Annotated in this window: 50 protein-coding genes, 1 tRNA gene and 1 pseudogene (1 of these 52 running past the window's edge); 28 read left to right on the top strand and 24 right to left on the bottom strand. The window is 55.8% G+C overall.

Going from position 1 to position 57,671, the window contains the following annotated elements; translation table 11 throughout:
- Positions 1–220, bottom strand: partial view of a twin-arginine translocase TatA/TatE family subunit gene (tatA, locus tag COMA2_RS20885; RefSeq protein WP_175304411.1) — the 5' portion only. It extends 575 nt beyond the left edge of the window; 220 of the gene's 795 nt are visible here — the first part of the coding sequence; the start codon lies at positions 218–220; its stop codon lies off the left edge, out of view.
- A 109-nt stretch (positions 221–329) separates the two neighbouring features.
- Complete coding sequence (locus COMA2_RS05215; protein ID WP_090895299.1) at positions 330–1,532, bottom strand: M24 family metallopeptidase; 1,203 nt, start codon at positions 1,530–1,532, stop codon at positions 330–332.
- Between the two features lie 82 nt (positions 1,533–1,614).
- On the opposite strand from COMA2_RS05215, the gene COMA2_RS05210 reads away from it, so the two are divergent.
- From COMA2_RS05210 to COMA2_RS05195, 4 genes are all read left to right on the top strand, one after another.
- Complete coding sequence (locus COMA2_RS05210; RefSeq protein ID WP_139077081.1) at positions 1,615–2,085, top strand: hypothetical protein; 471 nt, start codon at positions 1,615–1,617, stop codon at positions 2,083–2,085.
- Between the two features lie 122 nt (positions 2,086–2,207).
- The gene (locus COMA2_RS05205; protein ID WP_090895295.1) at positions 2,208–2,588 is read left to right on the top strand and encodes a hypothetical protein; all 381 of its coding nucleotides are present in this window, start codon (positions 2,208–2,210) and stop codon (positions 2,586–2,588) included.
- Between the two features lie 14 nt (positions 2,589–2,602).
- Entirely contained in the window at positions 2,603–3,343 is a 741-nt protein-coding gene (locus COMA2_RS05200) for a gamma-glutamyl-gamma-aminobutyrate hydrolase family protein (RefSeq protein WP_090895293.1), read from the top strand.
- A gap of 132 nt (positions 3,344–3,475) precedes the next feature.
- On the top strand, positions 3,476–4,918 hold the full coding sequence (locus tag COMA2_RS05195) for an amino acid permease (RefSeq protein WP_245630888.1): 1,443 nt from the start codon (positions 3,476–3,478) through the stop codon (positions 4,916–4,918).
- Between the two features lie 26 nt (positions 4,919–4,944).
- Here the strand turns inward: COMA2_RS05195 and COMA2_RS05190 are convergent, their stop codons facing one another.
- The 5 genes from COMA2_RS05190 to COMA2_RS05170 all read right to left on the bottom strand — a co-directional run bounded on the left by COMA2_RS05190 (position 4,945) and on the right by COMA2_RS05170 (position 9,719).
- A complete protein-coding gene (locus COMA2_RS05190) occupies positions 4,945–5,409 on the bottom strand; it encodes a hypothetical protein (RefSeq protein WP_090895290.1) in 465 nt (154 codons plus the stop codon).
- 191 nt (positions 5,410–5,600) lie between these two features.
- Positions 5,601–6,698, bottom strand: coding sequence for a beta-N-acetylhexosaminidase (nagZ, locus tag COMA2_RS05185; RefSeq protein WP_090895288.1), 1,098 nt, complete (start codon positions 6,696–6,698; stop codon positions 5,601–5,603).
- Between the two features lie 23 nt (positions 6,699–6,721).
- Complete coding sequence (locus tag COMA2_RS05180) at positions 6,722–8,233, bottom strand: leucyl aminopeptidase (RefSeq protein ID WP_090895287.1); 1,512 nt, start codon at positions 8,231–8,233, stop codon at positions 6,722–6,724.
- Between the two features lie 92 nt (positions 8,234–8,325).
- Positions 8,326–8,961, bottom strand: a complete 636-nt coding sequence (gene queE / locus COMA2_RS05175; RefSeq protein WP_090895286.1) for a 7-carboxy-7-deazaguanine synthase QueE — start codon at positions 8,959–8,961, stop codon at positions 8,326–8,328.
- 77 nt (positions 8,962–9,038) lie between these two features.
- Positions 9,039–9,719, bottom strand: a complete 681-nt coding sequence (locus COMA2_RS05170; RefSeq protein WP_090895284.1) for an HAD family hydrolase — start codon at positions 9,717–9,719, stop codon at positions 9,039–9,041.
- A 132-nt stretch (positions 9,720–9,851) separates the two neighbouring features.
- Between COMA2_RS05170 and COMA2_RS05165 the strand changes: the two genes are divergently transcribed.
- The 6 genes from COMA2_RS05165 to COMA2_RS05140 all read left to right on the top strand — a co-directional run bounded on the left by COMA2_RS05165 (position 9,852) and on the right by COMA2_RS05140 (position 20,237).
- Positions 9,852–9,935: transfer RNA gene (locus tag COMA2_RS05165), tRNA-Leu, on the top strand.
- Between the two features lie 233 nt (positions 9,936–10,168).
- A complete protein-coding gene (locus COMA2_RS05160; RefSeq protein WP_090895283.1) occupies positions 10,169–16,438 on the top strand; it encodes a PAS domain S-box protein in 6,270 nt (2,089 codons plus the stop codon).
- The gene (locus COMA2_RS05155) at positions 16,425–17,081 is read left to right on the top strand and encodes a response regulator (protein WP_090895281.1); all 657 of its coding nucleotides are present in this window, start codon (positions 16,425–16,427) and stop codon (positions 17,079–17,081) included. The genes COMA2_RS05160 and COMA2_RS05155 overlap by 14 nt, the downstream gene beginning before the upstream one ends.
- Positions 17,082–17,236: 155 nt before the next feature.
- On the top strand, positions 17,237–19,372 hold the full coding sequence (locus tag COMA2_RS05150; RefSeq protein ID WP_090895279.1) for a hybrid sensor histidine kinase/response regulator: 2,136 nt from the start codon (positions 17,237–17,239) through the stop codon (positions 19,370–19,372).
- The gene (locus COMA2_RS05145) at positions 19,350–19,721 is read left to right on the top strand and encodes a response regulator (protein WP_090895278.1); all 372 of its coding nucleotides are present in this window, start codon (positions 19,350–19,352) and stop codon (positions 19,719–19,721) included. Before COMA2_RS05150 ends, COMA2_RS05145 begins: the two co-directional genes overlap by 23 nt.
- A 90-nt stretch (positions 19,722–19,811) precedes the next feature.
- Positions 19,812–20,237, top strand: a complete 426-nt coding sequence (locus COMA2_RS05140) for a hypothetical protein (protein ID WP_090895276.1) — start codon at positions 19,812–19,814, stop codon at positions 20,235–20,237.
- Between the two features lie 3 nt (positions 20,238–20,240).
- Here COMA2_RS05140 and priA read toward each other — a convergent pair whose 3' ends face one another.
- The 3 genes and pseudogenes from priA to COMA2_RS05130 all read right to left on the bottom strand — a co-directional run bounded on the left by priA (position 20,241) and on the right by COMA2_RS05130 (position 24,264).
- Positions 20,241–21,878, bottom strand: a complete 1,638-nt coding sequence (gene priA / locus COMA2_RS05135) for a replication restart helicase PriA (protein WP_245630887.1) — start codon at positions 21,876–21,878, stop codon at positions 20,241–20,243.
- A 285-nt stretch (positions 21,879–22,163) separates the two neighbouring features.
- Positions 22,164–22,475 (bottom strand): annotated as a pseudogene (locus COMA2_RS21255) (primosomal protein N' family DNA-binding protein); the annotation flags it as partial.
- Between the two features lie 163 nt (positions 22,476–22,638).
- A complete protein-coding gene (locus tag COMA2_RS05130) occupies positions 22,639–24,264 on the bottom strand; it encodes an OmpA family protein (RefSeq protein ID WP_175304410.1) in 1,626 nt (541 codons plus the stop codon).
- A 481-nt stretch (positions 24,265–24,745) separates the two neighbouring features.
- On the opposite strand from COMA2_RS05130, the gene COMA2_RS05120 reads away from it, so the two are divergent.
- The 16 genes from COMA2_RS05120 to COMA2_RS05045 all read left to right on the top strand — a co-directional run bounded on the left by COMA2_RS05120 (position 24,746) and on the right by COMA2_RS05045 (position 43,165).
- The gene (locus tag COMA2_RS05120) at positions 24,746–25,129 is read left to right on the top strand and encodes an NADH-quinone oxidoreductase subunit A (RefSeq protein WP_090895270.1); all 384 of its coding nucleotides are present in this window, start codon (positions 24,746–24,748) and stop codon (positions 25,127–25,129) included.
- Between the two features lie 7 nt (positions 25,130–25,136).
- Entirely contained in the window at positions 25,137–25,664 is a 528-nt protein-coding gene (locus tag COMA2_RS05115) for an NADH-quinone oxidoreductase subunit B (protein WP_090895268.1), read from the top strand.
- 9 nt (positions 25,665–25,673) lie between these two features.
- Positions 25,674–26,171, top strand: a complete 498-nt coding sequence (locus COMA2_RS05110; protein WP_090895266.1) for an NADH-quinone oxidoreductase subunit C — start codon at positions 25,674–25,676, stop codon at positions 26,169–26,171.
- A 115-nt stretch (positions 26,172–26,286) separates the two neighbouring features.
- Entirely contained in the window at positions 26,287–27,429 is a 1,143-nt protein-coding gene (gene nuoD / locus COMA2_RS05105) for an NADH dehydrogenase (quinone) subunit D (protein ID WP_342672596.1), read from the top strand.
- A gap of 85 nt (positions 27,430–27,514) precedes the next feature.
- Entirely contained in the window at positions 27,515–30,208 is a 2,694-nt protein-coding gene (locus COMA2_RS05100) for a molybdopterin-dependent oxidoreductase (protein WP_090895263.1), read from the top strand.
- A gap of 41 nt (positions 30,209–30,249) precedes the next feature.
- Positions 30,250–30,837 (top strand): NADH-quinone oxidoreductase subunit NuoI, encoded by a 588-nt coding sequence (gene nuoI, locus COMA2_RS05095; RefSeq protein WP_090895261.1) that lies wholly within the window; start codon positions 30,250–30,252, stop codon positions 30,835–30,837.
- Between the two features lie 9 nt (positions 30,838–30,846).
- Positions 30,847–31,374, top strand: a complete 528-nt coding sequence (locus tag COMA2_RS05090; RefSeq protein WP_090895260.1) for an NADH-quinone oxidoreductase subunit J family protein — start codon at positions 30,847–30,849, stop codon at positions 31,372–31,374.
- Entirely contained in the window at positions 31,371–31,673 is a 303-nt protein-coding gene (gene nuoK / locus COMA2_RS05085) for an NADH-quinone oxidoreductase subunit NuoK (protein WP_090895258.1), read from the top strand. Before COMA2_RS05090 ends, nuoK begins: the two co-directional genes overlap by 4 nt.
- Before the next feature lie 134 nt (positions 31,674–31,807).
- Entirely contained in the window at positions 31,808–33,784 is a 1,977-nt protein-coding gene (gene nuoL / locus COMA2_RS05080) for an NADH-quinone oxidoreductase subunit L (protein WP_090895257.1), read from the top strand.
- 15 nt (positions 33,785–33,799) lie between these two features.
- Positions 33,800–35,359, top strand: coding sequence for a complex I subunit 4 family protein (locus COMA2_RS05075; protein WP_090895255.1), 1,560 nt, complete (start codon positions 33,800–33,802; stop codon positions 35,357–35,359).
- Between the two features lie 8 nt (positions 35,360–35,367).
- A complete protein-coding gene (locus COMA2_RS05070) occupies positions 35,368–37,074 on the top strand; it encodes a complex I subunit 4 family protein (protein ID WP_090895254.1) in 1,707 nt (568 codons plus the stop codon).
- On the top strand, positions 37,071–38,567 hold the full coding sequence (locus COMA2_RS05065; protein ID WP_090895252.1) for an NADH-quinone oxidoreductase subunit N: 1,497 nt from the start codon (positions 37,071–37,073) through the stop codon (positions 38,565–38,567). Before COMA2_RS05070 ends, COMA2_RS05065 begins: the two co-directional genes overlap by 4 nt.
- Positions 38,568–38,863: 296 nt before the next feature.
- Entirely contained in the window at positions 38,864–40,168 is a 1,305-nt protein-coding gene (locus COMA2_RS05060) for a sensor histidine kinase (protein WP_175304409.1), read from the top strand.
- Positions 40,165–40,620: a response regulator gene (locus COMA2_RS05055; protein WP_090895250.1), complete on the top strand. Its 456-nt coding sequence runs from the start codon at positions 40,165–40,167 to the stop codon at positions 40,618–40,620. The genes COMA2_RS05060 and COMA2_RS05055 overlap by 4 nt, the downstream gene beginning before the upstream one ends.
- Before the next feature lie 7 nt (positions 40,621–40,627).
- Complete coding sequence (locus tag COMA2_RS05050; protein ID WP_217490631.1) at positions 40,628–42,259, top strand: hybrid sensor histidine kinase/response regulator; 1,632 nt, start codon at positions 40,628–40,630, stop codon at positions 42,257–42,259.
- Between the two features lie 57 nt (positions 42,260–42,316).
- Positions 42,317–43,165: a phosphodiester glycosidase family protein gene (locus COMA2_RS05045; RefSeq protein ID WP_175304408.1), complete on the top strand. Its 849-nt coding sequence runs from the start codon at positions 42,317–42,319 to the stop codon at positions 43,163–43,165.
- Positions 43,166–43,519: 354 nt separating this feature from the next.
- Here COMA2_RS05045 and pyrE read toward each other — a convergent pair whose 3' ends face one another.
- The 10 genes from pyrE to COMA2_RS04990 form a co-directional block, all read right to left on the bottom strand.
- Entirely contained in the window at positions 43,520–44,122 is a 603-nt protein-coding gene (gene pyrE / locus COMA2_RS05035; protein WP_175304407.1) for an orotate phosphoribosyltransferase, read from the bottom strand.
- A gap of 75 nt (positions 44,123–44,197) precedes the next feature.
- A complete protein-coding gene (locus COMA2_RS05030; RefSeq protein ID WP_090895241.1) occupies positions 44,198–44,731 on the bottom strand; it encodes a sirohydrochlorin chelatase in 534 nt (177 codons plus the stop codon).
- A gap of 90 nt (positions 44,732–44,821) precedes the next feature.
- Complete coding sequence (locus COMA2_RS05025) at positions 44,822–45,775, bottom strand: YbgA family protein (protein WP_090895239.1); 954 nt, start codon at positions 45,773–45,775, stop codon at positions 44,822–44,824.
- Positions 45,772–47,217, bottom strand: a complete 1,446-nt coding sequence (locus tag COMA2_RS05020) for a cryptochrome/photolyase family protein (protein WP_090895238.1) — start codon at positions 47,215–47,217, stop codon at positions 45,772–45,774. The genes COMA2_RS05025 and COMA2_RS05020 overlap by 4 nt, the downstream gene beginning before the upstream one ends.
- Positions 47,218–47,240: 23 nt before the next feature.
- The gene (locus tag COMA2_RS05015; RefSeq protein ID WP_175304406.1) at positions 47,241–47,690 is read right to left on the bottom strand and encodes a PDZ domain-containing protein; all 450 of its coding nucleotides are present in this window, start codon (positions 47,688–47,690) and stop codon (positions 47,241–47,243) included.
- A 94-nt stretch (positions 47,691–47,784) separates the two neighbouring features.
- Positions 47,785–48,723, bottom strand: coding sequence for a TIGR01777 family oxidoreductase (locus COMA2_RS05010; protein ID WP_217490630.1), 939 nt, complete (start codon positions 48,721–48,723; stop codon positions 47,785–47,787).
- A gap of 475 nt (positions 48,724–49,198) precedes the next feature.
- A complete protein-coding gene (locus COMA2_RS05005) occupies positions 49,199–49,996 on the bottom strand; it encodes a formylglycine-generating enzyme family protein (protein WP_090895381.1) in 798 nt (265 codons plus the stop codon).
- A gap of 44 nt (positions 49,997–50,040) precedes the next feature.
- A complete protein-coding gene (locus tag COMA2_RS05000) occupies positions 50,041–50,409 on the bottom strand; it encodes a hypothetical protein (RefSeq protein ID WP_090895235.1) in 369 nt (122 codons plus the stop codon).
- Between the two features lie 53 nt (positions 50,410–50,462).
- Positions 50,463–50,936, bottom strand: a complete 474-nt coding sequence (locus COMA2_RS04995; RefSeq protein ID WP_175304405.1) for a hypothetical protein — start codon at positions 50,934–50,936, stop codon at positions 50,463–50,465.
- 65 nt (positions 50,937–51,001) lie between these two features.
- Complete coding sequence (locus COMA2_RS04990; RefSeq protein ID WP_090895233.1) at positions 51,002–51,967, bottom strand: formylglycine-generating enzyme family protein; 966 nt, start codon at positions 51,965–51,967, stop codon at positions 51,002–51,004.
- Positions 51,968–52,923: 956 nt separating this feature from the next.
- On the opposite strand from COMA2_RS04990, the gene COMA2_RS21250 reads away from it, so the two are divergent.
- Positions 52,924–53,223 (top strand): thiol-disulfide oxidoreductase DCC family protein, encoded by a 300-nt coding sequence (locus tag COMA2_RS21250; RefSeq protein ID WP_090895231.1) that lies wholly within the window; start codon positions 52,924–52,926, stop codon positions 53,221–53,223.
- A 63-nt stretch (positions 53,224–53,286) separates the two neighbouring features.
- Here COMA2_RS21250 and smbP read toward each other — a convergent pair whose 3' ends face one another.
- The 3 genes from smbP to COMA2_RS04965 all read right to left on the bottom strand — a co-directional run bounded on the left by smbP (position 53,287) and on the right by COMA2_RS04965 (position 55,739).
- On the bottom strand, positions 53,287–53,664 hold the full coding sequence (gene smbP, locus COMA2_RS04975) for a small metal-binding protein SmbP (protein ID WP_090895230.1): 378 nt from the start codon (positions 53,662–53,664) through the stop codon (positions 53,287–53,289).
- Between the two features lie 96 nt (positions 53,665–53,760).
- The gene (locus COMA2_RS04970) at positions 53,761–54,870 is read right to left on the bottom strand and encodes an SUMF1/EgtB/PvdO family nonheme iron enzyme (RefSeq protein WP_175304404.1); all 1,110 of its coding nucleotides are present in this window, start codon (positions 54,868–54,870) and stop codon (positions 53,761–53,763) included.
- An 83-nt stretch (positions 54,871–54,953) separates the two neighbouring features.
- The gene (locus COMA2_RS04965; protein ID WP_245630892.1) at positions 54,954–55,739 is read right to left on the bottom strand and encodes a NapC/NirT family cytochrome c; all 786 of its coding nucleotides are present in this window, start codon (positions 55,737–55,739) and stop codon (positions 54,954–54,956) included.
- 68 nt (positions 55,740–55,807) lie between these two features.
- Here COMA2_RS04965 and COMA2_RS04960 point away from each other — a divergent pair, with 68 nt between their 5' ends.
- On the top strand, positions 55,808–56,731 hold the full coding sequence (locus COMA2_RS04960; protein ID WP_090895225.1) for a MerR family transcriptional regulator: 924 nt from the start codon (positions 55,808–55,810) through the stop codon (positions 56,729–56,731).
- Positions 56,732–56,903: 172 nt separating this feature from the next.
- Here COMA2_RS04960 and COMA2_RS04955 read toward each other — a convergent pair whose 3' ends face one another.
- The gene (locus COMA2_RS04955) at positions 56,904–57,386 is read right to left on the bottom strand and encodes an Lcl C-terminal domain-containing protein (RefSeq protein ID WP_090895223.1); all 483 of its coding nucleotides are present in this window, start codon (positions 57,384–57,386) and stop codon (positions 56,904–56,906) included.
- Between the last annotated feature and the right edge of the window lie 285 nt (positions 57,387–57,671).

The following is a 57,671-nucleotide window of genomic DNA, read 5'->3' as shown; positions in this document are numbered from 1 at the left end:
TCGCCGCGATGTTTGTCGGAGTCTGAATCGCCTGTGGGTGCCCGGTTTCTTGTTCGACCTGACCTGAAGCGGGTTGGGGCACATCGGTGACTTCTTTTCGAAAACCTTTCAAGGCTTTGCCGACGCCCTCGCCGATCTGCGGCAGACGACCTGCGCCGAAAATGATCAGCACGATGACGAGAATGAGAATGAGTTCTGAGAAACCCATTGTGCCGAACATGCACGGCCTCGCAGTGATCCGGAGACTGTCCTTGCGGGATGACTGAATCTAGCCGCCCCTCGGACATGGTGTCAAGAAAGGGCTGGAGCGGAACGATCAAACGGAAGCGTCAGAGAAGAGACACAATTTCGGTTTGAAGCGGGAGGCCGTGCACCACGGCTTCTCGATCCGATATATAGACATCAAGCTCACTCCTGATCCCAAACTCTCCCGGCAGGTAGATGCCCGGCTCGATAGAAAAGCAGGTTCTCGGCAGGAGTCGACGACCGTCTTGAGTTTCCAGGTTGTCGATATTGGCTCCATTACCATGGACTTCCTCCCCGATCGAGTGGCCGGTTCGATGAATGAAAAAGTCGCCGTAACCTGCAGCTCGAATCGGATTACGGCAGACATCATCAACTTCCCATCCGCAAGGAAATCGGCCGGTAGCCACCTGCTGGTGGACAAACGACAGTGCCGCGTCGCGTCCGCGTCGAACATGTTCAAAGATCATGCGCTGTTTTGCCGGCACTTCTGTGCCGGTGTAGCCTGTCCAGGTGATATCCCCATAGACCGAGCCCGTTGTCGTTTGTTTCGCCCATAAGTCGATCAGAACCAAATTGTTCCGAGTGATGAGTGAGGAGCATGACGCCGTCGGTCCATAATGGGGATCGGCACTGTGGGCATCCACCGCGGCAATCGGAGCGCTGGACGTCGTCATGCCCGCATCGCGAATACGCGAGAGAACGAATTGCTGCAGATCATATTCGGATATCCGACGTTCGTGGGTGACACAAGACGCCACATGGGCGAAGGCCTCATCGACGATGTTTCTGAGCGCCGTCACGGCGTACCGATGGGATTCCAGTTGCGCATCCGTCCACACTGCCTCGAATCGTTGGACGAGATCGGCTGAGGTGATTACCTCAAGCCCGAAACTTCTGATCAACTCGACGGTGCCGGCGTCCACTCGAGACAGATAGGGAACCGCGTTGAACGGTGAGTACTGCATGACGATTCGCTGTCGGCCCCGCAGCAGGGACGCCAGTATCGTATGTTGGTGTTCCCATGAGACGTACTGCCGGACTTGGCCGGGTAACTCATCCAGCACATGTGGTTCAATCCTGTGAAGGAGTTTGACCGGTTCCCCCCTTGTCGGGATCCAATAGTACCAGCGCCGAGTGACATGCCGGCTCGGATCAAGGAGCAACACTCGATAGGCGAGCGGGTCGCTGCCGCGAAAGTCATAAAAAAGCCACCCATCAACGGTGTCCATATCTCCGAGGGCGTCTTGGATCGCAACGATCCGTGAGTGATGGGCAGTGTCGCTCATGGGGTATCCATCTTAGCCTTGGGGTACAGAGGCGTCAATCAAGCACCGGGTCGCCGTGTGAATCATGGTACAATGGCGCTCCATGGTTCCGGAATCAACTCGCGACGTCCCCTCTTATCGAGTCACGTTCTTCTTCGGGCCAGAGCCGGTCGAGGGGCGCCCCGACGTGCTGGCCTGTGTGTTCAACGTGAAAAAACGGAGTTGGAAAGCAGGCATTCAGATCTCCGTTGAGATGAGCACCGACCAGCTGGCGGGGCTTCAACAGAAGATGCGTCTTGCCGATCGACTTGCGAAGAGTCTGATGGCACTCGATCCCCAGGAGCGTCCTCACTATCAAGAACGCATGGCGGATTGCTTTGCGCAAGCTGTTTGTTGGTGCAAGTTGGATCTCAGGCTGCAAGCGGGTATGGCCCAAGAAAGTCAGCGAATCCAAGCCGATGAGTTGGCGATCGAATTGGATCGCGAAGCCGGCAATCGCGTCGACTATGTTCTCGCCTATATCTTGGGAGAGTTGGATCTGGCCCCTGATCGTTCGTTGCCGTCTTCCTGTTGATGTCGCGGCCTGTAGGGGGGTTGCATTCAGCGGCGAATTTGTTATAACGCATGCCAGGACTCGTGTATGATCATTCATGCATCCCATCGTTGTGGATGTGAAAAAGGAAGGAGGCGCTGCACGTGAGACTCCCAATCGTGGTTCTCATTCTTGTCATCACCTACTGTTCGATGCTTGTCGCTCCGGCCTGGAGTCAGTCGTCGTCCGCCGATACACAGCAAGGGACGGCTTCCGGGGCCGGCATGGGAGCTGCCTCAGCTGCCGCCACGATCTTGTATTTCCCGTTTAAAGCCGCATTTGCCATCGGGGGTGGAATAGTCGGCGGTCTTGCCTATGTGTTTTCGGGATTCAGTGAGCCAACGGCGAAAAGTATCTGGGTCCCCAGCATGTACGGCACCTACGTCATTACTCCGGAGCATCTCAGCGGCGATCGCCCGGTACGTTTCCTCGGTGTCGCTGCCGAAAATGAGGGAACCTCCGTCATGCCTGCTCCGACGAACTAGCCCGCGTATTGAGTATGAAGCCTGTCATTGGCGTGACCCCAGACTTTAATGCCGGTGACAGGAAGGATATGGGCGGGCGTGAGCCGACCTACTTTTTGCGGGCTCGCTACATTCGGGCCGTTGAAGAACTCGGCGGTATTCCTCTGATCCTTCCTCTCATAGCGGAACCATCTGCCCGGCGGCGGCTTCTTGACGGTGTCGATGGGCTGCTCCTCACCGGAAGCGGACCGGACCTTCCGCCGAGTCTCTATGGCGAGCGACAGCGTTACAAGTTTCCGCTGGTGAGCGAACGCCGCGCCGATTTTGAGTTGGAGGTAGTCCTTCAGGCCAGGAAGCGGGATCTTCCTTTGTTGGGAATCTGCGGAGGAATGCAGGCGGTCAATGTCGCCTGCGGAGGAAGCCTGTATCAGGACATTCCCGCGCAAGTCCCCGGTGCGTTGGATCATCGTCAAACAGCGAAGGCGATCCATGTCGCTCACCCCGTGACCGTGGTGCCTAAGAGCCTCTTGAACAAGGTGGTCGGAAAGAGAACGCTCATGGTGAATAGTTCCCATCACCAATCGGTCAAGACAGTGGCTCCGTCGCTCCGCGCAAGCGCCATGGCCCCCGATGGAATTATCGAAGCGATCGAATCCCCCGCACATCGATTTCTCCTCGCTATCCAATGGCACCCCGAATTCTTGTTCGAGCGGCATGCGGTCCATCGGCGGCTGTTTGAAGCCCTGCTCCGCGCGGCCCACCGGACGCGTGCATGATCTCTCAGGACCGTTCCAGCACCCACTGCCGACTGGTTCCGTGGTCCCCTGGCCATACTTTGATCTCAGATGGAGCCGCGGCCTCGTGACCCCATCACCGCGAATTCCGGCACGTTGAGCTTGGGAGGGACCGTGAGCAGCCAGCTTCTCCGAACGAAACCCATCGATCAAATTCTGGCCGACGCCGAGCATCCAGAGCATCGTCTCAAGAAAACATTAACGGTGTGGGATCTCACGGCGCTGGGGATCGGCGCGATTATTGGGACCGGCATTTTCGTCCTGGTCGGAACCGCCATCGTCGGTGACGCACATCGGCCGGGAGCGGGACCGGGGATTGTGCTCTCCTTCATTCTTTCCGGCATCACCTGCGCGTTAGCCGCGCTGTGTTACGCTGAATTTTCAGCGATGATCCCGGTCGCCGGGTCTGCCTATACGTTTTCTTACGCCACACTGGGCGAGTTTCTTGCCTGGCTCACAGGGTGGAATCTGATTTTGGAATATGGCGTGGCGTGCGTCGCGGTTGCTATCGGCTGGTCCGGCTATTTCAACAAACTCTTGAAGCTTGCCGGCCTGGAATTGCCCTATTGGGCGACCAATCCACCGCATTGGGCGGGGGGTCCTGAGGGAAGTATCGCCAATTTTCCCGCAGCCATCATCGTCTTGTTGGTCACGGCTATTCTCGTGATCGGAATCAAGGAAAGTGCCCGTGCCGCCGGCATGATCGTCCTGCTGAAACTTGCGGTGGTTCTCTTCTTCATCGCCGTGGGGGCTCCCTCTGTGAGTGCCGATAACTGGACGCCCTTTATGCCGAACGGATTTGAGGGGGTCCGCGCGGCGGCGGCCATCATCTTTTTTGCCTATATTGGGTTCGATGCCGTCTCAACCGCTGCGGAGGAGGCTCGGAACCCCCAACGAGACGTTCCGTTGGGTATCCTTGGTTCGCTGGCTGTGTGCACCGTGCTCTATATTTCCGTCGCTGCTGTCCTCACCGGCCTGGTTCCCGTCAGCCACATCGACATTCATGCCCCGGTGGCTGAAGCGCTCAGCCTCGTCGGGTTTAAATGGGGCGCGGCCATCGTGGCCATCGGAGCGGTAGCGGGTATCACGAGCGTATTGGTCGTCATGATGTTGGGACAAATCCGGGTGTTCTTTGCCATGTCGCGTGATAGACTGTTGAGCCCGGGGCTCTCAAAGGTTCATCCAACGTTTGGAACCCCCCACCGGGCAACGATTCTGACCGGAGCGGCTATCGCGATCCTGGCGGCGTTGTTCCAGATCGGGGAAGCGGCCGATATGACCAACATCGGAACCTTCTTTGCCTTTATACTCGTCAGCTTTGGGGTCATGGTGCTCCGGTACGCAAAACCGGATCTGCCCAGGCCCTTTCGTCTTCCCTTGATGCCGCTCGTGCCACTCGCAAGTATCGCGGCATGTCTATACCTGATGGCTGGTTTGCCTTGGGCAACATGGATCCGTTTTGTGGTATGGACCGTTATTGGGATTCTCGTGTACGCGGCTTATGGAATGAAACACAGTAAACTAGCAGCCCCGGCCGTCAATCCACGGCCGCGATGAGTGAGGGACGGCTCTAACGAGGAAGTCTAGTCCGACTTTCCGGAGGGCTGAGGTGAGGAAGCGGGTGCTGCGGTAGAAGGCTCTTCAACGGGAACCGTCGCAGGTCGAACCGTGTTCGTGACGGGAGCGGCCGGAACAGGCGATCCGGGGGTGGTTTCCACTGGAGCGGTTGCGGGCTTGGGTGGAGTAGCCGGTTTAGGTGGAGGGGCAGCTGGTTTGGGCGGCGCCGGTCGTTCCGGCTTAATGCCTCCTTCCCAGGCTGGACCCGAATACATGTCCGCTGTTAAGCCCTTTGTCTTCCATTTTTCCTCGAAATCGGCAGCGGCCTTATTCGGTGTTTCACCGATACCCAGGACATCGTTCCAAGGATAGACTTTCGGTCCGACCTGGCAGCCTGATTCCGTCCGCCGCAAATAGATCGCGATCGGATTACCCCGGTAGGGCCCAAGAAAAATATGGACAGATCCAACGTACTCGAGCAATGAGGCCATAAGGCCCTCCACAGGAAGGTTCATGATGCCACAAGAGATGAGAAGAGGGCAAGGTATTCGGTAGGGGAATGAGGGAGGTTTCGCTTCCTCACTTCAGTGAGGTGAGGTCTTCCATCTCGGCCAGGGAATTCTCCTGAGAGACACTGCACAAAGTTGTCCAGCCTGTTATTTTGCAAGAAGGAAGGCAAAGGTCATAGGTCGGATTTCGCGAATCGTTCTCCTGTCCGGTCGATGGAGCGCAAGAGCGCTTTGTGGCTTCGGCACCCCACCACAAGCTTCGCATCTGAAATCATCACAGGGCGATAGGGAAGCAGGAAACGCTCTTTCACGCGGCGAATCCGCGCGAGGGATTGGGCCAACCGTCCGGCAGAGATGTCCCCGTTCGCCACAGCCTTGTCCACGGCAGTCATCGCGGCTACGACGCGGTTGCGGTCTTTACAGATTAACGGCATGTCGCAACCGGCTTGGATGGCCTGGATGGTCGCGTCGCCGATGCCGTAATGATCGATGATGGCATGCATCTCGAGATCGTCTGTCAATACGACCCCGTCGTAGTGCAGCTCCTCGCGAAGGAATCTCCCGATGATGGTCGGGGACAAGGTTGCCGGCCGTTTCTCATCCAACGCCTGATACAGAACGTGGGCCGTCATCATCGTCGCCACGCCGTTCGCAACCGCCCGCCGGAACGGAGGAAACTCAATGCGCTCCAACCGTTCGCGCGGCGCCGTCACGATGGGCAACTCCTTGTGCGAGTCCGAGTTGGTATCGCCATGACCGGGAAAATGCTTTCCGCACGCCACGACGCGATTGTCCTGGAGGCCGCCCACTGTGGCCAACCCCAATTCAGCTACGAGGTCAGGAGTTGCACCGAAGGCGCGATCACCGATCACCGGATTGGCGGGGTTGCTGTTCACGTCCAGCACCGGAGACATATTCATGTTGATGCCGACGGCCTTGAGCTCTGTTGCGGTCGTGGCTGCCGCGGCGTAAGCCAGTTCAGAGGAACGGCATCGCCCAAGGACTTCACACGGTGGGAAAATGGTAAAGTCCTTCGGCAACCGTGAGACCCGTCCGCCTTCTTGATCGATAGAGATAATGAGGGGGGAGTGTGGACTGCAGCGTTGAAGGTCGCTTGTCAATTCAACGATCTGCGCGATCGATTCGAGATTCCTCGAAAACAGAATGACCCCACCGGGTTTATATTCCCTGATGAAGGAGGCGAGGTCCGCGGAAACAGCGGCGCCATCGAACCCTATCATGAAGAGTTGGCCGATCTGATCGTACGACATCGTCGAACCGTCTTTCTCTCGCCTTAGAGTGAGCGATTGATGAGGAACTGGATCAACAGTCTAGTGCCGATGCCGGTCGGGCCTTTGGGGATATATGCCCGTTCCCGCTCGCTCCAATCGGTGCTGGCGATGTCGAGATGCACCCAAGGGGCGTCGCCGACGAACTTGCTTAAAAACAGTGCTGCCGTGATCATGCCACCCCCACGCCCGCCGATGTTCCGCATGTCGGCCACATCGCTGCGCAGTTGCTCGAAATATTCTTCCCATAACGGCATTTCCCATACCCGCTCGCCCGCTCGAAGACCGGCCTTCTGAATGGCATCTTTCAACGTCGCATCGGTGCCGAACATTCCGATGGCAAACTGACCCAGCGCGACGACGCATGCTCCCGTCAACGTGGCGATATCGATCAGCGCGGCCGGCTTAAATCGCGTCGCATAGGCAAGGCCGTCGGACAGGATCAGGCGGCCCTCGGCGTCCGTGTTCTGCACCTCCACGGTCTTGCCCGAAAGGGTCTTGACCACGTCGCCCGGTCGCATCGCCCGGCCGCCGGGCATATTCTCCGCCGCCGGGAGAATGCTGATGAGATTGAGGGGGAGCTTCAGCCGCGCCGCCGCCCGCATCGTGGCTAATACCTCCGCTCCACCGGTCATGTCGGCCTTCATCTGTTCCATATTCTCCGCCGGTTTGAGCGAGATCCCACCCGTGTCGAAGGTGATCGTCTTGCCGACGAGCACGACCGGGCGATCGGCTTTGTTCTTGGCTCCGTGGTACTGGAGAATGATGAACTTCGGCGGTTCGTGGCTGCCTTTCGCGACCCCCAGCAGCGCGCCCATGCCGAGTTTTTCCATGTCCTTTTGTTCAAGGATCTTGAGATTCACGCCGACTTCCTTCGCCACGGTTTTTGCTTCACTGGCGATCCTGGTCGGTGTCATCACATTCGACGGATGGTTGCAGAGATCCCGAACATAGACCGTGGCTTCAGCGGTCGCGACACCGCGACGAATCCCTTCCGACAGCCGAGGCAGCTGATCTTTCTGCGGAGCCAGAACCGTCATCGCCGTCACGTCCTTACCCGTCGGGGCCTCGCTGCGATAGGCCGTGAATTGATAGCTTCCTAGGATCGCCCCTTCGGTCATGGTCTGGCCCACGTCGATCGGCGACGCCCCATGCGGCGTGACGCTCGGCAGCGCCACCGCAAAGGAACCGGATTTGGCTTGGCGCACCCGTTTGACGGCATGTCCCATCGCCTGTCGTATCTGATCCAACCCCAAGCCCTGTTTCTTGCCCATGCCGACCAGTATCAACCGCTTCGCCGGAATTTTCCCGTGCGTATGAAACACAAGGACGGTACCGACCTTTCCATCGAACTCCTTGGATTGCAGAAGATCACGGAGGGCTCCACCGAGCAGTTGATCCAGCATGGCCCCATCTTCCTTCGGCAGTCCCTCCCCTTCACAAAGCAGGAGGACCAGTGCGTCGGTGGTCTCGGTGTCAGCATGTCCTTGTTTCGCGTGAACTCGCAGAATGGGCATCGATTCTCCTTTGATGCATCAATGGGTAAGCAGCATCAGCCGATTGTTGATTGTCATCGGAACTTCTCCGTCTCGATCGACGGCGGTAGTCTTCACACTCCCCGCATATCGGGTGTCCAGATGTGCTTGTGGAGTTGCAACTGAAGGCGAATCGGCAATCGATCCGCCAAGAGCCATTCGGCCAACTGTCGTGGATCCAGCGCGCCAAACACCGGACTAAAGAGAACCGAGCAGCGAGCGGTCAACCGGAAGCGATCCAGAATGGTTTTCGCCCATTCGTAATCACTCCGGTCTTGCATGACGAATTTTGCTTCGTCCTGTGGCCGCAACCGTTCGACATTGGGCCAGTGCATCCGGTCCGTCATGCCGCTTCCCGGGCATTTCACGTCCAAGATAATGCGGACCGACGGGTCGACGATGGCGGTGTCCACCGCCCCGCTCGTTTCAAGGAGGACCGTGAATCCTTCGCGGCACAATCGACGAAGCAATGTGCCGGCGTCCGGTTGCGCCAGCGGCTCCCCGCCCGTTACTTCCACCAACTGACACCCGTAGGATCGCACCCTGTCGAGAATGTCATCGATGGACCGGTCCGTTCCGCCAAAGAACGCATAGTCCGTGTCACACCAGGTGCATCGCAGCGGGCAACCGGTGAGACGTATGAACACGCATGGGAGGCCGGCAAAGGTCGACTCGCCTTGAACGCTATGAAAAATTTCAGTGACGCGCATGAGTCATGTGCGGATTAACCGAATCGTCGATTGGATGATTCACCAAGGAGGCGGTTGATTTGATCACAAGGAGTCACTCATCGCCATTTGACGATCGGCCAGTTCTTTTGTCGGGCGATGGAGGCCATGCCACGAATCGGATTCACCACCGTCGGATGGCCTACGGCCCGGAGCAGGTTGAGATCACCGGGACTGTCTCCGTACGCATAGCATTGGGACAGATCCAACGTCAGTTCATGGGTCAATCGATCAATGAGTTGGCGCTTCCCTTCTCCATACGGCAGGGGGGGCACTAGGAAACCGGTATAGAGTCCGTTCTGCTGCTCCAATCGAGTGGCAAAGCAACGATCAACCCGAAGCGCGTCAGCGACGGGGGCGATCAGAAAATCGATGGACCCGGTCACGAAAATGATGGCATGGCCGGCACGGCGATGCTCGTCGAGCATCCGCATGGCGGCGGGAGAGACACGAGGACAGAGTTCCTCGCGACAAAACTCCTCGCCCAACGGTTGAATCACTTGCGAAGGTTTTCCGGCCAGGTACAGCTTCCGCTCGCGGAGCGGGTGCAGCGACCATGCCGGAAAATGCCGCAGGAGCCACGACACGCTCTCGCGAGCTTCAGGCCACCCGACGATCCCGCGTCGCCACAGCCAGCGGAAAAATCTGACTTCGCTCGCTTCGCCGGGCAAAATGGTATTGTCGACATCAAAAAATGCCGCAATGGAAGAGGAGAGGCCCTGTGCGTCTGTTCGCGTCATGGAAGAACGCCATAGGACAATAAGGTGCCGATTCTACAGAACGTCCGGTTGATTGACAAGAATTTTACCCTACTTCTATAATGCCCCTCCCCTCAGTCAGGCGTCCCGTGTGACGGTTCTGATTTTTCGGTGGCCGAAGTGGTGGAATGGCAGACACGCACGTTTGAGGGGCGTGTGGCGAAAGCCGTGCGGGTTCAAGTCCCGCCTTCGGCACCATCGATCGATGCAGCCCCGCTGATTCCGGCTAGAGACTCCGGGCCATTTGGATCTAGACTTTCACGCATTCCCATAGGACACTAGCCCCATCCCGAGGTTTTTTCTTGGGAACTTGGGAAGTAGTAGGCTGGGCCGTCACCATCAATCCTCATTCGCGACGCGACCTGGTCGCTCTTGTGAGTTGCGCTGGCTGTTGAGGTGCTGTCGGCGTCGCGACGGCAAGGAGCCTCATCATGAATCCCACGAGTCACCGTCCTGAATTGGATCTGCTGCGCAGGCAAGTTGCCGATCTCGCCCGTGAATTGGCCGAACGTGACCGAGTCCTGCACGAACAGACTCGTCACCTCGAGGTCGCACAAGCCCTTGCTCATCTGGGGAGTTGGAGTTGGGACATCGCAAGCGGCGAGGTGGAATGGTCGGATGAACTCTACCGGATCTTCGGCTATGAACCTCGATCACGGGCGGTCACCTTCGACAGCTTTGTGTCGGCGATCCTGCCGGACGATCATGATCGGGTGCTGGCGTCGATCGATGACGCGTTAGCAGGAGTCGCAGCATACGACCTGGAATGCCGAGTCGTCCGCCCCGATGGCGAGGTACGGACGATTCATTGCTGCGGCGAGGTCGGGCGTGATAGCGGCGGGCAACCCCGCCGTATGTCCGGAACGGCCTTGGACATTACTGATCGCAAGCGGGCGGAGCTGGTTCTGCAACAACGCGAAGCGCATTTTCGCGCGCTTATCGAGCACTCCTCGGACGTCATCATCGTTTTCAATCTGGACGGCACGATCCGGTATGAAAGTCCGTCGGTCGAACGATGGCTCGGTTATGCCCAGCACGAGCTCAATGGGCGTAGCGCGGTCGAATTTGTTCATCACGAGGACCTTCCCGCCGTCACCGAAAAATTTCATCTGCTCGTTCAGCAGCCTGGAACGCCTCAGTTCGCCGAGTTTCGTTTTCACCACAAGAGCGGCGTGTGGAGAAATTTCGAAGGAATCGGTCGGATCATCCGCGATTCAGATGGCCGATGCGGCGTGATCGTGAATGCTCACGACATTTCCGAGCGGAAGCGCGTGGAGGCGATGCTCCGGGCTTCGCAAGAAAAACTCCGACAGGCCCTCCGTGCGTCAGGTATCGGACTCTGGGATTGGAACACCGAAACGAACGACGTGGTCTTTTCCGACGAATGGAAGCGTCAGCTGGGATACGAGCCGGAGGAGATCGCGGATTCTTTTGAAGCATGGACGGCGCGTCTACACCCGGAGGATCGGGATGCGGTGATGGCGTATGTGCGAGATTACGTGTCCCGCCGCGAGGGAGACTATCGACAGGAATTTCGGCTGCGGCACAAGGATGGGCAGTATCGCTGGATCGAGGCGCGGGCCTCGTTTGTCGCGGAGGCGGATGGTCGACAGATTCGCGTGCTCGGCTCGCATGTCGATATTACCGATCGCAGACTGATGGAAGAGTCGGTACGGGAGAGTGAAGAACGGTACAGGACGTTGGTCGAGCTTTCACCGTCTGGTGTCGTCGTCTTCAGTGAAGGACGAACGGTTTACATCAACCCCACGGGTGCCGTCCTCCTGGGAGCGAGCGCCGTTCGGGAAATTCTGGACCGGCCGACGTTTGAATTCATCCATCCGGACTATCATCCGGAAGTCCGCGAGAATGTGAAACGCCTGCTGAACGGCGGGGTCTCCGTCCATAGCGCGGAACGCATCTATCTGAAGATGGATGGAACATCGATCCCGGTTCAGGTCGAGGCAGCGCGGATCCACTGGAACGGCAAGCCGGCGATCCTCGGCCTGTTCTCCGATATCACCGAGCGAAAACAAGCGGAACAGGTCCTGTGGAGGAGCCGACAGGCGATCCGCGCGCTCCACGATATTGCATCGGCGCAGGGCCAGTCGCTCAAGGAGCGGGTCGAAGCGCTGCTTCACCTCGGGTGCCGATTCTTCGACACACCGATCGGAATGGAGACCTTTATCCGGGGCGAAGCGTTGGAGGTGGGGCAGGTGAACGCGCCTGGTACGGCTTTCCACCCTGGTATGAGTGTGCCGCTGGGCAAGACGTACTGCAGCGAGACCCTTCGCCAGAGCGGGACATTGAGTTTCGAACATGCCGGTGCTTCTCCGGAGTGGCGGCGGCACCCGGCGTATGCCGCGCTGAAGTTGGAATCGTACATCGGGACCGTGATCAACGGACGGGAGCGCACCTACGGGACCCTGTGTTTTGCGAATACCGAACCTCGCGCAAAACGTTTTACCGAGGCCGAAAGGGATTTCATTCAACTCATGGCCCGGTGGCTCGGCGGTGAGCTGGACCGCCAATCGACCCTGGACGCTCTGCGTCAGAGCGAGGAGCGATACCGGACTCTCTATGATGAAACTCCCTCCATGTATTTTACCGTGGATGGAACAGGTATCCTTCGATCCGTCAATCAGTACGGCGCGCAGTACTTGGGTTATCGCGTCGAGGATCTGGTCGAGAAGTCGGTGGCGTCGATTTTCTTCGAGGAAGACCGCGCGCGCGTCTGTGCCGAGATGGAGGCGTTCTTTCGTCGGCCGGAAGGAGTCGCGCAATGGGAATTCCGCAAGGTGCGAAGCGACGGCTCGGTCTTGTGGGTACGCGAGCTCGCGCGCGTGCTCCAAAATCGGGTTGAAGAATCCTTGGCGCTCATCGTGTGCGAGGACATCACCGAGCGCAAGCAGGCGGAGAAAGCGTTGGCCGATCTTAACGCCACATTGGAACAGCAGGTGGGCGACCGGACGCAAGCCCTGCGTCAGAGCGAAGAGCGCTTTCGACAATTCTTCGACAACGCGCCGAATTTGACCGCTCTGAAAGACCACCATGGGCAGTATGTGTATACCAATCGGCGGTTCGACGAAGTCTTCCGGCTGGATCCTGGCACGGCCTTGGGGAAGACGGATCGAGAACTGTTTTCACCACAGCAGGCCGAACAGTTTGAATCGCATGATCGACAGGTGTTGGCCGGCGGACGAGGACAGGAGTTTGAGGAAGTCGCGGAGCAGGAAGACGGGCCTCATACCAGCATTGTCGTCAAGTTCCCGGTGAGCGATGCGGCTGGTCGTCTCTCGGCCATCGGCGTCATTGCCACCGATGTCACCGAGCGCAATCGTACACAAGAGGCGTTGAGGGAGAGCGAGGCCCGGTGGCAGCAGTTCGCCGAGTCGGTCGGTTCAGCCTTCTGGATCGCGGATGTGACACCGGACGAAAGAAAGGTCTTGTATGTCAATTCCGCATTCACCTGTATCTGGGGCATCGAGCGGGAAGAAATATATCGTAATTGGTCCCTTTGGCTCGACTCGATCCATCCGGATGACCGTACTCGGGTGAAGGCGCACCATGAGGGGTTTGTCGGCGGAGGAGCGGCGGCGGTGTTCCATTGCGAGTATCGGATCGTGGGACGAGATGGTCATGTCCGCTGGATCTCCGATCGCCGAGTCAGAATGGCGGGGCGGGAACATCGCATTGCGGGCATTGCGGAGGACATCACGCACCACAAGCAACAATTGGCGCTGATGGCCCAAACCGAAGCGATCGGGAACATCGGGGGATGGGAGTTGGATTTCCTGACGAACCGTCTGTGGTGGAGCGACGAAACCTACCGGCTGTACGACACGACACCGGAGCTGTATAGCCCGACGGTGGAGACGGCGGTGAATTTTTGCATGTCCGACAGCCGCTCCCTTATTGCCGAAGCGCTCAGAAAAGGGGCGGAGCAGGGGACACCGTGGGATCTCGAGTTGGAGCTTCTCACGGCGAAGGGGCGGCGGGTTACCGTACGGGTCGTCGGCAAGGTCGACGTGGTGAAAGAGCGAGCCGTGCGAGCGTACGGAACGTTCCAGGACATCACGGATCGCAAACGGTCGGAGGAAGCGCTTCAGCGCGCACATGGAGAATTAGAACGAAAAGTGATGGAACGTACGGCCGAACTTCAGGCCAGCCAAGAACGCTACGCACGCGCCACGGCCATCGGCAAGGTCGGCGTCTGGGAATTGGATGTCATCAGAGGTGAATACCACGCGGATGCCAATCTCAAAGCCCTCTTTGGCTATGCGCCTGAAGAACTCTCCACCGATCCGTTTGTTTGGCTGGACCTGGTCTGTCGGGAGGACCAGCCGATCGCCATGAAGAACTGGGAATTGGTCCAAAGCGGAGCAGCCGATGCCTGTCACTATGAGCTGAGGATGGTCAAGAAAGACGGCTCGATGGTGTGGACTGACGTTCGCTGCCACAGCGTTCGTGATCAGGACGGGCGGTTGACGCACCTGATCGGCGCGACAGTCGATGTCACCGAGCGGAAGCAGGCTGAGCAAGCTCTGCGGGAAAGCGAGGAACGATTCTCCAAAGCCTTTCGAACGAGTCCTCATCCGATCGGGATCACGGAGGTCGCAACGGGCCGTTGTATCGAGGTGAACGATGCCTGTCTGGAACTGTTCGGTTTTCGTCGCGAAGAAGTGATCGGAAGCACCACGTTGATGCTGGGGATCTGGCCGAATCTCGAGGACAGAGTACGGGTCATCGAGCGTTTGAAAGCCGGGCAGCCGGTGCGCAACATGGAGTTTGCTTTAAAGATCAAATCGGGCGCGTTGCGCTACCTTCTGGCCTCCGCTGATCTCGCGGAGCTCAACGGAACGCTCTGTGTGGTGACCATCGCCAACGACATCACGGACCGCAAGCAGGCCGAGGAAGCGCTTCGCAGGAGCGAAGAGCGTTTTGCGAAGGCGTTCCAAGCCAGTCCCAATCCGGTCGTCATAAGCGAGCTGGACTCCGGTCTCGTGGTGGACGCGAATGATGCCGCGTGTCAGCTGTTCGCCTATAGCAAAGAAGAAGTCGTAGGACGCACGACGCAACAAATAGGACTCTGGCCCTCGACGGAGGCGCGGGACCGTTATCTCGAACTGTTGCTGAGCCAGGGATCCGTCCGCAACGTGGAAGTGGCGCTCCGAAGCAAGAGCGGCGAAGTTCGCCAGTGTCTCTTGTCGGCGGAATTGATTGAGTTGAACGGCAAGCAATGCAGTGTGACGGTCGGCGACGATATCACCGAGAGCAAGCGATTGGAAAAGGCGCTGCGGTTAACCCAGTTCTCCGTGGATCAGGCCGTGGAGGCGATTGTGTGGTTGGACCCGCACGCTCGAATTTTCAACGTCAATGACGCCGCATGCGACATGTTGGAGTACTCACGCGAGCAACTCCTGGCCATGACGGTGCATGACATTGACCCGAATTTCCCCGTGGAACGGTGGGCAGAGCATTGGCATTTCTTGAAACAGCAGGGAGCGTTGACGTTCGACGCGAAGTTTTGGTCACGAACCGGAAACGTCCTGGAGACGGACGTGACCGTTAATTACCTGCAGTATGACGGGCAAGAATATGGTTGTATGATCTTACGGGACGTTGCAGAACGCAAGCAGGCGGAAGCCGAGCTTCATCGCTCCCACAGGTTCTTGCGACAAGTCATCGACACCGACCCAGACCTCATCTTTGCCAGGGATCGGGACGGACGGTTTGCATTGGCGAACAAAGCCCTGGCCGATTGGTATGGCACGACGGTGGAAGCGTTGATCGGGAAATCGGATTCTGACTTCAATGTCAATGCGGAAGAGGTAGAGTTCTTTCGGAGGAGCGATCTTGAGGTGTTCAGTTCCGGGATGGATCGGTTCATCTTGGAGGAAAGGATCACCGATGCCGGGGGAAGGACGCGCTGGTTACAAACGGTCAAGAGGCCCATTTTTGACGATCATGGGCAGGTTCACATGGTCCTGGGCGCCGCGACGGATATCACCGAGCGTAAGCGGATGGAGGAGATACTCCTGCAGCGCGAGCGAGATTTGAGCGCCGCGCTCCAGGAACGAGAGCGGATCAGCCAGGACCTCCACGACGGAATCCTCCAGGCATTGTATGCAGTGGGGCTTGGACTGGAAGCGTGTAAGCCCCTGATCAAAAAACAGCGCGATCCTATGGCGGAGAAGTTCAGGGCGACACTGGATCAAGCCATTGGGCAGCTCAACCAGGTCATGACGGAAGTCCGGAATTTCATTGCCGGTCTCGAATCTCAAGTGCTGCAGGGTGGAGACTTTTCGACCGCCTTGCGAACTATGGTCGAAACGATGTCCATCGCCTCTTTCACCAAATGTCGGGTCAGAATCGACGAGGCAGCTGCGCGGCGGCTTTCCACCGAACAGGCGCTCCATATCATCAACATCGTACGGGAAGGGGTGAGTAATGCGTTGCGCCACAGCCGCGCCAAACACATCACGGTATCGCTTCGGGATCTCATCCGCTCCGATCGTCTCGCCGTGACGGATGACGGCATCGGATTTAATACACGCTCGGTTCAGGGGATTGGTCATGGGCTCGCCAACATGGCGGCACGGGCTCAAAAAGTCCGCGGCCTGTTCGCCATCCAGTCGAAACCTGACAAGGGGACGAGGGTCTCGCTCGATCTTCCAAAGGATACGCCCTATGCTCACACCTAAAACTCACGTTATTCGAGTCCTGTTGGTCGATGATCATGAGGTCATTCGCGTGGGACTGCGGACGGTGTTCGGCCAAACCCAGGATGTCATAGTCGTCGGGGAGGCGGGTGCCATGGCGGAGGCTGTCCAGCAAGCGCAGAGATTGAAGCCCGACGTGATTCTGATGGATGTCCGACTGCCGGACGGGTCCGGGATCGATGCCTGTCGAGAGATTCTCGGGGCGCTGCCGCGGACACGGGTCATTTTCCTGACGTCCTACGCCGACGACGACTCCGTGATCGCCGCCGTGCTCGCCGGCGCTCATGGCTATGTCCTCAAAGAAATCGATTCACCCGCCTTGCTCGAAGCCATCCGCTCGGTGGCGAAAGGCCAATCGATCCTCGACTCTACTGTGACCGAAAGGGCTCTGCGTTGGTTGAGAGGGCTTCACGATCTGCCGGCGACCTCTGGTACGGACCAGCTGTCTTCTCAGGAGGAGCGAGTCGTCGCGCTGGTTGCCGAGGGAAAGACCAACAAGGAAATCGCCGTCGCACTCGGGCTCAGCGACAAGACCGTCAAGAACTACTTGGCCAACGTGTTTCAAAAACTTCGCATCACGCGGCGCGCACAGGCGGCCGCCTTTTTTGTGAAACGGCAAGGATGAGCGACCCACATTCGGATCTACCGCTTTTAGGTGCAAAAAACTGATTTTGCGATTACCCTTCATACCTGGCATTCCACCTGTGGTTCATGTAAGTTGAAACCAAATTATTAGTAGACCTAACGACTCCGCGTGCACGGACCGGGAGGTTGTTCCGCATGGCTGCTGGTCTCTTCCTCGGGGTGCTCCTGTTGCTCAGCTATATTCTCTGGATACTCATTCGGCAGCGCCAAGAGAACGTCTTGCATTCAACCATCATCGCGGCGACGAACTGTAGTGTGCTCGTGACGGATGCGAGGGTGTCCCATCATCCCATCGTCTATGTCAATCCGGCCTTCCTCGCACTGACCGGGTATGCCGAGCAGGAAGTGATCGGTCACACGACGTCGATCTTGACCGGGCCGGATACAGATCGGGCCTCGATGGAAAAGCTTGCAATGGCCCTCCAGGATGGATGGGCGTGTCGTGTGCGGATCTGTCATTATCGCAAGAGCGGTTCCTCGTTTTGGAGTGATGTCTCGCTGTCGCCGGTGAAAGACCGCCTGGGCCGGGTGACGTCGGTTGTTTGGACAATGAGCGAAGTGTCACAACTCGGGCAGGTCGCGGAAACGTTTGACAGGACTCAGGATGAAGATGCCGCCGCGCGCCGGCGGGCCGAAGAAGCGCTTCAGGACAGCGAGGCGCGACGTGACCTTGCGGTGCAGCTCGGGCAGGTTGGGTTCTTTGAATACGACTACCGGGCAGGCTCCCTTTCTTGGTCACCGATCCTACGGCATCTCTATGGTGTCGGCGCCGATGAGCCGGCATCATGGCAGCGCTGCCTTGAACTCGTTCATCCGGATGATCGTGACCGGGTGACGTCTATGGTCCAACGAGCCGGTGTTGCGGCGGGTGATGGCCTGGATGAGATCGAGTACCGTCTCGTCAGACCGGACGGCGCGATGCGGCACATCAGTCTTCGTTCTCGGACTTCGTTCGATAGCGATGGTTCATCGAGCCAACCGGTCCGTACGCTGGGGGCGGTCGTCGATGTGACCGATCGGAAACGCGTCGAGACTCGTTGGCGCGAGACAGCCAGGATGGAAGCGATCGGCACCTTTGCCGGCGGCATCGCTCACGAGTTGAATAACGGTCTCACGGCTGTCCTCGGCTTCAGCGAGTTGGCGCTTCCGTTGATTCCAGCTGAGGCCAAATCGCATCGTCATGTCAGGCAAGTGATCACGGCGGCCCAAAAATCACGAGAGCTGATCCAACAGTTGCTGGCCTTCGGCGGACAGAACGACCAGGGTCGATGCCCATTGTTATTCCACTCCTTGGCGAAAGAATCCCTCAGGTTCCTTCGTCCGACGATCCCATTGTGGATTGAGCTCAGAACACAGATTGCACACGCGACCAATCCTATTTCGGCCAATGCCATGCAGATGCATGAAATGATTTTTCATCTGGTCGATCACGCCGTCCGTGCGATGCAGAGGACGGGAGGAATCCTCGAAGTTCAGCTTCGGAACCAGGAGTTTGACACCGATCAAATCATGACCTCCGGTCGACTCTCCGCGGGAAGGTACGTCTGCCTGAGTGCTCGAAATACGAGCGAGGGAATCGACCCTCAGAGCCTCCATCGATTGTTCGATTCGTTTGCGATGTCTACTGTAACCAGCGAGGGGCAGGGTATAGGACTCGCGGTCATCTACGGCATCGTCTCGACGCATGGCGGTACCTTGGCGGTTGAGAGCCAAACCGGCGTCGGTGAGACAGTATCGGTCTACCTCCCTGTTCTCCGGGCTTGTGCTTCCTCAACGACTCAACAGGATGATCCCCTTCCTCACGGAAGCGAATGTATCTTATTCGTCGATGATGAAGACGCCGTGGTCCGTTTCGGAAGAGAGGTGCTGACATTTCTTGGCTACCATGCAGTCGTGTGTAGAACAGCCGTAGAAGCCTTGGAGGTTTTTCAAGCTGAGCCCAACCGGTTCGACTTGCTGATCACTGATCGGACGATGCCCGGCATGAGCGGGGATCGTTTAGCAGGGGAATGTCGGAGGCTTCGACCGGATCTCTCCGTCATTCTCTGCAGCGGGTCACATGGCGCACCTGGCCTGGACGGCGTCTGTTCGCAGGGCGTGACGGAATGCCTCCTCAAACCGGTCGCATTGCATGAGCTGGCGTATGCCATCCGTCGGGCTTTGGACCAGTCTCCCACGTATTCGGAATCAACTGGTGCTCCGGCCGACGCCGGCCCCGAATCATCAAGTATATCGATGGAGGTGTCGGATGCCGTCGGTCCTCGTGGTTGATGATCAGGGCCAAGTTCGTCAGCTCATCCGAGAAACCTTGGAGCAGGCCGGCTACGAGGTCGAAGAGGCCTCGAATGGAAAAGAAGGAGTGGAACGGTATCGGGCTAAATCGCCGGATCTCGTCATCATGGATCTTCTCATGCCGGATCAGGATGGACTCGAGGCCATCATGACGCTTCGCCGGGAGTTTCCCGATACGCGTGTGATTGCGATGACAGGGGCAAGTGATACGATCGGCGTCCTCGATTTATTGGACGTTGCAAAGATGTTTGGGGCCAGGCGGACGCTTCACAAGCCATTCGAGCTGAATGTCCTCCTCGATGCGGTTGCTGCCGAACTGACTGTCTAGAGACTCGCCTGGTACGCGCAACGTTCTTCACATTGACATCCCGTCAGACTCCCGTCAGACTTTGCCTGCCATGCCTGGATCGCGTCCATCATGATATTTATCAATCTGTCTCTGGGGACTCTCGTTGCCGCCGTTGGGTTCTGGCTCATCTGGGGGGGAACCGTCGCGCCAGCCCTCGTGGTCGGATGGGCTCTGAGCGTAGGGTTGTTTTTATGGTTCATGGCGGAGTCGATCACGGGACTATGGGCGTGGTCTACCTTGTTGCTTGGCCTGGAAAGCTTTGCCTGGCCCGTGGTGTTGATGATTCAACTCAGGGGCCAGGCCGAATCACTTCCCGAATCTGAGATGGGAACGGTCCTCTCCGCCGTCGTGCTGGGTCTCTTCTCATCCGTATTTTGGATTTCGTTTTCCTACGGCTTGTTCAGACGAGCCCATCAGGGGGATGCGGCTGTATCCGAGTCGCAGGTTGCAAGGGCGGCGACTTCTCGGACGAACAAAAAGAAGAAAGGCGTGTAGTCTTTATCCATTCTCGACCGGGTCGATGTCGATCAGAAATTTGATCTGTCCTTTGCGATACTTTCGCTCCATGTTCTGGACGGAATCATGGATCCGTCGGCTGAGAGTGGTGCGATCCGTTCCTTTTACCAAGAGGCGATACTGCTGACGGCCTTTGGGAAGCCTGCGTATCGCCGGCACTGGTCCTAACACCATCAGAGGCTCCTGGCCATCGGCGTTTTGTTCAAGCTCCGCACCCCATCGTTTGGCGGCCTCCTCGACAATTCTAGAGTCTTTTCCGGTTACCGAGAGATCAGCCAAGCGGCAGACGGGCGGATAATGAAGAAGCCGCCGCGCGGCGAATTCTTCATCGTAGAATTGATGGGGATGGCCTGATAGCAGGGCCTGCACGGTGTAATGCGTCGGGAGACGTGTCTGGATGATGACTCGGCCTCCGGTGGACGCCGGAGAGGCCAGGTCGGCGGCATCAACCAGGAGATGATAGGTGCGCTCGGCTGCGCGAAAGTCCGAGACGTGCAACCCGGAATCTGCCTGGAGGATTCCCACCAAGCCGTAGCGGGGCAGTGGCTCCCCGCCAAACAACGCTTGGGTCCCGATGAGAATATCCCACGCGCCCGACTTGACGCCTTCCCACAGAGCGTGAGCAGATGCCGAGCGCCGGAGCGTGTCGCCATCGAGCCGAGCAACGTTGGCCTGCGGGAATACACGACGGACTTCGGCTTCAACACGCTCGGTTCCACCACCGACAGGACTCATACGAGGAGTGCGGCATGAAGGACAGAGATCCGGCAGCCGATCCGCCTTCCCACAGTAGCGGCAAGTCAGCCTGCCGGCTTCACGATAATAGGTCAGCGGCACGATACAGGAATCGCAACGAGGGACCCAGCCACAGTCTCGACAGGCCAAGGTCCCAGCGTACCCTTTCCTATTGAGAAAGAGCAGAATCTTGACGTGACCCTGTAGGGCGTCGTGCATTGCCCGAATAAGAGTGTGGCTAAGGAGGGTTCTTGCTGACTCGTTGCGGAGGTCAACGAGCTCAATCGTTGGTTGAAGGGCCACTTCTTGTGGCACATGATGGAGCTCGGCTTCGGTATTGAACCTCGATTCAAGAGATGGATGAGCCGATGCCAGCACAACGAGCGCTCGCTCGCTCTTCGCCCTCAAACCAGCCACCTCTCTGGCATGATAGCGAGGCTCCTGGGGCTCTTTCAGAGCAGGGTCCTCTTCTCCCTCCACCCAGATGAGCCCCATCGATTGAAGAGGCGAAAATATGGCCGAACGGGTTCCTACGACTACCAAGGGAGTCAGTCCCTGGCCCTGTGGCCATCGATCGGATTGTGAAGATGGGTGCGCGAGGGTAATCTGGATGCCCGTGAGCTTTGAGAGTTGTTGTTTCAACCAGGACGCTCTCGCAATCTCGCCGGTCAGAACTAGAGTGGATCGCTTCATTGCGTGGGCTTGGTGAATAGCGTCGGCAAGCCGGCTGAGCCGGTGCTCCCATGGGGCGTGGAGCACGAGCGTCCTCGTGTGATTACTGTGAAGACAGTGAGCGATATGCGTTTTCCAAGAGGAGCTGATCTTCGGAAGCGTGTCAGTGGGCAGAATGCCATCCCATAGTGTTCGACGATCAGGCTCGTCCATGGTGAGTTTCCTGCGCGGCTCTTGAGACCCGACGTGGGCGTTAGTCGAGGGTACGAGTGTTATCCACGACTTGTTGATGAGGGCGGCGATCCCCTGCACAGCCTTTGCCTGTCGAGGTGGTTGAAATGTCGAGGCCAGGATTCCTGCAGTTCGTCGGGCAATTCGGTCCAGAGTCGGCTTCAGAGAGTCTGGACAAAGGTCGGTTTCTAGGGCTGCGCGACCCTGCGGAGTAGCCATGTATCGTGCGGGCGAGGTTTTCCGCGTCGCGATCGAGGGCACTATGAGGCGAAGACACTGGCCCCAGGGTGCAACATAATATTCCGCGATCGCGCGCGAGAGTTCGAACAACGCCGGAGGCAATGTAGAAGCTTCCCCATCGTGGGCTAGAGAGCGGATCTCTCTAAGGGAAGCGGACTGAATCTCGGTCGCGAGGCGGTTGCTCAGTGAGATGACAACCCCTTCCAGCACCATGCGTCCAAACGGGACGAGGACGCGGTGCCCTATTGTTAGGGTCTCAGCTAAGGCGGGAGGGATGAGATAGGTGAAGGCCTTCGCAATATGGCGGGGTACAATAACGTCTGCATAGAGCGTCTGCATTTGATGCGGAAGGGTTGAGAGCCCATCGGAAGCCATGCCGCATTTTAGCAGTCTGGAAATGCGAAGGACACCCGGCAGACCGGGTTCTCGGCTAGAAAGATATTGGATAGACTCTTTGAGGGGAGGAGTCCAATACCGACCGACCCCCGTTTAGGTCCCGATGCTATTCCGTCTGGGTTCCGACTGTTGGCTGCTGAGGAGGAATATCTTTCTTATTTGTATCGCTCGACGTTGAGCCACTCTCATCAGGGTTACTAGCAGTATTTGACTTATCCTTTGAAGGAGCGTGTGGAGAGTCGCTCATAGCCGTGGTCCCTCGACCTGGGAAGTCGGTCATGCCGGAAGTAGCGGGAAGCGACTGGTCGTTGTCGTCACGAGCATTCACAGTGGAAAGACTTCCTTCCGGTTTTTGCACTTGAGTCTCAACCTCCGGCTTAGGCGCCGGAGTCCCCCTGTCTGGAGTGTACAGAAGAAGTTCTACACGGCGATTCTTCATGCGGCCTTCTTCTACCGTATTCGTAGCAGTTGGTTTGGTGTCACCGAGCCCTACCGCACTGACCCGTTCCGGTTGCAGGCCGCCCTTTTCTACGAGATAGCGTAGGACGCCGGTTGCGCGCATTTTGGACAATTCCAAATTGCTTGGATACCGCGACTTGAGTGAGGGGCCGATCTCCATGTTATCTGCATGGCCTTCGATTCGGATCATCCTCATGTCACCACTGGTGTGCAGGTAATCAATCAACTGATCGAGCACTTTGTAATTGGCAGGCTTAATAGCGGCATCCCCTGAGTCGTAGTGCAGGAACTTTGCGAGGTCCCCAAGGTTGAGTCGGCTTTGACCTGATGTATCCTGTATTTTCAGCTTGCTGGCTACCAGATTAGCTGGTACCGCTTGACTGGTCTGAGTTGTGGGTGATTCTGGGATTGCGCCCGCGGGCTGAGGAAGAAGTGCAGCGTATCCAACGAGCTTGAATCGGTCTCCTTTGAAGACGCGGGTGTTGGCCTTACGGATGAGGGCAGTTGCCGTGTGAGATTCCACCGACAGCACCTTGAGTTGGCCGATCTTTCGTGGAGGAAGTCCGGCACTGTGACGGTGAATATCGAGGAGATCGCCGGTCCTTAGTCCGTCCTCTTTCCCTCGATCCACATACACAACATTTGACTGTGAAACGAGGGTCATTGTCCGGTCGGCCTGGAGCTCAACGATCATACCCTCGAGGTCGGAGATGTTCGACGCAGGGTTTGCTTCGGTGTCTGCCGCCGGCGCCACAAAACGCATGACGGGGTCCCCGGGGGAAATTGGTCCATAGCTGTGCACGGCCTCCACGGTTGTGAGAGCGTGATCGGCTGCGGTTACCTTCACGATCGCCGAACGATTCACGACAAACCCGAGATATTCCTTCGTCATGGGGTGAAACACTTTCCGAATCCGTCGGTAGACGGTGAACAGATCACCAACTGCCACATCAGTGGGGTTATTGAGCTTGAGATAGAGGGAATCGCGCTTGCCAAGAAGCATGCGATTGCCCGTCGACTGATTATCGCCGGTTATCAAGTTTACGGTTCCGTCGATCGGGGATGTTTTCTGGATTACACCATTGGAAAATGCCAGCGCAGCCTCTGAAAACCGAACGGAATCAACCTCTGGTGTCTGTGCCAGCGCTCCATCAAGTGAGGCGCCGATTCCCGAACACAGAACTAAGACAAGAAATGCGAAGGTTTTCATAGGAGGATTCCTTTTGAGGCTAGTGTTGCTTTCAAACCATAGCAAAAGACGCTGTATTGTCAAGAATTTGAGCTGAACTTGGTAGGAACTTGATGAGCTGTTCTTTCCAGTGGTAGGCTGAGGCCTTGTCATTGGTTGCCTATTCGTGGTGGAGTGACTGACTGATGAATGGTAACGAAAAAGAAGGTCAGCGTCTCTCCGGAGGGGTCCGCCAGACGGAACGAATCGATACACAAATCCATCGGCGACGAAAGGTCAAAGCGCTTTCTCCTCTCGAGTCTGAATGGGAGAGTTCTCAGGCCATTCTCTTGTGGGGTGATGAACAAAGCGAAAGAGATTCCGCACTTGATGCCCCATCTTGAGTTTCAACAAGAATATAACGGCTCACCGTACTCTCCGCTGCCAGACCATCTTCCCTAGGGCTTTCGGGTCCGCCTGGATTAGGTCCTTTGTTCGCTTGCTATCCCCAAGACGTGGGCACTAAGATTTCACTCATCATATCTCTAATATCCTTTTTAGGTCAATGCTTTGTGAGAGAAACTAAATGACCGGGACTGAAGCTCTTCTTGATTACCTGACTAAGTTTTTCCCGGTCTTTCTCTTTATCTTGGTCGCCTTGGCCTTCGGAGTGATGACCTTGCTCATCAGTTATTTTGTGCAACCCCGGTATCCGGAGCCAGAAAAGTTATCGACCTATGAATGTGGAGCCGAACCATTTTCCGATGCCCGTATGCCATTTCCTGTTCGGTATTACATTTTTGCCATGTTGTTCGTCATCTTCGACATTGAAGTGATCTTCCTCTATCCATGGGCGGTCGTCTTTACCAAGATCGGGGTGATTGGGTTGATTGAAATGCTGATTTTTATAGGATTGTTCATCGTGGCTTACGCGTATGCCTGGCGAAAGGGCGCACTGGAGTGGGACTGAGGCTTGTATGGGACTGATTCAACTGGGACGGCATGAGAAAGACGCGGCTCCGGACGTCATCACGGGGTCTCTTGAAAAAGCTGTGAATTGGGCAAGGAAGGGTTCCCTCTGGCCAATGACCTTCGGACTTGCGTGCTGCGCCATCGAGATGATGGCTGCTGTTTCTTCGCGGTACGACATGGATCGGTTCGGGGCAGGCGTGTTTCGCGGCTCGCCGCGGCAGTCGGATTTGATGATCGTCGCCGGAACCGTATGTCGACGTATGGCGCCGGTGATTCGAAAGATTTACGACCAAATGCCGGAACCTAAGTATGTCATTGCGATGGGCTCCTGTGCCACATCAGGGAATATCTATGACAGTTATAGCGTCGTCCAGGGAGTCGATCGATTTATCCCCGTTGACATTTATGTGCCCGGCTGTCCTCCGACGCCGGAGGCGCTCTTGGACGGCATCCTGAAGCTTCAAGAGCGCATTATGCAAAAACGTGTGTTCGTGACTCAACCAGAGCAGGTCCAGGCCGGTCTGAAGGCCTGACGCGTCGCTATGCATCCATTGCTGCAACGAATTCAGCAGGCGTTTTCGGTTGGAGTCACCGGCTTGGCTGAGTGGCGAGGCGATGCGGCGGTGACTGTTACGCGGGACAAACTTCATGAAGTGGCCCAGTTTCTGCACAACGATCCCGGGATGGATTTCGATTATATCGTCCATGTGAGTTCCGTGGATTGGCCCGACGAGGAAGAGCGATTCGAAGTGGTGTGGGAGTTCTACTCGATTCGGAAGCGGCATCGCATCCGACTGAAGACGCGGGTGCCTGAAACGGATTGTGTCGTTGATTCCTTAACGGATCTTTGGAAAGGTGCCGATTTCATGGAACGTGAAGTCTTCGACATGATGGGTATTCGGTTTCGAAATCATCCGGATCTTCGACGGATTCTCATGCCGGATGACTATACCGAGGGCTATCCGTTGCGTAAGGATTTTCCGCTTCGCGGCAAAGGCTGGCGAGACACGTTTGATTTCTTGGATGAGATTCCACGATAGGACGATCCCTAGTATGGCATTCGAAGATCAAAGAACCACTGTTTACAAGGTCAATCCGGAACACCCGGAGAGCGAGACGCTCCCGACCTTGCGAACCGAGGAGCTTCTGCTCAATATGGGGCCGCAACATCCCAGTACCCATGGGGTGCTTAAGGTCATTCTAGAGCTGGAAGGGGAACGGTTGGTGAAATCTACTCCGGTGATGGGGTATCTCCACCGGGGAGTCGAAAAGCTGGCGGAAGATGGCACGTATCATCAGTTCATTCCTCATACGGATCGACTTGACTATGTCTGCGCGATGTACAACAACTTTGCCTACTGCCGAGCCGTTGAGAAACTTTTAAATTTACAGGTTCCGGAACGAGCTGAATATTTACGGACGATCGTTGCGGAAGTTCAGCGCATCATTGGGCACCAATTTTGGCTGAGCGCCCAGGCGCTTGATATTGGAGCCATGACCGTATTTTTTTACTGTTTTCGAGATCGCGAAATCCTGCTTGATTGGTTCGACGAGCTGTGCGGGGCTCGCCTCACAACGAGCTGGTACCGAATCGGAGGAATTGAACGAGACTTGACGCCTTCGTTGATCGACAAGCTCAAACAGTTTCTCGACTATTTCCCGCCGAAGATCGATGAATATCAGGTGTTTCTCGAGAGAAACCGCATTTGGCTTGGGCGCACCAAGGGAGTCGCCGTGATTTCCGCCGAAGATGCGGTCAATTTTGGGTTGAGTGGGCCGGTTCTCCGCGGATCCGGCGTGGACTATGACCTTCGCAAGTATGAGCCGTATAGCGCCTATCCGAAGTGTGAGTTCAGCGTGCCGGTCGGAAAAAACGGGGATACGTACGATCGTTATTGGATTCGGGTGATGGAGCTCCATGAGAGCGTCAAGATCATTCGGCAATGTTTGGAGCAGATGCAGGAAGGGCCCATCATGGCCGATGTTCCCAGCGTGACGCTGCCGCCGAAAGAGCGGGTCTTTACAAACCTAGAGGCAATGATCCAACAGTTCAAACTCTTCTCGCAGGGGTTCGATGCTCCACCGGGAGAGGTCTACTGCGGTACGGAAGCGCACAAAGGGGAACTGGGCTTTTACATCGTCAGTACGGGGGGAGGAAAGCCCTATCGACTGAAGATTCGTGCCCCTTCGTTCATTCACATGGGCGCCTTCGATCACATGGCCCGAGGGTATATGATCTCGGATGCCTGTACCATATTCGGCACCTACGATGTCGTGATGGGCGAGTGTGACAGATGAGAGACGTTAAACGTAAGACGTTAATCGTTACACGAAGCAGAACCTCAACAACAACGAATAACGTTGAGCGAGCAACGAGGCGACAATGGGCCTGAGGCCGGCTACTAATCCAGACGTCGAAGCGGCAAAGATCGAGTTGAGCATCGACGGAAAGTCCGTCACGGCAAAGGACGGGGTGTCGTTGTACGACGTCATTGCCATGACGGGCAAGATCATCCCGGCGATGTGTTATCACTACACATTTGACCCGTTCGGCTCTTGCGGCATGTGTTTGGTGATGCAAGAGGGGAAGAAAGCTCCCGTTCGGTCCTGTACCGCCAAGGCGGCGGCGGGAATGGTCATCCGTACGGAAGGCGAGGATCTCTTTCTTGCCCGGAAGAAAGCCGTCGAGAAACATCTGTCGGTCCATCCTCTCGACTGCCCGGTGTGCGACGCGGACGGCCATTGTGAACTTCAAGATATGGCCTTCCAGCACGGCGTGACAAATCTGGCCAGTGCCAAGCAGAAATTCATTCCGGAAGATACGCGCAGTCCCGTGCTCGACTTCAACATGAATCGCTGCATTGCCTGTGCGGAATGCATCAATGTGTGCAAGGACGTGTTGATGATCGATGCCTTGCAGTTCATGAAGAAGGGTGGATTCAACCAGGTCGTGGCCAAGGGCGACCTCGCCCTCAATTGCGAATTCTGCGGAGATTGTTTGGCGGTCTGCCCGGTCGGCGCCATCACGAATAAGTTTTCCAAGTATCTGTATAAGCCGTGGCAGATGAAGAAGACGACGACGACCTGCAACTATTGCGGAGACGGTTGCCAGCTCTACCTGGAGACGAAAGATGAAGAGGTGGTCCGCGTCACCTCCTCGTTATCGTGGAAGAACAAGTGGGGCGACCGATCGGAAACCGCCAAGGGACACGGTGGGCTCTGCGTACGCGGACGTTTTGGGTTCGAATATCTGGACAGTAAGAGCCGGCTGACACAGCCCCTGGTCCGTGAAGGCAGTCAGTTGGTGCAGAAACCTTGGCTGGAAACGATGCACCAGCTCGTAGACCGGTTTGCCGAAATCAAACGTCAATACGGCGCCGATGCCGTTGCCGGCCTCGTGACGGCGCGCTGCACGAACGAAGAGCTGTATTTATTTCAGAAGCTCATGCGTACTGCTTTTGGCACCAATCAGCTCGACAGCAGCGCCCGCTATGGCCATATGAACTTTGTGCTCGCGTCCAAACATGCGGTCGGACTTGGGCGAACGCCGAATGATTGGGAAGATCTGACGAAAGCGAAAGCCATCATTTTGATCGGTTCCAATATTACCGAGACAAACCCGTTGACCGCTGTGCGAATCAAAGAAGCCATGCGGGTCTACAGGGCTCAAGTTGTGACGCTCGACAGCGCCATCACGAATATGGCGAAGTTGGCATCGCATCCATTTTTGATCAAGCCTGGGACGGAAGGAGCCGTGATCGATGGGTTGGTCAGGGCGACGATCGATCAGGATTTGGTTGATGAAGAGACGGTCGAAAAACATCCCCAGGCGTTTGAAGCGCTCAAGAGCGCGGTCGCACACGTTTCGGTAGAGCGGCTCGCAGCTCAGACCGGCGTTCCCATAGAAGCCTTCCGCGAAATTGCAGCTATTTTTGCCGAATCACCGAGGTCGATCATCCTGTGCGCGGAAGGGATCGTCAGGCGGGCGAACGGCTATCAGAACGTCTTAAAACTGATGGATCTCGCCTGGATCACCGGCAAGCTTGGTCGACCAGGTTGCGGTGTGAACACGGTGACAGAGGAGCCGAACGAACAAGGCGCCGTTGATATGGGCGTGGCGCCCGAGTTTTTGCCCGGGCAAGCTCGGTTTGACGATCCCACGGCGCGGGACCGGTTCGCCGGCGCGTGGGAGGCGCCGCTTCCTTCGACCGAATCGAGTGCCCATCTTATTGAAATACTGAAGCGGTGTAAGAGTGGCCAGATCAAAGCTTTGTACGTGCTAGGGGAAAATCCGCTCGCGACCTTGCCGGCTTCAATGGAAGTGCGACCTGCTCTCGATCGGCTCGAACTGCTGGTGGTGCAAGATCCTTTCTTGACCGATACGGCGAAGATGGCTCATTTCGTGCTCCCCGCCTGTACCTACGCAGAAAAGGACGGCACCTTTACGAACCTTGAAGGTCGGGTGCTTCGCGTTCGTCAGGCGATGGATCCGCTTGGAGAGAGCCTGCCGGACTGGCACATCATGACCGCCCTCGCGAACGCCATGGGGTGTCGATGGGAATACCAATCGCCCAACGATATTCAAGCCGAGATTATGAAGCTGCTGCCCGGATACTATAATCTCGGTCAACCGCGGAAAGTCACGCCTGTTCCTGACCAATATTTGTCTGCCGGCTATGCGGCGGAGGTCGCGGTTCGGTATCGACCGACCCCGCCGTCAGAAGAACACGCGCGTCCCTTCGCGTTGTTGATGGGACAAGTGCTCATGCATTCGGGAAAATTATCGACGCACGCATCAGGGTTGATCAACATTGCCCCGAACACCGGGAAGCTTCGGATGAACATACAAGATATGGAGCGTCTTGGATTGCAAGACGGCACGAAGGTGCGACTGACCTCCGATCGGGGCTCTCTTCAGCTGGGTGTCCAGCCAGACCAGTCCGTCGCGCCCGGCACGTGCTTTTTCCCGGAGCATTTTAACGAACCGCCGGTCAAGGATTTGATGACGGTGTCGGTTGATGCCACCACCGGCGTCCCGTCGTTCAAGCAGATCTGGGTGAGTGTTGAGCAGGCATAAGCGGATGTGTACGGTCGACCGTTCGTGACGAGGAGTCTACGATGAGTGTTGCCGCCCTGACCAAAAAAATTCTCCATGCCGCGCTCTTCTATGAGATTTGGGACGCCATGAAGGTCACGTTTCGGCACATGCTTCATCGACCGATGACGTTTCAGTATCCGCGGGAACAACGAACGATTCCGGATGCGCATCGCGGCGCGCTAGGCTTGCTTCGGTACGACGATGGCCAGGAGCGGTGCGTCGGCTGCGATCTGTGCGAGGTCGCCTGTCCATCGCATTGCATCAAGGTGATCAGCGCGGAGGATACGACCCGTCCGCTCCAGCGCTATGCCAGTGAGTTCTATATCGATATCACAAAATGCGTGTTCTGCGGCTATTGTGTCGAGGCCTGTCCGGTCAACGCGCTGGCGATGACCAAGATGTACGAATATTCGACCCACGACAAACGCAGTCTGCTGTTCGACAAAAAGCGGTTGTACGACATCGGCGAACGCCACCTCGATGATGGGAAGAAGTATTTGTATGCGCACAACCAAGAGAAAAATGTCGAGCAGAGTCGCGAGTACCGCTACTATTTCCCGCAGTCGGTACAGAAGTCGACCCAACCGCCTCCCAAACATCTGAATTGAGCTGAACCCATGGTCGGAGTGTTTTTCACCTATTTCGCATTGGTCAGTATTGCCGCCGGTGTTTTGACGGTGACCTTACGGCACCCGGTTCACTGTGCGCTCTCCTTGCTCGTGTTGCTGATGCACGTTTCCGGCTTGTTCATCCTCCTAAACGCGGAGTTTCTTTGGGCTGTGCAAGTCATCGTCTACGTCGGCGCGATTCTGGTGCTGTATCTCTTTGTGTTGATGTTGATGAATCTCAAAACGGATGAGCGATATTTCCATCAATCGGCGTTGTATGTTCTGGGGCCTGCGGTCTTGGGGGCCGGCTACGTTCTGTACAACCTCCTGCGGTCGCCGTTTGATGGGACGAAGGGGGATACGTCGGCCACTGCCGTGCTGCAAGACGGGGACACCTACGCCGTGGGTATCAAGATGTTCAGCGACCATCTCTTGCAGTTTGAGATCGTCGGCATATTTCTGCTGGGCGCCGCCATCGGTGCGATTGTCCTGGCCAAGACGCCGAAACAGCTGGAGGCGGAGAGAGAGCGATCATGATCCCGCTGTCTGCCTATACCGCTGTCAGCGCCGTTCTTTTCATCATAGGGCTCATGGGGGTGCTTGTCAGACGGAATTTCATCATTGTGCTGCTGTCGGTTGAAATCATGATGAATGCGGCCAATATCAATTTGGTCGCCTTTTCACACTATTTGGAATCGATGTCGGGGCAACTGGTAGCCCTATTCATTATCGCCATTGCGGCGGGCGAAGCGGCCGTTGGTTTGGCTATCATCATTGTCGTGTTCAGAGGCAAGATTTCCACGAATGTGGATGAAATGAACCTATTAAAGTGGTAGCAGGATGTGGATACTCACATCCAACACTGCAGTCGGTAGCTCGTAGCCCTCAACGTACCCCCACGCGTACGCTTTAGGATCCGACTCCGTGAGCATGGTTGGCTAGGTGAACATCCTCGGAATGGCACGAGACTGTGTCCGACTTGACTGATCTCCTCATTAAATTGATTCCTGTGTTCCCGCTGCTCGCGGTTCTTGTGAACGGGCTGCTGGGATCCCGCTACTCTCAAGACCTGGCCCATCGCTTGGCGTGGGGATCGGTCGGGCTCTCGTTTCTCTGTACGGTCGGCGTCTTCACCGACATCATGCGGACGGGGAGTTCCCATGAAGTCATCGTCTATCAGTGGATCTTCGGCGGTGATCTTGCGATCAATTTAGCCTACCTGGTGGATCCCTTGACCTGTGCGTGGTTGCTGGTTGTCACCGGCGTTGGGTTCCTCATCCACGTCTATTCCGTCGGCTATATGCATGGAGAAGCGGGATTCACGCGCTTCTTCACCTACATGAATCTTTTCATGGTCTCCATGCTGCTTCTCGTCATGGGGAACAACTATGTCGTGCTCTTTATCGGGTGGGAGGGTGTCGGGCTCTGTTCCTATCTTTTGATCGGTTATTACTACGACAAGGTTTCCGCCGCCAAAGCAGCCTCCAAGGCGTTCGTAGTCAACCGGATCGGTGACGCGGGATTTCTTGTGGCCATATTTCTTGTCTTTATCAACTTCAAGACCCTCGACTATACAAAGGTCTTTGCCCAGGTCGGGCAACTGTCTCCGGACATGGCCACCGCTATCGCCCTCTGTCTCCTCGTCGGCGCGATCGGGAAGTCCGCGCAATTGCCTCTCCACACATGGCTGCCCGATGCAATGGAAGGCCCGACGCCGGTGAGCGCGTTGATCCATGCGGCGACGATGGTGACGGCCGGTGTCTACATGATCGTCCGTAATCACGCGATCTTCGATCTTTCGCCCTTCGCGATGTCGATGGTCGCGTTTGTCGGGGGGGGGACCGCGTTGTTTGCGGCGACCATCGGACTCGTCCAGACTGACATCAAACGCGTCTTAGCCTATTCGACCGTGAGCCAGCTCGGATATATGTTCCTGGGTTGCGGGATCGGGGCCTATACGGCTTCCGTGTTTCATGTCATGACCCATGCGTTCTTCAAAGCGTTGTTGTTCTTGTCGGCAGGGTCGGTAATCCATGCATTATCGGGGGAACAAGATATCCGGAAGATGGGCGGATTGAGCAACCGAATTCCATGGACCCATCGTCTGTTTCTGATCGGCACCATTGCGATCGCCGGACTTCCTCCCTTGGCGGGATTCTGGAGCAAAGACGAAATAATGGCCCATGCCTTCATCCATCATCATTATCTTCTGTATTGCATGGCGGCCGTCGGGGCCCTGATGACGTCTTTTTATATGTTTCGTCTGACCTATCTGACGTTTTATGGCGCATCTCGGATGGATGCCCATACGGCCGAGCATGTGCACGAATCTCCAATGGTCATGGTCGCTCCCTTGCTGGTCCTCGCGTTCCTCTCGCTCGTGGGCGGATTGATATTGGGGTTTCCACCGGAGCATGGCTGGCTCCATGGATTTTTGGCGCCGGTCGTCGGGGTTGGGGCTGAGCCTGAGGCCGGCGCGGGCATGATGATTCTGCTGATGAGCATTGCGATCATCATTGCCTTGCTCGGATGGGGACTCGCGCATTTCCTGTACGCCGTGAGTCCGGCGACCTCGGAAGGATGGGCTGAGAGATTTTCCGGGGCCTATCGGATCCTATTGAACAAGTACTATGTGGATGAACTGTACGACCTCATTTTCGTCGAGCCGCTCAAACGTCTGGGAGCGATACTTGACTGGTTCGATCGTACGGTCATAGACGGTATCGTGCGAGCGGTGGGGCGGATGACCGATTGGGGTGCCTTTGGCTCCACATGGATCGAGAAGTACATCGTCTATGCCGGCCTCAACGTAATCGGTTATGGCAATCATCTCGCGGCTCGCGAAGGGCGGAAGATGCAGAGCGGAATGGTCCATCATTATGCTGCCATCATCGTTGCGGGGCTGTTCCTGTTGGTTCTGGTTGTTCAACTGTTTGTTCAGATGTAGGTTAGACGGTCTTTCATGCTCGAAGAACTCACAGCCGGATTCCCGATTCTCTCCTGTATTCTCTTCCTCCCGGTTGTCGGAGCGGCCGTGCTCTGGCTGTTCGACGACGAGGACCTGGTGCGGACCTCAGCTCTCACGATTGCGCTCGTGGAACTTGCGCTCTCCGTATTTGTCCTGCTGCGTTTCGTGCCGGAATCGGCCGCCATGCAGTTTACAGAACGTGTTCAATGGATTCCGGCCTTAGGCATCAGCTATCACCTGGCAGTCGATGGAATCAGCGTATTGTTCGTCGGGCTCACGGCCTTTCTGACGGTCTTGGTGGTGGTGTACTCATGGGATACGATCCGACATCAAGTCAAACTGTACATGATGTGTCTGTTAGCGCTCGAGACGACGACGATGGGCGTGTTCGTCTCGCTAGATTTGATTCTGTTCTTCGTGTTCTGGGAACTCATGCTGATTCCCAGCTACTTTTTGATCAAGCTGTGGGGGGGAGGAGCGGAGCGTCACTATGCCGCGTTGAAGTTCGTCCTGTATACGCTCTTGGGCAGCGTATTCATGCTGGTCGGCATCGCCTTGTTGAATATCAATTATCATCAGTGGGCGTTGCTGCATCACACGGATCAGACCTATTCGTTTGACCTCCTCGATCTCCTGACGGTGCCGATTCCGGTCTCTCAGCAACTCGTCATCTTTTGGCTGATGTTCTTGGGATTTGCGTTCAAAGCGCCCGTGTTTCCCTTTCACACATGGCTGCCCGATGCGCTCTTGGAGGGCCCGATCGGGATGGCGGTGGTCTTGGCGGGCTTGAAATTGGGCACGTTCGGTTTCATGCGCTTCAGCATTCCACTGCTCCCGGATGCGTCAAAAAGCGAGACGGTCGTGATGGTCGTGGTCGTGCTCGGTCTCTGCGCAATTCTCTATGGAGCGTGGATGGCTTTGGTTCAAGCCGATTTTCGACGCTTGCTCGCCTACAGCAGCGTCAGTCATCTTGGCTTCGTCGTCGTGGGATTGTTCGCCTTGAACTATCAAGGTTTGCAGGGCAGCTTGCTCACGATGATCAATCTGGGCTTCAGCACGGCGGGGCTCTTCTTTATCGCCGGGTTTCTCTACTCTCGGCAGCAAACGACCCAGCTATCGGCGTTCGGTGGAATGGCGAAACAAGTGCCTCTGCTGGCGACCTTCTTTCTCATTATCGGGCTGGCGTCGATCGGACTTCCCGGCACCAACGGTTTTGTCGGCGAGTTCCTTATTTTGTTGGGGGCGTTTAAGGCCAAATGGTGGATCGGTGCCATTGCCGTTCTGGGCGTCATTTTCGGCGCCGCCTATTTTCTGTGGTACTACGAACGTTCGATGCTTGGACCGTTGGGTGCCGCGGTGAAGGGGACCATGAGCGATCTGCAACCGCGCGAGAAGATCATTGCGGTGTCCCTGTCCGTCATGATTCTTTGGATCGGGCTGTATCCGTCGCCGTTCTTGCGAATCATGAATGGATCAATCCAAGCACTTGTTGATCGAGTCCAACAGGAGACGAACGTGTCGCTGCAAGACAACCGAACCGGAAGAGGGTATTAGGTCACGAGATGGGAGAATACGCACTGCTCTATATCCTCTTTGCGCCGTTCGCCGGCGCCCTCGCATTGATTTTTATTTCCAATCGGCAACCTCTGCTCGTTCGAAGCGTCGCGGCGTGCGCCGCGTTTGTGTCGCTGCTTGCGTCCATCTATCTCTTTTATGCGTATGATCCGGTGAAGGGTGGGTTTCAGTTCGTCCAGAAATATGAATGGTCGAAACAGCTCGGTATTTCACTGCATCTTGGTGTGGACGGGATCGGCACACCTCTCGTCCTGGCCTCATCGATTTTGCTGTTTGCCGGAATTTTCGTGTCGTGGCATATCAAGGATCGCGCGAAGGAGTTTTACATCTGGCTCCTGATCTTGGCTGCGGCCACGATCGGTGTGTTCATGTCCCTCGACCTGTTTTTCCTCTATTTCTTTTACGAGATGTCGGTCATTCCGATGTATTTGTTGTTGGGGATGTGGGGGAGCCACACCAAGAAGTATTTGGAGATGACCGATTCCGAAGGCATGAAGCTGCGGGACTCAGTCGGGTTTATCCTCAATTTCGGATCGAACAGCAAAGAATATGCGGCGATGAAACTGGTGCTCTTTCTGTCGGCGTTTGCCGTCGTTGCGCTGATGGGCATCTTACTCATCTATAAATATTCCGGTCTGAACACCTTCGATATTCTGGTGCTCCGCGAGCAGGCCAACTTCATGAATATTCCGGTGCTCGGCACGACGTTGGACAAGATCATCTGGGTGTTGGTGTTTTTCGGGTTTGCCTCGATCGCTCCACTGTGGCCGTTGCACTCATGGTCTCCGGTCGGCCATGCGGCTGCGCCGGCCGCAACCAGCATGCTTCATGCGGGCGTGTTGATGAAGCTCGGACACTTTTCGATTATTCGCGTGGCCTTCGAAATTCTTCCGGAAACGACCAGAGAACTGATGCCGATCGCCGCTGTTCTCTGCATGTTCAGTATTATCTATGGTGGTTTTGTCGCCTTTTACGCCAAGGACACCAAATACGTGATCGGTTATTCCAGTTCCAGCCACATGGGCTATGTCTTCTTGGGAATGGCCGCGCTGAATTACATCAGCTTGAGCGGGGCCGTGATCTACATGTTCGCCCACGCGATGGCGACCGGCATGCTCTTCGCGATGGCCGGGTGGGTCTATGATCAGACCCATACGCGTGACATCCCCTCGTTGGGCGGTCTTTCGAACAAGATGCCGTTTATCTCGGTGTGTTTTGTCGTAGGGTGTATGGCGTCGATCGGGATGCCCGGCACGGTGAATTTCATTGCCGAGATCATGATCATTGTCGGAAGTTGGGACAAGTACCCGCTCCAAGTCATCGTGGCCATGTTAGGGATCGTATTGACCTTGGCCTACCTGTTTAAAATGATGCGAGGTCTTTTCTACGGTCCGATGAACCAAAAGTACAGTCATGCGCACGATGCGATCTCTACGGTCGATCGCCTCCCGCTGTTGATCATGATCTCGATCAGCATCGGATTCGGGATTTTTCCGATGCATTTGTATGATGTCGTTCGGTCCGGAGTCGATCCGTTAGTCGCGCGGATTACGCGCGTGGTTCCCATCGCCTCGGAAGAGCGTGAAACGTTAAACGTGAAACGTGATGCGATGTCGGCTGAGCCGTCTCTGCCCCCGCTGGTTGCGAACAGCCCCGTCTTCCCCACCCATAATCCCTCACGGGGTCAGAAATGACGTTCTCGCTGAATATGAGCTTTTCCGATCTTCTACTGTTATTGCCGGAGATCTTTCTGACTTGCTGGCTCTGTGTGGTGCTCATCGTTGATTTCTCCCTTCCGCGCATCCCGAAAGAGCGATTGGCCTATCTCAGCGTCGCAGGTCTTGCCGGCACCCTTGGCTGCTTGGCATGGTTTGATATGAACCATATTTCAGGCACGCTGTTCAGCAACATGTTCGTGCTGGATCGCATGGCGATTTTTTTCAAAGTCCTTATTCTCGGAGCCACGATACTCGTCATCCTTGCGTCGATCGAGTACGTCAATCGCTTCACGCTTTTTAGGGGGGAATATTATTGCCTCGTCGTCATGTCGGCACTGGGCATGATGTTCATGGCGTCCGCCAATGACCTGCTGTCTGTCTTCGTCAGTCTGGAGTTTGCAACGCTCGGGTTCTACATTCTGGTCTCGTATCTGCGTGATGATTTGGCTTCGAACGAAGGAGGGCTCAAGTTTTTTATCCTGGGCGTCCTTGCCGCTGGTTTGCTTGCCTACGGGATCAGCCTCGTCTACGGTGAAACCGGCAAGCTCGTGTTCTCGGACATGACATCCGCTCAGCCGACGCCGGGCTTGATCATTGGGTTTCTGCTGATTTTTGCCGCCCTGGGATTCAAGGTCGGTGCCGTTCCATTCCACTCATGGATTCCCGATACTTACCATGGAGCTCCGACTCCCGTAACGACCTTTTTGTCGATTGCCCCAAAGGCGGCAGCTTTTGCGATCTTGCTCCGCATCGTCCTGGTCGCCTTGGGAACATTCAAGCCGTTATGGGTGGTTCTCTTAGTGGCGGTGTCCATCCTCTCGATGACCTACGCCAATATCGTGGCCATTGCGCAGCGCAACATTAAGCGGCTGCTGGCCTATTCCGGTATCGCTCAAGTGGGGAATGTCTTGATCGGCCTTGCGGCAGGCACCAAAATGGGAACCGATGCCATTTTGTTTTATCTTCTCGCGTATTTGTTTGCGAATATCGGGGCCTTTGCGGTCGTGATTGCGGTCAGCCAAGCGATCGGAACGGATGAAATCTCGGATTACCGAGGCCTCAGCCGACGGTCGCCGTTTCTGGCGTTTGCGATGTTGCTGTTTCTCCTGTCGCTCGCTGGAGTGCCGCCTCTCGCCGGGTTTATCGGCAAACTCTACATTTTCGTGGCGGCCATCAAAGAAGGCCTCTATACATTGATCGCGGTTGGTCTGATCAACATCGTGATCTCGATGTACTATTACCTCATCGTCGTGAAACAGATGTATATCAATGAGCCGATCGATTCTTCTCCGATCGCCATTTCCGGCCCGATGAAGGCGGTGATCTATGTCGGGTTAGCCGGGACGTTGGTGATCGGCATTTATCCGCAACCGTTCACGGACTGGGTCGTCTCCGCGACTCTCATGTTCTCCACTTTTGGCGGCTCTTCGGTGACGATCACTCCTCCGGGCTCCTCGCTGGGCGGGTAGTTTCTGCTTCCACAGTGCAAGAGTTCTGCTACAATTACCAGTGGGATTCGGTTTCACCGTCCGGTTTCCGTACGCTCACCGAAGTGTCGTGATGCAAGTCATCCTGATCGATGGAATCAGCCTCCAACCATCAATCACAAGCTCCTTCCTTAGCGACTGAGAGACCCGCACCTACATCCTCCGTTTCCGCCGGCTCATCCCGTTTGTACTATGTTGCAGTCGCGTGGTTTTACCGACTGACCATTGAGCAACGGGTGTTAGCCGGTTTCAGCTTGGTGTTCGTGGGGATTCTTATCGTGAGCGCAATATCGTATCACAATATGAACATCCTCCTTACGAACAGGGAATTGGATGGCCACGGTCAGGAGCTCATTCAACTCCTCAATAATATCGATGTGGCGATGAGCGAAGCCGAAGATACACATCGTCGTTATTTGGTGACGGGAGAGGCGTCGTATCTGGAAGCTTACAAGAAGGTTGTGAAGCAAGAGCCGACACTCACCGCATATCTCACGGACTTGATCCGTGAATCACCGGAGCAGCAACAACGGGTCGTGCTCCTCGATAGGATGATGGACCGGCAACTGAACGCGGAATCAAAAGCGACAGCCCAATTTCAAGAGGGCGGCTTCCGAGCCGTCAAGAAAATAGCTTTTGAAGGGGCCGGAAAACGTGAGCTTGGCGTGATTCATCACATTATTGCGGAAATGGACTTGCATGAGCGACAGGCAATAGGGCGGCGTGTCGTGGAATCTTCAGCCGGGACCAAGACCACCATCGTGCTTCTCGGCATCGGTGCATTGCTGCAACTGGTTTTGCTGGCATGGGTGTACTATCTCATTCGTCATGACATCACGGAACGGCGACGTGTGGCAGGAGAGCTACAACGGCGAGGAGAACTCTTGGAGGCGGCAAATAAGGAGCTGGAAGCGTTCAGTTATTCCGTTTCCCACGACCTCCGAGCCCCGCTGCGACACATCGACGGCTACGCCGCGCTCTTAGGAAAAGCGGTGGAACAGTCTCTGAGCGACAAGGCTGCTCGATATTTGCAGATGATCTCCGATTCCGCCAAACAGATGGGAGAGCTGATCGACGACTTGTTGGTATTTTCTCGCATGGGGCGGCAAGAAATGCTTCATACCGCCGTCAATCTGGATCAGTTGATCACGAACATCCTTTCCGATCTCCGCTTGGACTTGCAAGGACGAGAGATATCATGGACAATCGCTGCACTGCCTGAAGTACAGGGTGATCCGGCCATGCTCCGACAGGTGTTTATGAACTTGATCGCCAATGCCGTGAAGTTTACGAGCACCAGGCCGATCGCCACGATTGAGATTGGTGTCGAGCACCCCAGCTCGACGGAGATCGTTCTTTTCGTCCGCGACAATGGCGTGGGATTCGACATGCAATATGCCCCCAAACTATTCGGAGTGTTTCAGAGACTGCACCGAGCCGACGAGTTTGAAGGCACCGGCATCGGCCTCGCCAACGTTCGTCGGATCGTTCATCGCCATGGGGGACGGACCTGGGCCGAAAGTGTGCCGGACAAGGGAGCGACGTTCTACGTCCTGCTTCCACGAAGGAGGCGAGACTCATGACTGCGGCCAAACCGATCCTCCTCGCAGAGGATAACCCGAGAGACGCCGAGCTGGCTTTAGCTGCGATGGAGGCAGAGCATATTTCCGACAAAGTCGTGCTGTGCCATGACGGTGCCGAGGTGTTGGACTACTTGTATTATCGCGGGCAATTCAAGTCACGGCTGAAAGGGAATCCAGCCGTTGTGTTTCTTGACCTCAAAATGCCGAAAGTAAACGGCCTGGAGGTCTTGCGTGCCATCAAGGCGGACGTCGACCTTCGTCCGATTCCTGTGGTGATGCTGACCTCTTCGCGAGAGGAACGCGACCTGTCGGAGAGCTATGCCTTAGGGGCTAACGCTTACGTCGTCAAGCCCGTGGAGTTTCACAAGTTCTTGTCCGCGGTCAAAGAGCTGGGAACATTCTGGGGTGTCATCAATGAACCCCCTCCTGAAAAGTGCCGTTCCACCGACTGATCTTGCCATGACGACTGCGCTGAGAGTCTTGCATCTGGAGACGAACCCACAAGATGCCGATCGCATCGAGGCCCTGTTGGTCGAGGGAGGGCTGTCGTGTGTGATACGACGGGTGGACACTCGCGACACCTTTATTGCCGCTCTGAACGATGGTCAGGTGGACCTCATCTTGGCCGAATTCTTCCTTCATGGGTTTGAGGAGGGGGGCGCTCTCGCGGTGGCTCAACAGGCGGCTCCTGACGTGCCGTTTATCTTTATCTCGGCGGCACATGCTGAGACGCGGTGTATCGAGCACATGCATGGCGGCGCAACGGATTGCATTTCCAAAGAAAGATTAGGTCGACTTGTTCCATCGGTACGCCGCGTGCTGCATGAGCGAGAAGCACGAGCGGCACGAAAGCAGGCAGAGGATGCGCGGCTACAAAGCGAGATGCAACTTCGGCAGCTCCAGAAACTCGAGGCCGTCGGTCGTTTGGCGGGCGGCCTGGCACACGATTTCAACAATCTGCTGATGGTCATCATGGGACAGAGTCAGGTTCTGCTCAGCGAAATGGGTTCGGATCATCCCCTGAGAAATAGGGTGGAAGAGATGCAGAAGGCGGGTGAGCGCGCGAGGGTGCTCATTCGCCAGTTGCTCACCTTCAGCAAGAAGCAGCCTTCCGGATCGAAGGTCCTGAGCTTGAACGCCATCCTCCGTAACTGCGAGAGCATGCTTCGGAGGTTGATCGGAGCGGATATTCAGCTGGCGCTGAGGCTGAGCGTGGACGATCTCAGGATCAAAGCCGACCCTACCTTTGTCGAGCAGATTGTGATGAATCTGGTGGTCAACGCGCGAGATGCGATGCCGACCGGCGGCAAGCTGACGATTGAGACCGCGTTGGGCGATCTCGACCATGTGCCCAAATATCATGTCAATCCGATCCCGCCGGGAGAGTACGTGAAGATGTCAGTATCCGACACCGGGTGCGGAATGTCTCCCGAGGTACAGGCGCAGATCTTCACGCCATTCTTTACGACCAAGGAGGAAGGGAAAGGAACCGGACTCGGGCTATCGACCGTGTTGGGTATCATTACCCAAAATGGCGGAGGATTGGATGTGATCAGCGCGATAGGAGTGGGGACGCGCTTTGATGTGTACCTCCCGCGCGCGATCAGCGAGATTGAGATGCCGGCAGACGAGAACGTACAGGCGCAGTCGGTCGAGGGTCATGAAACCATTCTCCTTGTTGAGGACGAGGAAGAGGTTCGTGTGCTCATTCGGGATGAACTTCGTAAGCTGGGCTATCGCATCGTCGAAGCAAGAAACGGCATAGAGGCCTGTCTGGTGGCCACTCCGCATATTGGGAAGCTCAAACTATTGCTCACGGATATCGTGATGCCGGGGATGAGCGGGACCGAGCTGGCGCGGCATCTTCGCGTGATTAAACCGGAATTGAAGCTTCTTTTCATATCTGGGTATACGGATGATGTCGGTATCGGAGCCGGCGACCCGGCGAGTGCCTTTCTGCAGAAGCCGTTTACGCCGGAAGCGTTGGCAAGTTCCGTACGCGAACTGCTGGATATGAAACCGACCACGCGGGCAAGGGGCGGTCACCAACCGGAGGCAAATGAGCCGTCACGGAGCGTCACGCGATCCTGAACGTTGAGCGGTGGTTGCCTGCCTACTTGTTTCGACCGGATGTCTGTAGGGGCCGTCATGAAGAAGCCTCGGTGGTATGAAGGAGCCAAACATGCCGTGCTCGTCCTCTTCCTGAGCGTCGTTTTACTGCCCGGTCTGTGTCCAGCCCAGGAGATCTCGTGGGAGCGCCTCTCCGACGGCCTCATGGTGTCGGTGTGGAAGCCAGGCGACGCGTGTCCAACGGTCCCGACCATGCTGGTGGTCGATATGGATCCGGAGCGGATACGATTCTCCGTTCATCATTACGCCCAAGAAGCGCTTTCAGAACCACCCAGGATCGACGAGTGGCAGAAACGAACGGGCCATCATGTGCTATTCAATGCCGGGTTGTTCCGGGAAAACTTTGCGTATCTCGGTCTTCTCTATAAGGACGGACGTCCGTTGGGAAGCCGGCGCCACACCTCATGGCAGGGATTGTTTGTCGCAGAACCGTATGTCATGGGATTGAAGAAGGCGCGGATTTTTGACCTGGCCGCAGAGCGTTTCGACGAAGAACAACCGCGCTACCGTGAGGCAGCACAGGCATTGATGTTGCTGGATCTGACCGGTAAGATCCGTGTCCGCGAGGGTGGGAAACATGCCTATCAGACAATTGTCGCTGAAACGGAAGCCGGACACATCCTTCTCTTGAAGAGTCTCGGAGCCGTTCGCTTATACGATATCGGGCAGTGTTTCAAAGATGCGCTTCCTGCTGTGCGCCAAGCAATGGCCATGGACGGTGGGTCGTCCTCGGACGTCCGAATTTTGGGATCGTTGTGGGAAAAAGATCTATCGGTGCCGGAACATGCCTCCTGGAAGAGTTTGTTCGGGGGAAGCACGGGGAGTCATATCCCGTTGCCTACCGTGATCGGGGCCAGCCCTAGGTAATGAGTACTTCTTGGCTGATAACCATCCTGGCAGTGGCGTGCCTAGCCGTTGGAGGCTGTGCGGACGGCGCAAAAATGGTTCAGCAACACGACACGGGTGGAGTTGTCATCTATCCATTTAAAGAGGGACAGGGGCCAATGCTTTCCTCTTTCCGCAGAGAGGCGCTTGACCTCATGCAAGAAAAATGCGGCCGTAGTTCCTACAGCATCGTTCGCGAGGGAGAAGCCAAAGGGCGCACTCGAGTCGTGAGTCCGCTTGATGGAGCGCAAGAACTCGTAGAAGAGCGGCGGTGGGGGATTCAGTTTGAGTGCAAATGAAAGGTGATAGGCAAGACGCAATCTATGCGCGGAACACTCAGCGGGAGAACTTTTCAACAGCCTGTTCATGCTTCTTCATCGCGCTCATGAGGTCCTGAATTGTTAAGAGACTGATAAGCCGAACTTTTTCTTTTTCCACACGCGCTCTGCCATCCTGCTCCTGGCGGTCCACAATCACTAAGGCATGATCCACACGAAGCCCGGCCTCCCGCGCAACTCCCATCGCTTTCAGCAAGGACCCACCGCTCGTCAGCACGTCGTCCACGATTAAGGCTCTATCATTGGGGCGAACGCTCCCCTCGATCAACTTTCCCAGTCCATGGTCTTTGGGCTGCTTGCGAACGACGAACGTCCGCCAGAGACGCCGGCGCGAAGCGGCGCAGGCAAAATCGGAAATGGTCATGGCAATCGGAATCGCGCCGAGTTCGAGGCCGCCCAAACAGTCGAATTCAATGTCAGTGAGCGCCTCATAGGCCAGTTGGGCGACCAGACGACGCGCTTCCGGATGCGCCATGAGCGCGCGACAATCGACATAAAAGGGACTGATCTCGCCGGATGCGAGTTTGAACCCCTTGTCGCGATCCCACTTAAACGACTGCGTATCGTGAAATGCTTGCGCCAGTTGTTCCCGAACCGTCACGCGTTCTCCTCCCTTTATCAGAATCGGCTATGTGCCGGCATTCTACACCGCCCGGCTGACTGCTGATACACCTTTTCATCGAGTGGAGTGAGGAGCCGCTGCAGAGAAGCGGCTGATCTGCTCGGCTAACGTGTCGGCGACCAACTCAAGATCGAAGGGCCAGGCATAACGTAGTGCGACCCCAGGATACCGGGGCCGCAAATGATCGAGAATTTCAGGAATTTCGACTTCCGAATGTGACCCACCTGGCGTGAACATCGTCGTCGTCACGGTAATGTGAGTGGCCCCCTGCTTCACCAACGACTCGACGGCTTCCTCCAACGTGGGTGCACAAAACTCATTGTAGGCCACGGCAAAGAGCGCGCCGTCGAGTCGAGCTCGCAGACGCGCCGCGACTCTTTCCAGACCGGCTTGATAGGGGTCCGTTTCTGCCGTTCTGGGCCACTGGCGGATCTTGGCATCCAACTCACGTTCTTCCGCCGTAGGCGGAAGCTCCGCCGCCCGCCGTTGACCTTCCAGCCGTTTCAGTTTCGTGATGAGTTCTTGTGGGCATCCCTTGGGAATGCCACCATGACCCACCAAAATGACGCCTCGTGTTTCCGTCTTCATGAATCCTCCTACGGAGAGTTGGGTTCGGAACCCCTTAGCGGAATTCCGGGCCACATCTTGACCCCACTCACACGATCGACTCGTAGATCTTTACACATGATTCCGCAACATGAGCTCTTTCGGATGCGGGCTGAGATAGACCTGATCGCGAATGTACCCGACGTCAAAGATCTGGACGTAATGCTTGACCAGCGTGAGAGGGACGATCAACGGCGTAAGCCCCTTATGGTAGTCTGCGATCACGCTCAACAGCTCGGCCTTTTCATGAGTGGTCAATCGACTCTTGAAGTAGCCCACAATATGCTGCAGCACATTGACATGCTTACGCGCCGTCGCCTTCATGGTCAGGGCTTTCATGAACTGCTCACCGTACTTCAACGTCAATTCTTTGAGTTGATATCGTTTCGTTTGGCCGACTAGCCGCCCCATCGTTTCGTAGTGCTGCTGGCTATGGGCTAGGAGCAGATATTTGTGAATCGTGTGGAAGCGAATCAAAGCCTGTTTGGTGACTCCGTTCTGCACCAGATCTTGGAACCGGCGGTAGCAGAACACTCGCTCGATGAAGTTCTCTCTGAGCGCAGGGTCGCAGAGCCGCCCTTCTTCCTCGACGGGAATCAACGGAAACTGCTCTGTGAAGGCTTTTGCAAAGATCCCGACCCCGTTATGGCTCGGCATCCCCTGTACGGTATATACACGCACCCGTTCGACCCCGCAACTGGGTGAGCCTCTCTTGAAGATAAACCCTGAGAGGTCCTGTTTTTTGAGCGAATCAAGACGCGCAGCGATCATCGTCTTCATTGCCTGGGTATGATCGTGCTTGCTCGTAATGGTCATGAGCCGGGGGTGATGCGGATTGCCCACCAAGCGCATGGCCTCACGCGGGGTGCCCAATCCCGCTTCCACCTCAGGGCAAACCGGGACCCATTCGACGTAGCGGCTCAGTATATCGGTTAGGAAATGGTCCTGCTTGTGTCCTCCATCGAAGCGAACCTCATCTCCGAGAAGGCATCGACTGATGCCAAGGCGAAGGGGGGAGGTTGTCATCTCGTTGCCTCCTGCTTCCCGAGGTTGAGATATTCCTGACGAGCGAGTTGATGGTCCACAATCGGGGAAGGATAATCGGTCCCGATTCGGCATCCAGCGCGTTCTTGCTCATCTGCGGTCATGAGATGCAACTCATGAATCCTCTTCGTCGATACACGGGCCAGTTCAGGAACATGCCGGCGAATGTAGGTTCCGTCGGGGTCGAACTTCTTGCTCTGAAGCGCAGGGTTAAAGATCCGATAGCCGGGCATACTATCGGTGCCAGTTGAGGCACACCACTGCCAATTGCCGTTGTTTGCCGCCACGTCAGCATCGATCAGATGCTGCATAAAATACCGCTCGCCGCTCTGCCAGTCTATCCGGAGATCTTTGATCAGGAATGACGCGACGATCATTCGAACACGGTTATGCATCCATCCTGTCTGGTTGAGTTGCCTCATGCCTGCATCCACAATGGGATAGCCGGTCTTTCCCTCACACCACGTTTGAAACAGCCGATCCCGATTATTCCCAGCTGGTCGAGCTGGTGGGACGATGACTGTTCTGAACGGGCCCTTCGCGACATGTGGAAAGGATGTGAGGACTTGCTGGAAGAACTCACGCCAGATCAACTCATCAACCCAGGTCAGGACATCAATCCGGGAGACTGGCCCGCCTTTAGTCAGTGCATTCAACGCTGCGTGAATGGCCATGCGCGGTGACAGTGTTCCGAACCGGAAGTGCGGGGAAAGTGTTGAACTGCCATCGATGGCCGGCAGGTTTCTACCTTGCGCATAGGAATGAAGCGGCCCTTTCATGAACCAGCGCAATCGCTTCAGGGCGTTCTGCTCGCCAGGCTCAAACGCCAAGACGATGGGGTTGTACCCCAGCTCACCGGCGGTGGGAAGAGGATGAGAGAGTGGCAGCGGTGCGGCTTTCTTTTTCGCAAGGGCGGTTGGGATCGGCTGAACTGCCGGGGTTGTGGCATGCCATGTGGTCCACCAGCGTGCGCGATAGGCGCTGTACCGTTGCAATGGTTCACCTGTTGCGCCCCGCACCTCAGATGCTTCAAACACAACATGGTCTTTGAACGTCCGCACCGCCACTCCGAGCTTTGCCAAACGCTGTTGCACCAGCCGGTCCCGCTCGATGGTTCCCGGCTCGTAGTCACGATTCCAATAGACCACATCAGTTTTCCATTCACGTGCTGCTTGTAAGACCTGTTCGATCGGTTCACCCCGCCTCCATTGGAGCGGTGCTCCCAGTCCGCTCAACACAGCGTTCAGATCTTCGAGGCATCCCAGCATGAAGTTCACACAGGCTGATCCAAACTCATGCGATTGCAGCAACGGCTCATCGAATATAAACAGCGGAATGATCTCGTCGCATTCCGCACAGGCCGCGGTAAGAGCCGGTTGGTCATGCAATCGAAGATCGCGCCTGAACCAAATCAGTCCTCGCACAGGTTTGTTCCCCTTATGAAGTCCTAAGGCGCTGGGTTACCATGTGATCCCGATGGTCCTCTTGAAAGCTTGTCACCTGCCACTCGTGTGATGGATAGCTCACGGAGGCCGTGTTCACCCTTGACTCCAACCTTCACGGCGGTTCCTGCTTCTCCTCGAATCATGCCGACCACTTCCTCATAACGCTTTCCCTTCACGGGTGTTCCATCAACACTAACGACCTCATCGCCATGTCCGAGTCCCGCCTTGTGGGCTGGTCCCTCCGGATGGACCATGCCGACATACAGGATGGCCGGATCACCAACCCGCTCGGCTCCGATCTGTAGAGCGAGACCGATCACACCCTTCGGCAGCTTGGTATCGTCTCCATGCCCATACGGAGTCTGGTTCGCTGGTTGATCGGCTAGCGCCGATCCCACAACGAGAAGGCTCATCAACAACCCTGCCATCATATGGAATCTGGAGATTCTCATAGCGCACCTCCTGTTCAATTCCCATTGATCACCGAACATTTACATATCCAAGTAAAGACGGTGCCGAGACTTCGCGATGATTCGCGGACGTCGATCATGTCATAGGGTCTGCGGCGATCGGTTTCTTGAGCACGGCTCGCAACGCGGATTCGAGCGTCGAATATCGAAACGTATAGCCTCCTGTCATCGCTTTCTTTGGAATCACTCGTTGGCCGGTTGTCATCAATGTCCCCAACTCTCCCAGCAGGATATCCAACGCAATGCCTGGAACTGGGAGCCACGACGGTCGGTGCATCACGTGACCGAGGATGTCACAGAATGTTTTCATCCTCACCGGCTCTGGGGCCACGGCATTGATCGGCCCGCAAACCGTGGTCGTGGTGAGGGCCCATTGGATCAAGTCGATGTGATCACGGCGGTGGATCCAGGAGACCCACTGGGTTCCTGGCATGATCGGCCCCCCTGCGAACAGCCTGAACGGCAATAACATTTTTCCCAACGCGCCACCGTCTGCTTCCAGGACCATGCCGGTCCGCAAGATGACCACGCGGGTTCCAAACTCTGCGGCGCTCATCGCTTCCGCTTCCCAGGCAAGACAAAGGTCAGCGAGGAAGCCGTTGCCGCGAGCCGCGCCTTCATCCAATACGCGATCGTCGCTGGCGCCGTAATAGCCGATGCCGGAGGCGCTGATAAACACGCGGGGTTTTGATGACCGGCGGGACAGCGCGCTGACGAGTAAGCGGGTAGTGAGGACTCGGCTTTCGGTAAGGAGTCGCTTGCGCTCGTCGGTCCAGCGTCCATCGGCTATCGGTGCCCCGGCGAGGTTAATGACTGCATCAGCTCCTTCAAGGAGCTCCTCCCAGGGGCCCGTGTCTCGTGCGTTCCATTCCATCAAGTTCACACGTGTGTCAGGTCGGTGAAGAACCTGTCCTGCATCTCTTGTAAGGAGACTGACTCTGTGGCCACCGTGTACGAGCGCTGCGCACAGCGCCTGACCAATGAACCCTGTTCCTCCAGCTACGACGATGTTCATAAACATGTCTCCCGGCAGAGCCATCGACAGGTCTGGTCAATCACGAGCTTCTGTTCCGCCCGCGGTGTGATGTCGATCGGCTGCCTTTTCTGCATCAAGCGTATGGTGAAAAAGACAAGCCGGTTACCTTTTAGCTCTTACTGGTCCTCCTGCCTTTCACAGGCCGACGTCTGACGACAACGGCAGCGGTCTGATAGAGTCCCATTGCCATACTGCAAGCCAGAAATCCAACAGCGATCAAAAAGACTAGACTCATATCCATATCGTTCCTCCTTCTCATCCGAGTCTGGAACCACCTGCCCGCATGTTGAGTATACTGTTCGCCAAGGAGACAGGCTCTTCATGAAGAGGAGACCTGTCTACCTCAGCGGGCGACGCCGTGCGGAGTTTCGGCGTCCCCTCTACAAAACCAATAAACCGGCCTCCGAACTTTTGTCGTTGCCATCGTCTTATCCCGCACGTTCACTGCAACGGGTTACTTCTTCCGGATCGCTGCCTCGAGACCACGGACACAGCGAAACCCTGTTCCATGAGTCTGCAAGGCGAACCCGCCACGACCACGCGCCGATGTGGTGATATCGGTCGCTGGACTATGCCAGGACCCGCCACGAATCGACCGAACCACTCCCTTCTTGTCTGGACCTTGTGGATTGCGATCAGGCGCATGGTGATAGTAGTCGGCGTCGTACCAGTCGGAGACCCACTCCCTGGCGTTTCCGGCCATATCCTTCACCTCGTAGGGTGAATCTCCATCAGGAAGCGATCCGACAGCGTGCAAGGTATGCTCATCTTCCCACTCTCGATCAAAGTTCGCCCGTTTCGCGGTGGGCGGTTCATTTCCCCAAGGGTAGAGGCGGCCGTCAGTTCCGCGAGCAGCCTTCTCCCATTCTGCTTCCGTCGGCAGCCGTTTCTTAGTCCAGCTACAATAGGCCTTGGCGTCGTACCAGGTCGTCTGGACCACCGGTAGTTGCTCAATGCCCTTAATGGATTGGAGGGGCCCGGCGCCATAAGGATTGGGTGGTGTGCGATGACCGATGGATTTCACAAAGGCCATATACCGTTCATTCGTCACTTCGACTTGATCGATCGCGAACTCATCGAGGTGGACAGATCGCTGCGGCCTCTCATCATCCCGGCCTTTTCCTTCTGGATTGCCCATCAGAAATTCTCCGGCCGGAATCGTGACCATCGGCACCGGGTCAAGCTCTTTCGTTTCCGGCAACGCTTCCACGGTGAGCGACTGCATGAGCGCAAGGGCCGTGACAACCACCATCGTCATTCTCATGAACTGAGTTGATCTGCGCCACAGACCAGTGATCATTTCTTCTGCTCCTTGCTACCCTTAATGGCTTGGGTGGTATGGAGTCGCACTTGCTTGACAAGGTCCTCAACCTGTCGCTCGTTCCCTCGATCAGCTGCTTCTTGCGCCTGGGTTATGAGGGTTCGGGCTTCATGCAGGTGCTGCTCGATTTCCGCCTGCAGCGCAGGTGAAGCCACTGTTCCCCCCAATGCAGCCCGATGGTAGACCTCCCATGCGTGGTCCACTTCATGATTGGCCTCATGGACCAGCTGGTCCATGTCCTGATAAGCGTGTCCAGGTGGATCGATGGGACTTGCGTGGAGGGATGAGGCCCCGAGTAGGGCGATGAAGACAATCCCTTGATAGAGAATCTTGCGATGCATCATCGGTGTGCCTCCCTCACAATCCAACCTTAATCAGGAACCCGTGAAATCTTCCTTCACGGTCGCTGCATCGACTGCTCAATCAATTGTCGAAGCTCCAGGAGTTCCGTATTTTTGGGATCGAGGGCTAGTCCTGGAGCAAGAGCATGCCGGGCCTCCGCAAAGCGCTTTCGTCCCATTTCGACGTAGGTCAAGATGGAAGCCTCTTTGATTCGTTGATCGATTTCTGGTGGAGCTGTTTTCGCGCAGCGGAATCCCAGACCCACGCCGTAGCTGTTATTGAGAGGGTGATTCCAGAATCGATGTGTCGACCTGACCGAGCCTTCTGGTGCAACCCAGGACCCGCCTCGAATCACTCGTTTTTCTCCGAGTGTCAGCAGATCCACATAGGTTCCGGTGCCCCCTATCCATACGGGTTTTTCCGGGCCGATGCACCCGCTCGCGCCAGTGAGGAGGATCAGAGAGGTCCCGGGGGTTGCTGCTGGTGTGGCTGTCGATGTACTTGGCCCCGTGGTGTCGGACTTATTCACTTCAGACCTCTCATCATGACTTGGGCTAGGAGATGGGGTAATATCCCCCTCATCCCAGAATTCAACTATTTCTTCTTCATGCTCTTCTTGATCAGGTCACGGGTCGCAAGGTACTCCTGGTTCCCCGGATCCGAGGCCAATGCCTTCTCGATGGCAGTCAATGCCTCGGCATGCTTTTCGGCACCCATTGCAACCAGCGCCTGAATGAATGCGTCGCGGCCTGTTTGCACGGCTTCGTCGGACACCGTCTGGACTGACTTCGCACAACGAAATCCGAGACCGACGCCGTAGCTGTTGTTGTCAGGTTGATTCCAGAATCGGTGGCTCGTATGGAGTGAGCTTTCCGGTGCCAACCAGGAACCGCCGCGTAGTACCCGCACTGGTCCTTGGTTGGCGAAATTGTAACCCTTCTCTGCGCCTCGGGGATTCAGGGCCGGGCTTTCTTTATAGTACTTCAGTTCATACCAATCCTCGACCCATTCGAAGACGTTGCCGGCCATGTTGTAGACCCCGAACCCGCTGACCCCATCTGGGTACGAATCCACCGACGTGGTCTTGCCGACAAGCTGTCCATAGTTGGCTTTCTTAGGATCGAGCATGTGGCCCCATGGGTAGTGGTTTTCGCCTTGTGGGCCTTTGGCCGCTCGCTCCCACTCTGCCTCCGTTGGAAGTCGTTTGCCGTCCCACTTGCAGAATGCGCTCGCATCTGTCCAGCTCACACCGACAACCGGATGGTTGGACTTGTTGAGCCGCGGGTCGTCCCAATAGGCCGGTGCCGGGTGACCGGCAACCTTCATGAACTCTTTGTAACGTGCATTGGAGGCTTCGAACTTGTCGATCAGATAGGCATCAAGCACGACCTGGTGCTGGGCTTCATCTGAATGTTCGCTGCTCCCCATGGTGAACTCGCCCTTCGGGATGAGGACCATGTCCTTGTCGCTGCTCTGTGTGTCCGCCGCTATTGCGAGGGCGAAGACCTCTACCATCAATGCCGCGCCTAATCCGACCTGAAGCACGATTCGACTCCGCATATGAGACCTCCTTGGTTTAGGGAACCAGGACCACCTGGTTGGCATCACAATCTTTATTGACCTTTCGTCATATGATTACTTGATAACTGCTCCCTCCTAAGCTGAACGTCATTGGCTTTGCCCAAGCTGCCGATTGAGCAGAATGACGAAGTCGACGACCTCACCACATTGCACACAGCGTTTCGCATGAAATTTCGACTCGCCGATACTGTTCAGAAGATCCATGTAGTACTCGTTCACCATAAGTCCCCAGCATCTGATGCATTTCGATTGATGCGTGTCCGTAGAAGAGGCGGAAGTGCGGTGAGTCTGAAATTGCACCTGAGCATTTTCCCTAAATGGAAGAGGATTAATAGCGGGCAGCTTAAAAGCCCTGTGATTCGTGAGCCGAACATTAGTTGTTTTTTCGTTTATTGCTCTTGCCATGATGCTCCCTCGTTATTTCGAGGTTCAATGTATGTCAAAAGTATGTCTAATCAATAAAGGAAAATGTCCAATGTGTCAAGTGTTTTATAAAATAAGATTTGACATACATTGAGCATAGTAATTTAATGAATTAATTTATGAAAATTCAATCAAAATCATATAGTTGAAAAATGGGTGGACCTAGCGAGAAAGGAAGTTCAAATCTAAGAGCATTGATTTGGTCTCATGAAACTGACAAGGAGGGCTGAATGAACATTCAAACGCGCTGGAAGAAGATGACGCACTCGCCATACGTGACCTGTTGATCAACCGCAGGGTCAATATTTACTATGGTTTGGGAGAACCTCGCTGCCATGGATCACAGGTTCGATAGATTCAAGAGCAAACTCTGTGCAGCTGATAACGAGGGAAGGTCGATCAGATGGCACCATACCCGCTTACAGTATTCTTCGATGGAGCCTACCCCATTTGCGACCGAGAAATCGCCCTCATGAGGCGATTGGACAGGAGACGGCAGCTGGTATTTTGCGATCTCACGACCGGACTATGACCTAGCATCAATACACATATCCCCCACTGAACTTGGAAGAATCATTCATGCCCGTTGGGTTGATGGGACTGTCATCACCGGCGTCGATGTGCTCCGAGCCATGTGGGAGGCAGTCGGCCTGGGATTTTTGGCGAGGCTCAGCCGTCTTTCTTTAGTCGAGCCACTTGTCGTAAATGCCTATGCGTGGTTCGCACGTAACCGCTTGAGGCTCACCGGTCGCTCGCATACTTGTATGGCAGATGCATGCAAATCTGCCCATTCACGCCGGCACGATCTGTGACTGGGCGGATGATTGTTTTTTGCCCGTTCGGAGAAACCATTTTTCACGAGCGGCGGACATTCGTTACTTAACTTGAGAGAGATGGGTGACGGCACTCTCGGCATATTTCGTAGCCGCGTCAGCATGACCAGCCTTGCCATGCTGTATCGCCTCTTTCAGATTGGTCATCGCTTCTGCCAAATGCCGGTCTGTACCTCCTCGCAGGGCCAGCTGCAGCGAGGCCTCGGCATGTGTCACCAACTTCTCGGCATGACCCTGTTTGCTGTGTTCCACCGCTTCCATCGCATGGTTGAGGGCGTCTTTGACGACTTGTTCTTGACGCACGGCATCACGTCGTGCCCCGCCTTCTGCGGATACCGATTGCAGATCCAGGGTTGTGGTGAGGACCGTGGCCAGAATTCCGGTCAGCACGAGAGCGAGTCGGGTGTTATGTCGTGTCATTGATAGTCCTCCTTTTATGGGACCGTTCTGCTGTCTAGGAGCATCTTGGTTTCATGTGGTGCCTCGGCAACACTAGCATGCTTGGGGAACAAAGTCCTACGGACTCTTTGCACACCGGAATCCACTGTTGAAGTTCCGATATGCAGGCGAGTCGTAGTCTGCGGTCGACGATACGTTAAAGTCCCGATGCGCAGATCGGAGGTTCTCCGGAGCGAGATCCCACGAGCCTCCCCGCAAGACTTTATACTTGCCGGTTTCCGGACCAGCCGGATTTCGAACGGGGCTGGTGGTGTAATAATCGGGGTCATACCAGTCGCTGACCCATTCCCAGACATTCCCCGCCAGGTCGTAAATCCCATAGGGGCTTTTCCCGTCTTCTAATTGTCCCACCGGCACCAACGCAGCATGGTTATTCCACGTCGTCTTCCCATAGTTGGCTCGCTGCGGACTAGGCGCATCATTGCCCCAGGGATAGATGCGCTGGTCTGTCCCTCGTGCCGCCTTCTCCCATTCAGCTTCCGTCGGCAGCCGCTTGCCGGCCCACTTGCAATAGTTGTTCGCATCCTTCCAATCGACATTGACAACTGGGCGGTTCTCATAGGAAGGATGGGCCATGGTTGTCCACGACGGCGGAGGGTCAAAACTGTTGGCTTCTAGGAACTCCTCATATTGCCTGACCGTCACTTCGTACTTATCTATATAATAGGCATTGAGATTGATTTGGTGCACCGGCTTTTCATCGTCATTACCTTCGTTGCTCCCCATGGTAAACTCTCCTGCCGGCACGAGCATCATCGGGGCCAAATCTTTGACCGTGATCTTCTTCGATCGTGCCTCTACCTTATAATCTTTGTGCTGCGAGGGTTTGCCCTTATGCGAGAAGGTATGTATGAACGCGATCACTTTCCATATCTGGTCTTCCGTGAGGAGCGATTTCCAGGGCGTCATTGGCGTTTTTGGAATTCCTTCCGCCACTCGCCAGTACCAGTAGCTGTCTGAGAAACGGCTGACATTGTTCTGGTCGCGGAGCCCCCCTCCACTGTTTACTGGTCGTCCATCCTGACCATGGCAAGAGTGACACGCGACAAGTGGGTGGGCATCACCAAAATAAATGTCTCTTCCCTCTTTAATGACCTTTGGATCTATCCACCAGCCGCCTGGCATTATTTTCTTGGCGTAGGCGTCTGGAACTGGATCTAGTGGCATGAGCTCACCAGAAGAGGCGACCCCTTCTGAGAGAGTCAGGCCTGATACCAATACCAGGATGCATTGCCCGATCATCCTGCTCCTCATGCGCGACCTCCTATTACTACCTCCACACATTGGACATCTGGTAGTGTTTTATTATCAATTGAACAACGACCTGTTGATGGTGGAGTAGGACCTGTGACGGGGGTTGCATTAGTCCTTCTTTCATCTTCTGACCCTTGCTGAGCTTCCTTCAACACCATGATTCCCTGGGCTAAACTTGCATTGAGATCGCTCTCCGGGACTTTCTTATGGACTAGATTCTGATGGCAATCGATGCAGGTAGCGCCTTCGGTTTCCATCTTCTTGTGCGCGGCCTTGGCTGATGCGCCTGGTGGCTTAGTATTCTTGTGGCACTCCCGGCAAGTGATGCTGTCCCAGTTTTTCAGGGACATGCGGGCGTGGTGGGCCATGATTGGCCGGCGCTCCTTAAACTTCTTGATCGTTGAGTAATCATATTTAATCTCCGCGAGCACCGCCATGGTTCCGTCATAGATGTGTGTCCGTAGGGCCAGATGGAAATTTTCTAAACCCTGGGGGACGTGGCAATCCTTGCAGCCAGGATCGGCCCCCAGGGCGCCATAGTGTGAGGACTTTTTCAGCTCCTCATAAGGGTAGGTTTGGGAGTGGCAGCTCACAGAGAACGCGGTTCTGGAAGGGCGTGCTCCCCGCCGAATACTACGGTGATCGTTCCGACCATGAGCGCGGCACCGAGAAGCAAGGCATTGCCTGACGCGCTCAAGTATTGCCTGAACCTCCCTTTCATGATGCCACCCAGTCTTATGTTCAATGTTTGTGTCGTGTGTGTTCAATGTATAATGTAACATGTTCAATGCGTCAATAGTGTTCATGAGTCATATTTGACAAACATTGGACATTCCAATAAAATGTATGGATGTTTATGAATAAACATAGAATTCATAGAGTTGCGAAGTTAACTGGCCTGTCGAAGGACGTAATTCGTGTATGGGAGCGGCGTTATGGCCTTGTCAAACCCTCACGAAGTTCAAATCGTTATCGAGAATACAGTGATGAGGATGTCGCGCTCCTCCGCTTTGTGAAAGCCCAGATGGAACAAGGCGCAACAATCGGGGGTCTCGCAACAGAGGGACGTGATTCTCTACTCTCACGTATGCGTGTAGCAACTGCATTTATCGCAGAGGAGCAGAAGCCGCATGAGCATCTATTAGATGATTTGATGGGATTGCTTGACCCGATCGATAAGGCGGGGTTTGAGCGGAAACTTAACGGCGCAGTGGCAGTGATTCCATTCGAAGAGGCTGTACAGCGGATTTTACTCCCACTACAACGACGAATCGGAGAACAGTGGCACGAAGGCCGTCTTGGAACAGCCATCGAACATTACGTGACGAAGCTCATCCAGCAGAAGTTATTTTCTGTGATGAATCAGCTTCCGGTGAATGAATTCGGTCCGCGTGTCTTGATCGCTTGTCCGGAAGGGGAAACGCATGAAATCGGGGCCCAAGCCGTCGCGTATACCGCAGCCACCAGAGGTTGCCAGGTTTATTATCTTGGCCCTAACCTGCCCATATCGGATCTCATGGCCTTCTGCGAGAAAATCAGACCCGATCTCGTACTTCTCTCTTTCACTGAATCAAAGTCTGAGGCGGCCATGCTCCAACAACTCAAGGAACTTGAACAGCTAGCCACTGGATGGCCTGTTGCCGTGGGTGGTCAGGGTGCCCTCGCTTTCGGAGTCCTTCTTCGTGATACCAAAATTGAGATCCTTGAGGATCTCACGGCATTGCACAGCCGTCTGATGATTCTTCTTTCGATGCGCCAACGCGTGTATCAGTAATGGATTCGTATCCTTGGGGGTGCGGATCGTCGACTTCAATGAAGTCACAATAGAAGAAGGTTTCGGAAACTGTGCTGCGCGGGAGAATGAGGTGGATGAGATGACGCAATCAATTACCCGTTGAAGAAACTCGTAAGGGCGTCACGTTACTCCAGCACAGTGACTGCTCAGCTCAATGCTCGTCTGACTTGATTGGCCCGCGAACGCACCAGACCGGATAGGTGTAGATCTTAATGAAACTAAGCACGTTACCGAGGAATGCATCCACATACCGTGCATAGGAGGGCTGATTGTCTTCCGGCACTACCGTCCAATAGGATGTCGGCTGGATGTTTAAAAATGGATGCCCTGGGGGGATATTGGGGATCGGGGAGTCCACTGCCGGCCCCACGAGGCTACGCATTTCAGAGGGCGCCGGTAGGCGCCAGCCTTTTTGACCGCCGGTCGCTCGGGTTACGCATGCAGCGCGGGCTTCGTTCCACGTCACGGATGTTGGCAGGGGGGAGAGCTCCCAGATGAGGTTTGTATCCTTATCGAGGACCGCCTTGTTGTTGAAGTCAGGCAAGATCACGAAACGCTGGGCCGCCGGATGTGCCTCCTGCCAGTTTTTGATGATATCGGCGATGAGCGCTTCCTTTTCCGCTGCCGGACGCATCAAAAATTGGGAACCTATAAGGCAGGATCCCCCAAGGATGGCCAGGAGCACAAATTGACTCACCCGCTTAGTTGGCACTGCGTAGCTCCGAATCGTAAGGATGGGAAATCGGGCTCATCCTACTCCACGGCTGAGGGCGTATCAATGTTGTGCTAATCTGTATAAGTCAAGACTTCATCGGACAGACAGCGAGTCCTCACCGGGTTTACGCCGCTAGGATTTTTTCCTTCGCCAAGGGCACACTGTCCAGGAACGTGTGCATCGGGGTCTTGCCATAACACCAAC

This window comes from Candidatus Nitrospira nitrificans (assembly GCF_001458775.1).
Classification (GTDB): Bacteria; Nitrospirota; Nitrospiria; order Nitrospirales; family Nitrospiraceae; genus Nitrospira_D; species Nitrospira_D nitrificans.
This window is presented reverse-complemented; position numbering and strand designations above follow the sequence as displayed.

Coding starts and splice junctions, on each gene's coding strand:
- smbP (WP_090895230.1), bottom strand. CDS start 53,664: ATGACACGACATAACACCCGACTCGCTCTCGTGCTGACCGGAATTCTG.
- COMA2_RS05120 (WP_090895270.1), top strand. CDS start 24,746: ATGACCGGGACTGAAGCTCTTCTTGATTACCTGACTAAGTTTTTCCCG.
- COMA2_RS04955 (WP_090895223.1), bottom strand. CDS start 57,386: ATGCGTCCGGCAGCGGAAAAGGAAGCGCTCATCGCCGATATCATCAAA.
- COMA2_RS05050 (WP_217490631.1), top strand. CDS start 40,628: ATGACGACTGCGCTGAGAGTCTTGCATCTGGAGACGAACCCACAAGAT.
- COMA2_RS05150 (WP_090895279.1), top strand. CDS start 17,237: ATGGCTGCTGGTCTCTTCCTCGGGGTGCTCCTGTTGCTCAGCTATATT.
- COMA2_RS05145 (WP_090895278.1), top strand. CDS start 19,350: ATGCCGTCGGTCCTCGTGGTTGATGATCAGGGCCAAGTTCGTCAGCTC.
- COMA2_RS05075 (WP_090895255.1), top strand. CDS start 33,800: ATGCTCGAAGAACTCACAGCCGGATTCCCGATTCTCTCCTGTATTCTC.
- COMA2_RS04990 (WP_090895233.1), bottom strand. CDS start 51,967: ATGCGGAGTCGAATCGTGCTTCAGGTCGGATTAGGCGCGGCATTGATG.
- COMA2_RS05115 (WP_090895268.1), top strand. CDS start 25,137: ATGGGACTGATTCAACTGGGACGGCATGAGAAAGACGCGGCTCCGGAC.
- COMA2_RS05045 (WP_175304408.1), top strand. CDS start 42,317: ATGAAGAAGCCTCGGTGGTATGAAGGAGCCAAACATGCCGTGCTCGTC.
- COMA2_RS05170 (WP_090895284.1), bottom strand. CDS start 9,719: ATGACGCGAACAGACGCACAGGGCCTCTCCTCTTCCATTGCGGCATTT.
- COMA2_RS05140 (WP_090895276.1), top strand. CDS start 19,812: ATGATATTTATCAATCTGTCTCTGGGGACTCTCGTTGCCGCCGTTGGG.
- COMA2_RS04960 (WP_090895225.1), top strand. CDS start 55,808: ATGTTTATGAATAAACATAGAATTCATAGAGTTGCGAAGTTAACTGGC.
- COMA2_RS05215 (WP_090895299.1), bottom strand. CDS start 1,532: ATGAGCGACACTGCCCATCACTCACGGATCGTTGCGATCCAAGACGCC.
- COMA2_RS05190 (WP_090895290.1), bottom strand. CDS start 5,409: ATGGCCTCATTGCTCGAGTACGTTGGATCTGTCCATATTTTTCTTGGG.
- COMA2_RS05005 (WP_090895381.1), bottom strand. CDS start 49,996: ATGGTGGTTGTCACGGCCCTTGCGCTCATGCAGTCGCTCACCGTGGAA.
- nagZ (WP_090895288.1), bottom strand. CDS start 6,698: ATGTCGTACGATCAGATCGGCCAACTCTTCATGATAGGGTTCGATGGC.
- nuoD (WP_342672596.1), top strand. CDS start 26,287: ATGGGGCCGCAACATCCCAGTACCCATGGGGTGCTTAAGGTCATTCTA.
- COMA2_RS05055 (WP_090895250.1), top strand. CDS start 40,165: ATGACTGCGGCCAAACCGATCCTCCTCGCAGAGGATAACCCGAGAGAC.
- COMA2_RS04965 (WP_245630892.1), bottom strand. CDS start 55,739: ATGTTACATTATACATTGAACACACACGACACAAACATTGAACATAAG.
- COMA2_RS05025 (WP_090895239.1), bottom strand. CDS start 45,775: ATGACAACCTCCCCCCTTCGCCTTGGCATCAGTCGATGCCTTCTCGGA.
- priA (WP_245630887.1), bottom strand. CDS start 21,878: ATGGACGAGCCTGATCGTCGAACACTATGGGATGGCATTCTGCCCACT.
- COMA2_RS05030 (WP_090895241.1), bottom strand. CDS start 44,731: ATGAAGACGGAAACACGAGGCGTCATTTTGGTGGGTCATGGTGGCATT.
- COMA2_RS05110 (WP_090895266.1), top strand. CDS start 25,674: ATGCATCCATTGCTGCAACGAATTCAGCAGGCGTTTTCGGTTGGAGTC.
- COMA2_RS04970 (WP_175304404.1), bottom strand. CDS start 54,870: ATGCCACTAGATCCAGTTCCAGACGCCTACGCCAAGAAAATAATGCCA.
- COMA2_RS05015 (WP_175304406.1), bottom strand. CDS start 47,690: ATGAGAATCTCCAGATTCCATATGATGGCAGGGTTGTTGATGAGCCTT.
- COMA2_RS05090 (WP_090895260.1), top strand. CDS start 30,847: ATGGTCGGAGTGTTTTTCACCTATTTCGCATTGGTCAGTATTGCCGCC.
- COMA2_RS05160 (WP_090895283.1), top strand. CDS start 10,169: ATGAATCCCACGAGTCACCGTCCTGAATTGGATCTGCTGCGCAGGCAA.
- COMA2_RS05000 (WP_090895235.1), bottom strand. CDS start 50,409: ATGATGCATCGCAAGATTCTCTATCAAGGGATTGTCTTCATCGCCCTA.
- nuoK (WP_090895258.1), top strand. CDS start 31,371: ATGATCCCGCTGTCTGCCTATACCGCTGTCAGCGCCGTTCTTTTCATC.
- nuoI (WP_090895261.1), top strand. CDS start 30,250: ATGAGTGTTGCCGCCCTGACCAAAAAAATTCTCCATGCCGCGCTCTTC.
- COMA2_RS05210 (WP_139077081.1), top strand. CDS start 1,615: ATGGTTCCGGAATCAACTCGCGACGTCCCCTCTTATCGAGTCACGTTC.
- queE (WP_090895286.1), bottom strand. CDS start 8,961: ATGCGCGTCACTGAAATTTTTCATAGCGTTCAAGGCGAGTCGACCTTT.
- COMA2_RS05200 (WP_090895293.1), top strand. CDS start 2,603: ATGAAGCCTGTCATTGGCGTGACCCCAGACTTTAATGCCGGTGACAGG.
- COMA2_RS05070 (WP_090895254.1), top strand. CDS start 35,368: ATGGGAGAATACGCACTGCTCTATATCCTCTTTGCGCCGTTCGCCGGC.
- COMA2_RS05065 (WP_090895252.1), top strand. CDS start 37,071: ATGACGTTCTCGCTGAATATGAGCTTTTCCGATCTTCTACTGTTATTG.
- COMA2_RS05010 (WP_217490630.1), bottom strand. CDS start 48,723: ATGAACATCGTCGTAGCTGGAGGAACAGGGTTCATTGGTCAGGCGCTG.
- COMA2_RS05180 (WP_090895287.1), bottom strand. CDS start 8,233: ATGCCCATTCTGCGAGTTCACGCGAAACAAGGACATGCTGACACCGAG.
- COMA2_RS05155 (WP_090895281.1), top strand. CDS start 16,425: ATGCTCACACCTAAAACTCACGTTATTCGAGTCCTGTTGGTCGATGAT.
- COMA2_RS05100 (WP_090895263.1), top strand. CDS start 27,515: ATGGGCCTGAGGCCGGCTACTAATCCAGACGTCGAAGCGGCAAAGATC.